This is a genomic window from Citrobacter sp. CK198 (assembly GCF_030333295.1).
In the GTDB taxonomy this organism is placed as follows: Bacteria; Pseudomonadota; Gammaproteobacteria; order Enterobacterales; family Enterobacteriaceae; genus Citrobacter_B; species Citrobacter_B koseri.
Map to the genome: position 1 here is coordinate 21,497 of NZ_JAOWGE010000037.1, position 57,671 is coordinate 79,167.

Sequence of the window (57,671 nt, forward strand, 5' to 3'; positions counted from 1 at the left end):
GCCGGATGGCGGCGCTCGCGCCTTATCCGGCCTACGTTGCCTGATAAACGAAGTGACTCCTCACCGCCATATTCAGAAAAGAGCTCGTACGAAAGTACGGGCTTTTTTTTCACCTGTTGCACATCGCCGGATAGCGGCGCACACGCCTTATCCGGCCTACGAGTGGAGCTCTGTAGGCCTGATAAGCGAAGCGCCATCAGGCTTCTCAGAACCAGGGAATAGTCGCCGTAGAACTTAATCCATAGCTTGTGAATGTCCCGCTAACAGGTTCAGAACGCAGTTCGCCGTGACGAATAAACACCCGAAATTGTTGCTGATTCGACAAGCTCTTAACGTTCAGGTAAGGCAAATCGCTATGCTGTTCGGTTGACTCCACCAGGCGCTGCTGCGCCTGCTCTTCCGTTAACCATCCCTTCCTGACGGAACGCCGCAATAACCGTTGCGGACTGCTTTTCACCTGCACCCGACTCACCGTGCGCCAGCCTTTTACAGCCGGAACAGGCGTTATCGCCATACACTGGCAATAATCATTCAGCCCCTTACGCCATGAACCGGCCTCAAGTTCCTGTAACGCCAATAACGAACCATGAAGACGCAAGCACGATCCTGGCGTCACGCCAAACTGAGGGAAGCTAACGCCAATATCCCCCTTTCCCCTTGCGCCTAACGCACGATGCAGTTTGGCAAATAACGCCGCCATCAGCATTTCAGTATTAAATTCGGGGTCTGGCAGGACACGGAGATCAAGATAGTGATCCATCATCGCTCCTTATTCGCTTTTCTCACCAAATACGCCGCCGCGAACCAGTACCGCCATCACATAATGCTGCTGAGCGGCATCCGGTTTCATACCCTTAGTGACCCAGTTATCCAGTAAGGTATAAAAATCCATTTTATCCTTCGGCTGGCGACACGCTACGCCACGACTGGTTACTGAGCCATAGGGTTCTACCGCAATCGCGCCCAATTCTTCTACTTTTGGGTGCCACGTATCGACGGTACGCAAAGCGTTGCCGATTTTCTGCGAGTGAATGCCCGCAACACCACTGACCTGGTATAACACCCTGCTTTTACTGCTGTTACTGTCCAGCACCAGTTCCTGCGAAGGAAAAACCTCCTGCCCGGCGCCCAGACGCACCTGCGCTTCGACAGTCAGCATGACCCATTCCTGACCGCTTAATCCTTTTTCGATTATCGCCGCCAGTTGGCTCAGCAAAGCATCTTCCTGCTTAAACTCACGCAGGGAATAGTTGTGACTGTTAAAAATCCATTCCTGCCCACTGGCCGCGACATTCACCTGGATCTGCTCAGCGCCAATGCGGTTGCGCCACAGGAAACGTCCGTTTGCCAGATTCGTGGCGTACCTGCGCGCCAGTTCACCAAATCCATACTCATTGATATAGCCATCAATAACCTGCTGAAGCGCATCCTGGTATGCCATATCATTACATACCGATGGCGTAGATAAATTACCCAACACGCGCAGCGTAAACACCACTTTCAAGGTGTCGGCATCTGCCGGTAAGGCCGCAATATCCACACGTTGCAGGTTTGCTTTTTGAATTTCCGCATCCAGCTTCGCCGGATCGCTGGAAATCGCATTTTTCAGCCGATTGGAAATCGTTCCTCGAACCGCCTTTTCCTGAATTTCAATCGGTTGCCAATGATCGCTTTGCCAGTTACCCGCATACATCATCGCATCGGACGTAGCGAGTTTGCGCTCAAATGCCAGTACAGAAGCGGTTTTTACAGATACAGGAGCCTTTGCCATAGTCATGTCCTTATTCTAAATCGTCGTCTTCGTTAAACGTAAAGTCGTCTGCGACAGGCATTGCAGAGCAATAGTAGCCCGTGTCGGTTGTGCGGTAGCGCCAGAGAAGCGGCTGAATATCCGTAACACGATGCAACCCACGCCATTCTCCTACGCCATACACCGCCTCGGTAAACGCAAACGGCGTCGAATTATCGCGCGCACTGGCAACCTCTCCGGGGGAATAAAGCGGAGAAATACGCTGATAGCCGCACATCAGCGGCACCAGATAACCAGGCATCGGCTTAGGCTGATATTCCCATTGAGCGTTGTCCCCCTCTTCCGGTGGTATAGCGCGGTACTGGATTGCGGCAAAATCTAACCAGGTATCCAGTAATGTGCTTTCCGGCTGTTGTTGTCGACGCTGGTGATAATGCGTTGTCAGCCATTCGCTGCGGTCGCAAAGAGCAAAACCCGGCATCAGCCGCCAGAGGATCTGACGGAGCTGTTTTTCATCATCCGGCGCAGGAAATACCTGCGGATCGCGCAGACTGACAATACTTCCGCCCGCCAGCTTTTGGCTCTGACACAGCATTTTCAACTGCGAACAAAACGCCTCTTTACCGTATTCGCCATTCACGATTTCACCCTGGCACTCAATCACCAGGGAGACGGTAAGGTGCATTCTCCCTTCTTCATTGAACGAGGCCGTTTTCCCTTCTTTAGTCAAAGGGTTACGCGTAAGCGCAAACTGATAGTCACGCCCTGAGGAATATGCCTGAACATGAGAATGATGGCTGATCACCGCGCAGCCATCAAAATGCACGCCATGCGTGGCGCGCACTTTACGGGAAAGCGCATGCACGTACCCCAGGAAATGGCTTATCGCGGGAAAACCCCAGGTTAACCCGGCAACGGCATTCGCATTCTCAATACGGATATGGGGCAATAAAATCAGATAACGCATTTCAGCGCCTCCCGCAAAATCGCTTCCATTTCCCGCATCCGCTGGCGAAACAGCGATTGCGTCCGCCATTCCCGGCGCTCAATAAGCCCCACATCCAGACGCGCCTTATTCAGCCGATAGTTCAGCCAGCGTGCGAAATCATCCGCAACGCTTATTTGCCAGTCGTCTTTGTCACGTTCAAGACGGAAAGTCTCATCCGTCTGGCCGCGCCAGGGATCGAGCCAAAGCTGCTGATGGAGGGGGAGATCGGTATTATTTCGCGTCCAGCCTTGCCAGGACGCCTGCTGGAAATTGGCGGCATGCATGAAAAGAAGGTCGATAAGCTCATCAACATACGCTGCTCGCGCATTGCGAATAGCGTGATTATTCTTCTCAGTATTTTCTTTCAGCAGAAACACCATACGGGAAACAATACCTGACGCGGCCCGATTAAACGCGCCGCGCAACGCAAAGAGATTGAGCATATTTTGCGGCGCTTTATCCAGATTCAGCCATTGAGGCGGCTGCGACGACAGCAGCCAGATACGCCCACCGCGCGCGCTGTTCAACGCAGAAATATTCTGTGGCTTGGTACCGCCAAAATGCATTTCAGCCATGTCTGGATAACGAACATCGGGCTGCGGATGCCATTTACCCGCTTTGCGCGCATCGCGTACCGCTTTCGCCTCTTCTCCAAAGCGAGATGCGACGAGTTTTTCATGCAACACCTGCGCCAGCGAGGTAGCAAACAACGGACACAACAGATGGTAATCATTGACTACGGGGAAATAGACCTGTTTAGCGAGTTTATGCGATGTCGGCTGAGTGGGCGTTAACGCACGATTAAACCCTTCCACCCACTGCGTCAGTTGAGCGTCATTCTCAGCAAAGGCGTGAAGCGGTTGATGTTCACCCCGTTTCAGACAAGCCAGCAGCGAGTCACCCTCGACGTCGGTTTGCAACAATTTCGCGACGTCAAGCGCGGCGGCGTTTCCAACGGCATCCGTCGGGAGGCTCTTAAGCGACGCAGTGCTTAAATACCCCTCTTCACCCACGGTATCGCGATATATGCTGCTGCTTTTTGAATCCCCGTGGGTAAATTTAGCCGCATGCGTCACCAGGCTAATTTGCCCTGCTCGCCTTGCCGCATCCGTCAACCAATTTTGCGGTTGATAGCGTGCCTCAAGCGCCTGACGTTCCAGGGCGATGGTACTGGCATCTTCTCCCTGCGCCAGTCGCTTTGCAGCCTCTTTTTCAAAGGCTTCCAGCTTTGGCTGCCTTCGCGAGGCAATGTAATCGGTAATAAAATGGGTCAGTGCCGTTCTATCCATCTCGGCTCCTTATTTTGTTATTTGACTGATAGTGCAAAGTTCGCTGTAACTTGTGAATGCGTATGAACAAATACTTCAGCTAAAAATGGTTTCAACACGACAATGCAAATCGTGAAAATCATTATACCGTTGCTAAACTTATCAAACATAATGCCACCTAGAGACTTCTAAGGTTTTAATTGGAAACTTATAGATATCGTAATGGCATTATAACAATACGTTAATATTGAAAGCTAATGCATTGTGACCTAAGCTCCTCGCAACTGCCGAAGGCAGCTTAGAAATAGAGACTTCTTTGGTCGTAATTTCATTATCACTGCTGTACAAGCAGCTCGCGCCCTCGTCAGAGGGCGCGAAATACACCCAACCACGGGTGGTAACGCCAGTCGCTCGTCACATCCTCTTCATTTACAGGTACGCTGATCTCACCGAAAATTTCACCTACGCGGTTAATCTCAGTCTGTTGGGCATCGGCCAACGCCAGCAACACCTGGCGGTAGTCCGTACATCCCCAACGGTCTGTTCCCTCTGCATACTCAACGTCCTGCAGAACAAATTTATCGGAAGCCTTGATGTTGCCGTTTTCAGTATGAAATGCGAAATAAGGCTCGCTCTCTTCCTCTTCCATATGCAGAAAAAATCTGGCTTCCGGCTGCGACTGACGAAACGGTGTCTTACGCTGTAGCCAGGCATTCCAGGTGAGCGGTTTACGCCACCAGTTTGCGGCAATAATCTGCCGGCTCTTACTGCTGAGTAATTCTTCCCTGAGCCGCATGTGCTCCAGTTCCGCCAGTTTATTTTCACCATTTGCAGGCAAAATACGTGGCAATGCAGTGATCGTCTGATAATCCTGCGGTGGTAATAGTTCACGCAGATCGTGACTGGCTAATGGATGATCCTTATTTTCAAATCCCGGCTTACAAAACGCGGGAGAGCGCTTTCTCAGCGCTTTAATATTACTGCTGAGAATCACCAGGTTTTCGTTCTCTGGAACGACGCGTCGATGGCGCTGTATACGTCCGGCGAACTGAATAATGGCTCGCATAGAGCTGGGTTCGATGATGCCCCAACTGCTGTCCCAGTCCCTGCCAACCTCCATGACGGAAGTCCCTAACACGACAAAAAGGTGATGCTTCTCCGGGCGGAGATTGAGAGCTTTTGCAATATCGGGATGTTGCCAGAGCGTATCGGGGTGATGGCGAGTAAATGCGCTATCCAGACATTTTTCGATGGCTGAACGCACCGCCAGCGGGTGCCGGGCATGGTAGACACAATAATGGATACAGACATCCTGCGGCGAAGGGATCGCCATTAACGCTTTTGCGACAGCGACCAGCGGATCGATATTCGCGAACCTGACTAAACCCAATGACACGGTCTTACCACCGGGATGCGTCTCTTTATGCGCGTGATGTAAAACCTGCATTTCCGTATGCACGGCGCGGGCCACGCAGGTAATGACATCGCTCACCTCTGGCGACGCCGGAGATACGGGCGAAATACGCCCAAAGTGCAGACGAGGTTTTGCCGCCAGCATTGCCGCCCGCTGCTCAACAAATGTTTTATGCGCAATGCTAAAGCTGCGTCCATCCGCGATGTGCTCCACCTTCGCGCCTTTTTCATCGAACCATGCGCAGCAAATATTCATCGGTTTCTCTGACGCGCCGCAGGACGCCTGCCATATTTTGCGCCCGGCAAACCAGGCGGCAAACATGGCCTGGATAAGATCCGGCGGCAGCGTTGCCGACGAGAGCAGCACGCGGGTTCCCAGCATCCCGGCCCAGTTCATCAGGCGGCAAACGGCATGCAGATCGGCAATATCAAAATCATCAGGTTCATCCAGCACCAGATCGCTGGTCAGCAAGCGCAACATCGCCGGTAGCTGCTTCCCGCCACGCACGCCTTCCGTCGCCGAAATCAAATGATCGAGGGTTGTCACTAAAACAGGCGCACTGACTAACGCCGACAATTTCCTGTCGCCGCTCAACCATTTTTCCAGCGCCCCCGTTTGCACACTGCCTTCATAATGAACATATTGCTGTTCTTCAGACAATGCCTTCGCCGAGGCGCTATCCCTGTCTGGTTCCGGTTCTTTTTCCTTCTGCCACAACTGCTTCACCGCACCCGAGCCAATCAGTACCGCCAGGTCGTCGTCGTCCAGCTTCAGTCGATTACGCAACGCATCGCCGGTTTGCAGCGTCAGCGTGCGTAACCCCATTGCCACGGTGAAGCGACAGCCTTCCTGCTCATCTGCCAGCGCATACATTATTCGTGCATTGGCAAACGTCTTCCCGCAGCCCGTCGAAGCCATATTGACGCCGAAAAACCCCTCTTCCCGACTCCTCTCACGCAGCGCGGCAGCTACATCCCAGGCTTTATTTTGCCAGTGATAAAGCGGATTACCCGAACGCTCACGAAAACCTTTATGCCTTGCAATCGCCGGAAGCGACGAACGCACACGCGCCAGTTGTCTCCCCAGAAGCAATGCGTGATGCGCGACACCGGTCAGATGCTCATCAACCCGTTGTTTTAGCGTGCCATTTTTCCGATCGCTGTTTGCCCATACACAATAATCAGAATCTTGCCACGTTGGGTGAGGATGGCTGGAAGAGTAGAAGTGATCGGCCAGCATCAGACAAAAACGCGCCATATGCAGCGTGAACAGTTGATCCATCTGTCCCCACTGTTTTAATGCCGCGGCATTCTTAGCGCGCCGGGAGATCTGACGTGCTTTCTCCCGCCAGACGCGACTTTGTACAGGCGTACCTGATGGAAAAACCCAGACATTACGAAAATCGACGTCTCGCCACCCTTCTTTTATATGATTCACGGCGTTCCAGTCTGCATTAAGCTGATTTTCAAGCCAGCTCTGACATCCCTCCAGAACGTTGTCGCCACGCAGGTTTTCAGGAAGACGGTGATGAGACAAAATCAGCCAGGCGACGACGCTGGCGAGCGGTGGAAGCGTACGAAAAGGGCTGTCAGAATAGCAGGGGTTATCCTTGCGCAATCGAGCCAGAAGTTCAGCGTCGTCATCCGCAGACAACTCACCGAGTTTTGCCAGCCACTGTTCATCATGTTGCTCACCGATAAACGCCTGAAACAGGCGTACCGAAACCCATTCATGGCGATAAGGTTGATAACTTTTAGCTGTTTTTTTCGTCAGGCTTTCCTGAAAACAGAACCCTGCCTTACTAAAATCATGAAACAAGCCCGCAATCGCTGCTAACAGCGCAATGCTTTCCGCACATCGCCACCGATGTTCATCGGTGTTCGTGATAAGCGTTTGTGTGGTTCGGTTGGTAGGAACACGCCCTTGCGCATTAAAACGACGTATATTGCCGACAATCCATAGCAATTCCATTTGCCCGTTTTTCTTCAACCAGTGGCAGGCAACCGCAGTATTACGCCTTGCGGTTTTCCGTAATAAACGGCGCAGCGTGTTAACGCCTTCTAAGGTGATGATGGTTTGCCAGGCCGCGTCTCCCGTTCGCTCAGCAAACTGATCGAGTATACGGCAACTCTCCTCGCGAGCGCGTTTGGTGCAGCGAGAGATAATCAGCACATTCATTCGCTATCCTCAGCCAGCTGTCGCGCCGTGTCCTGAAGCGTGGTGATCATTAAATCTAAAGCATCAGATTGCTGAAATCTATTAATACAGCGCTGGCGGAACGCCTGTGCATCCTCCCCCTCCATTGCCGCGATAAACGCTTGCGGCATGACAAGCGCGTCTTTGATAAGATCGGCCAAATCAAAGACCAGGCCGCCGCGACGCGTTTTACCGTGCATAACCGCCAGGCCGTGTGGGAGCCCTGTAACCCATGCCGCAACAGCCGCTAATCCGTATGCCAGATAATTACCCTGATCCAGAAACCGATTCGCCATATCCAGACCACCGCCCCGTTTTGCTCGGGTAAAATCACCATATCCAACGGTCTGGCTCACCAGTTTATACAGCGATTTTGTTAATTGCGCCTCTTTGAGCATTAAATGAGTATGATCCTCTGCTTGCGCCATAGACGCATCCGCGCGCGTGATAATATCATTTAATCGTTCCCAGTCTGGCTGAAATATTTTCTGTGATGATGGAGCTAACCAATATTTTTCTATTTGCTGCAATCTTATTTGCTGAAACATCTTTGCCGCGATCAATCTTTTTTCTTCTTTAAACCAGAAAGAGACCCAATGCTGTAAATATTCAGTCGGCCGATATTCACTTTGCGGTGACAGCCATGACACATCAATATCAACTTCATTTGCGGAATAAAGCGGCGTACCATCAGTGCCACAGAAGCCAACCATCACGCCAGCCCTTGCGAACTCCCGCATTGCCGCCTGTGACACTGACGTGCCCATACCCAGCATCACCGCCGTAGTATTCGCGACAGGAATATTCCAGTAATATGATTCATTACCTGCACTCGTAATGTATTCAACTCGCCCACCATTTACCTGCACACGGCATTTTTCAAGATAATATATATTGGCGCGTTTAGAGTGCAGAATGGTTTTTAAATCCGAAGGCATAATTGAATTTGCAGACATATCTATTTAAACCCCGTCATTTTATGTGTTATCGATAGTACTGATGAGGGTCTGGCAGATGAAATGATAAAAATCAACAAAAGAGCTTTCAAAATAAATAATTACATTTGTGGTGTGGTAGCTGCCTGTACGGCAGTGAACGGACTGATTTTCATGACTCAGTGCCTCTTTGCTTTCTAAGCTGCCTGTACGGCAGTGAACACAGATTCAGCCGTAAACACTGCGGCGGTTGTATTTCTAATACTGCCTGTACGGCAGTGAACCACAGCAGGCCGAGAAACAGCAGGTTCACCTCTTTCTAAGCTGCCTGTACGGCAGTGAACCGTAAGCGCATCCACCGTCTGGCGGGCGATATTTTCTAAGCTGCCTGTACGGCAGTGAACGAGTCCAGTAGCCGTATTGGTCGCGTTCTACTTTTCTAAGCTGCCTGTACGGCAGTGAACTGCTTTGCTCAAGATTTCACGAATGCGGTGCATTTCTAAGCTGCCTGTACGGCAGTGAACGCTATATGCGCAGTATCGCGCCGCCTTTACGCTTTTCTAAGCTGCCTGTACGGCAGTGAACTTTGACAGGCTTTGTTGTTACTGTGATGTTCTTTTCTAAGCTGCCTGTACGGCAGTGAACCCGACCAGCACCACCATTGCAGGCCTTGCACTTTTCTAAGCTGCCTGTACGGCAGTGAACGGCGATATTTCGGCGCGCCGCGTGATGTGGGATTTCTAAGCTGCCTGTACGGCAGTGAACATAAAAAAGCCAGCGATAAGCTGGCAATGTGATTTCTAAGCTGCCTGTACGGCAGTGAACCATCTCACCACGGATGAACTCTCGGGCCTGCTTTTCTAAGCTGCCTGTACGGCAGTGAACGTCAAAGTTGGAAGCCAGCCAGGGGACAGACATTTCTAAGCTGCCTGTACGGCAGTGAACAGCAATTCGTGTCGCTGCCACGGGAAGGGCAATTTCTAAGCTGCCTGTACGGCAGTGAACCGTCTGCTGACTGATAATCTCCAGGGTTTGTCTTTCTAAGCTGCCTGTACGGCAGTGAACAAAGATCCCCCTAAATCCCCCAAGGGGGAATGTTTTCTAAGCTGCCTGTACGGCAGTGAACGCAAAGCCGTTTTACTTCGGTGAAAACGATACATTTCTAAGCTGCCTGTACGGCAGTGAACTCGCGCCGGATAGACTGGCTGTTCACCTTCGTTTTCTAAGCTGCCTGTACGGCAGTGAACAAGATTGACGACTATTACGCGACCATTCTCTTTTTCTAAGCTGCCTGTACGGCAGTGAACATCGGTACCCCCATGTGCCTTAGCTTTGATATTTTCTAAGCTGCCTGTACGGCAGTGAACTGAAGCTGTTCGTCGCTATCATGGTGTTAATAAAGAAAAATATCAACGAAATGATTAAATACCCTTTTATCGCCACCTAATATAAACACATAAAAATCATAGCGTTAAAAAAACACTCAAAAAAAAGGTTTTCAGGTATCCGGGGTATGGCGGCAAAAAAAATCCGTAACCTCAAAAGAGATTACGGATTTTAGCGAGTTTATCTGAACGCGACTGGCGTTCAGATTTTACCGGTTACGAGATTAATGCGCGGCTTCCGGTTTGTGCTTTTGCGCACTCTGGAAGCCATACGTCAGCTCATTTTTCTCTTTATCCAGAGCAACGGTCACCTGGCCGCCGCCAACCAGCGAACCGAACAGCAGCTCGTTTGCCAACGGTTTTTTCAGGTTGTCCTGGACGACGCGCGTCATTGGACGTGCGCCCATCGCGCGGTCATAGCCTTTCTCAGCCAGCCAGTCACGCGCTTCCTGACTCACTTCCAGGGAAACGCCTTTCTGATCCAGTTGAACCTGCAACTCGACAATAAACTTATCGACAACCTGATGGATCACTTCAGTAGACAGGTGATCGAACCAGATAATGTTGTCGAGACGGTTACGGAACTCCGGCGTAAACACTTTCTTGATTTCACCCATCGCGTCCGTACTGTTGTCCTGATGGATGAGGCCAATCGATTTACGCTCAGTTTCACGCACACCGGCGTTGGTGGTCATCACCAGCACCACGTTGCGGAAATCCGCTTTACGCCCGTTGTTGTCCGTCAGCGTGCCGTTGTCCATCACCTGCAACAGCAGGTTAAAGACATCTGGATGCGCCTTCTCAATTTCATCCAGCAGCAGAACTGCATGCGGATGTTTGATAACCGCATCGGTCAGCAGACCGCCCTGGTCGAAACCGACATATCCCGGAGGCGCGCCGATCAGGCGGCTTACGGTGTGGCGTTCCATATACTCGGACATATCAAACCGCAGCAGCTCAATACCCAGTGCTTTGGAGAGCTGTACCGTTACCTCGGTTTTCCCTACCCCGGTAGGCCCCGCGAACAGGAACGAACCGACAGGTTTATGTTCATGACCGAGACCCGCACGGCTCATTTTGATCGCTTCGGTCAGCGCTTCAATTGCCTTATCCTGCCCGAAGACCAGCATTTTCAGGCGGTCGCCGAGGTTTTTCAGCGTATCGCGATCGCTCTGCGAGACGCTTTTCTCAGGAATACGCGCGATACGCGCCACGACGGACTCAATATCCGCCACGTTGACAGTTTTCTTGCGCTTGCTGACCGGCATCAGACGAGCACGCGCACCGGCTTCATCGATGACGTCAATCGCCTTATCCGGCAGATGACGGTCGTTGATGTATTTCACCGCCAGCTCTACCGCCGCACGCACCGCTTTCGCCGTGTAGCGAACATCGTGGTGCGCTTCGTACTTCGGTTTCAGGCCGTTGATGATCTGCACAGTCTCATCCACGGACGGCTCAGTGATATCAATTTTCTGGAAGCGACGCGCTAACGCGCGGTCTTTCTCGAAAATGTTGCTGAATTCCTGATACGTCGTGGAACCAATCACGCGGATCTTACCGCTGGAGAGCAGCGGTTTAATCAGGTTTGCGGCATCCACCTGGCCGCCCGACGCAGCACCCGCACCGATAATGGTGTGGATCTCATCAATAAACAGGATGCTGTTGGTGTCCTGTTCCAGCTGTTTGAGCAGCGCTTTAAAACGTTTTTCGAAATCGCCGCGATACTTGGTGCCCGCCAGCAGCGAGCCGATATCCAGCGAGTAGAGGGTGCAATCCGCCATCACTTCCGGCACATCGCCCTGGACAATACGCCAGGCCAGACCTTCGGCAATCGCCGTCTTACCGACGCCGGACTCACCCACCAGCAGCGGGTTATTTTTCCGGCGGCGACACAGCACCTGAATGGCACGCTCCAGCTCTTTTTCACGACCAATCAGCGGATCGATTCCGCCCACGCGAGCAAGCTGGTTAAGGTTAGTCGTGAAGTTCTCCATACGTTCCTCCCCGCCAACTTGTTCTTCGCTATTTGGCTGATTGCCGGGGTCAGAAGACTGACTCGGCTCGTCCTTTCGCGTCCCATGAGAAATAAAGTTCACCACGTCGAGGCGGCTGACTTCATGCTTACGCAGCAGATAAGCCGCCTGGGATTCCTGTTCGCTGAAGATAGCCACCAGCACATTCGCGCCAGTTACCTCACTGCGCCCGGAGGACTGAACGTGAAAGACCGCACGTTGCAGCACGCGCTGAAAACTCAACGTCGGCTGTGTGTCGCGCTCTTCTTCGCTGGCAGGCAGTACGGGTGTGGTTTGTTCAATGAAGGCTTCAAGTTCCTGACGGAGCGCCACCAAATCCACGGAGCACGCTTCCAGCGCTTCGCGGGCCGATGGGTTACTGAGCAACGCCAGTAACAAGTGCTCGACGGTCATAAACTCATGTCGGTGCTCGCGCGCTCTGGCGAAAGCCATGTTTAAACTGAGTTCCAGTTCTTGATTGAGCATAGGCACCTCCCCCAATTTTTACGCCTGCATTCAGGCTTTTTCCAGCGTACACAGCAACGGATGCTCGTTCTCCCTCGCATACTTGTTCACCATCGCCACTTTGGTCTCCGCAACCTCGGCGGTAAATACGCCGCAGATAGCTTTACCTTGATAGTGAACCGCAAGCATCAGTTGCGTTGCACGTTCTACATCATAAGAAAAGAATTTTTGTAACACGTCAATAACAAACTCCATTGGAGTGTAATCATCATTGACTAATATCACTTTATACATAGATGGCGGTTTTAGCGCGTCGCGCACCTTATCTTCCGCCAGCTGGTCAAAATCCAGCCAATCGTTCGTCTTACCCATTGTCAGTCGTCATCTTCGGTTACGGTTACCGGCAGAACGTACTGCCGCTGACAAGAGCCTATGCACACAATCAATCTACCCCAATTAATAGATAACTATCATCTATCTCTGTCATCCGCGACATCTGTCACATTACCGGCAATAGCGTTAACTGCTTCAAATTTTTGATTCATTTTTACCCCATCCACCCCGCCTGGCGCTTGACGCCCCGCCTGATTTCTCTAAATTGTAGTTTCGAGAGTTGGCGAGGTTTTGAACAGCCCCCACTCCGCCACCGGTTCATTCCATCTTACTTATATAAGATTTACGAAGGATGTCGAAGCATGGAAACGGGTACTGTAAAGTGGTTCAACAATGCCAAAGGGTTTGGTTTCATCTGCCCTGAAGGCGGCGGCGAAGATATTTTCGCCCATTACTCCACCATTCAAATGGATGGTTACAGAACGCTTAAAGCCGGGCAGTCTGTCCGGTTTGATGTCCACCAGGGGCCAAAAGGCAATCATGCCAGTGTCATCGTGCCCATCGAAGCAGAAGCCGTTGCATAGCTCTTCTGTCTCATTGTGTACATCCCGCAGTCAAAATGCCAGTCCGATCGGCTGGCATTTTTATTTCTGCGCCATTGCTTTTTGCCGGATGGCGACGCTGACGCGCCTTACCCGGCGGACAAACATCCGGCAAGATTCACTCCCGCGCCAGCGCATCTACCGGATCGAGTCGTGCCGCATTACGTGCGGGCAACCAGCCAAACAGTATCCCGGTAAACGTCGAGCACAAGAACGCCGTCAGGAGCGCGACGGGCGAAAAGCCGATTTCCCAGCCGGGTAAAAACATCTGTAGCGTAAAGGCGATCAGCATCGACAGCCCGATCCCCAACGCGCCGCCGACCAGACACACCAGCACCGCTTCAATTAAGAACTGTTGCAGCACATCGCTGGCGCGCGCGCCTACCGCCATACGGATGCCAATCTCCCGGGTTCGTTCAGTGACGGAAACCAGCATAATGTTCATTACGCCGATCCCCCCAACCACCAGTGAGATCACCGCAACCAGCGTCAGGAACAGTTGAAGAGTACGTGTGGTCTTTTCGGCGGTTTTCAAGACGCCGTCCATATTCCAGGTAAAGAAATCCTTCTTCCCGTGGCGCAGCGTCAGCAGGCGGGTAAGCTGCTGCTCAGCCTGCGCGCTGTCAAATCCCTCTTTCACCCGGACGGTGATGGAGTTCAGCCATGACTGCCCCATCACCCGCCCGGACATCGTGCTGTACGGCAGCCAGACGCGGAGGATCTTACTGCTGCCGAACATAGACTGTTTCTCTTCAGCCACGCCGATCACCGTTGCAGGCATATTGCCGACCAGGATCACTTCGCCCACCACTTTCGCTTTATTGGGGAAAAGTTGACGCCGCGTGTTGCTGTCGAGCACCACTACCTGTGCCCGGCCATTCAACTGCTCTCTGTTGAACGTGTTCCCCTCGCTAAAGGTCATGCCGTAGACGTTAAAATAGTCGCCGCTGACGCCATTGGCGCTGGCGGCCACGTCGATGTTGCCATAGCGAAGCCGCAGATTTTGCGATACGGCAGGCGTCGCGGACGTTACCCACGGCTGCTTCTGAATCGCGTTCAAATCGTCATATTTCAGCGCCTGCTGATATTGCGGATCGTCGTCGCCGAAGTCTTTACCGGGATAAATATCGATAGTATTGGTGCCAATAGCGCGAATATCCGCCAGCACCATCTGTTTTGCCGCATCGCCGACCACCACGATCGACACCACCGACGCAATCCCGATAATAATCCCCAGCATGGTGAGCAAGGTGCGCATTTTATTGGCGGCCATCGCCAGCCACGCCATCGTGAGCGCCTCACGAAATCCGCTGACAAACTGGCTCCAGCCGGAGGCCGTTTTGACGACAGGCTCCGCAATGCCTTGCCCCGCTTGCGTTTTCTGCGACGGCGGATTACGCACGATCTCGCCATCGTGGATTTCAATCACCCGTTCGGCCTGAGCGGCAACCTGCGGGTCGTGGGTCACGATAATGACCGTATGCCCCCGATCGCGCAGTTGATGCAGAATCGCCATCACTTCATCGCCGGAATGGCTGTCGAGCGCCCCGGTCGGCTCATCGGCGAGGATCACCTGCCCGCCGTTCATCAGCGCGCGCGCAATACTCACCCGCTGCTGTTGCCCGCCGGAGAGCTGCGAAGGCTGATAATCCACCCGATCGCCCAGCCCCAGCCGTTGCAGCAACTCTTCGGCCCGCTCCAGCCGTCGTTTGCGCTCCGTACCGGCATAAACGGCGGGCACCTCAACGTTTTGCGCCGCCGTCAGATGTGAGAGCAAATGATAACGCTGGAAGATAAAACCAAAATGTTCGCGGCGGAGTTGCGCCAGCGCGTCGCTGTCGAGCGTGGAGACATCCCGCCCCGCAATCCGATAGGTGCCGCTGGTAGGTTTATCCAGACAGCCGAGGATATTCATCAGGGTCGATTTACCGGAGCCGGACGCGCCGACAATCGCCACCATCTCTCCGGCATGAATTTGCAGGGAGATGCCCTTCAGCACCTCAACCTGTTCTTCACCTGACGGATAACTACGACGAATATTGCTCAGTTCAAGCAATGCCGTCATTGCGCGGCTCCAGTTTTGCTCTCGCTGATCACCACCTCATCGCCCTCTTCCAGTCCCTTGACGATCTCCACGTCGGTATCGTTACGCGCGCCAATCGACACCTCGCGTTCACGGGTTTCGCCGTTACGCAACAGCGTGACTTTGTAGCGGTTGTTGCCGACCGGGTCGCCAAGCGCCGCCAGCGGAATCGTCAGCACGTTTTTAATGTCCGTGAGCTGAATATGCACCTGTGCGGTCATGTCCAGGCGCAAAATCCCTTTCGGGTTAGGAACTTCAAAACGCGCGTAATAGAAAATAGCGTCGTTCACTTTTTCAGGCGTGGGCAGGACATCTTTCAGCGCGCCTTCATAGCGGGTCTGAGGGTCGCCCAGCACGGTAAACCAGGCTTTTTGTCCGGGACGCAGGTGAATAACGTCCGCTTCGGAAACCTGCGCCTTCACCAGCATGGTGCTCATATCCGCCAGCGTCAGGATATTTGGCGCCTGTTGAGCGGCAATCACCGTCTGTCCCTGCAAGGTGGTGATTTGCGTCACCTCGCCTGCCATCGGGGCGACAATGCGGGTGTAATCCAGGTTGGTTTTTGCCGTATCAAGAGAAGCCTGATTACGTTTAATCTGCGCGTCAATCGTGCCGATCTGCGCCTGTTTGACGGCCATTTCCGTCGCGGCCGTATCCAGTTCCTGTCGCGAAATCGCCTGGGTTTTCGCCAGCTGTTGCTGGCGTGACAGGGTGACGCGCGCCAGTTTCCACTCGGCTTCAGCCTGTCGGCGCTGAGCGCGTAATTCCATCAGCGTGGCTTCCACCTCTTTGATCTGGTTTTCCGCCTGTTCAGGATCGATAACGCCAAGCAGCTGATCTTTTTTCACCTTGTCGCCAATTGCGACCGACAGCGTTTTAAGCTGGCCGCTAACCTGCGCCCCGACATCCACTTTGCGCAGCGCATCCAGTTTCCCCGTCGCCAGCACGCTCTGCTGGAGGTCGCCCGGACGGACAATCAGCGTTTGATAGTGGGGTAACGGCGCATTTAACGTTCGCCAGAGCGTAAACATCGCCACGATGATAATGAGGGCGATGAGAAGATAGCGCTTTTTCATTTTTCCCTTGAGCTTCATAACGATCCAACATTCCCCGAGATATCCACCAGAGTGGGAAGATAAACCTTAACGGTAAATAAACAAACACTGAAAAACGCGCCGAATATCGCCGTCGCTATCCATTGCTGGACTGCATTCCGCCACAGATGTCGCGGTTGTTTCGCCGTTAATCCGCTCTCCCGCGCGCCAGCCAGAGTACGCGGGAGAACATTTTTTTGAACAGCGTCGGCACCGCGTCAACGCCGCGTCGCCCTGCCTCCATCGCCACTTCAATGGCTAAATCAGGCTTTGACGAGCGGTGGATCGCCTTCGAGATAATTTTCCGCATATTCATCGGGACGTTTTCCGGTATTTGCGCCACCCGATGAAAGACATCAGCAAATCCTGACCGATACATAAAATGTTCCATATCCAGAGCAGGCAATGCCGTCAGGTGCTCACGCTCTTCTTCCCGGTCGTTATTCAGCAAACCGCGCACCGTTGCGGCATATTTTTTCCCGGCTTCGTCACCATCCACCAGCACATGCCACTCAATCCCCATCCGGCGGGCGAATTTTACCAGCGGTCTCAGGCCAGACTGGGCGAATTCGATCACTTTAATCCCTTCGGCATCGAAGTGGTGCCCACACTGGCGCGCCAGTTCGTTAATAACCCAGGTTTCCGTTTCGCCTTCCACCAGCAGCCAGCAGCGGGAAAACAGCGACGAGGCCCGGTTAAAACGAATATGAAAGGCGATGCGGCGACCATCTTCCGCGCTCAGCCCGCCAGGCCCCAGTCGCCAGGCTGCGACCCGTGAAGATTCACGCACCAGACGGACAACGTGCTCCACAGGCGTCAGCGACAGCAGTTCGCCGGAATTGGTCGTTGCCACACGTTGCAGCGGTAAAAGATTCAACAACTGCCATGCCACCGACAGCATAATCGGATGCAGACGCGTTTCCGGGTCTTCAACCAATAATAATGGTCGGGCATCTTTATCCAGCCGCAGCGTCCCTTTCGCCTGTAACAGCGTGGAGAACAGCCCCAGCAGGATCACGCGATGCATGCGGCCGCCGGGTTTGTCGATCATCCGGTTAATAATGTCCAGATAGCGCCAGCTACGCTGCTCGTTGTTCGAACGGCGACGCATCAACCGATGACGGGATTGCCCCGCGCCTTGCTCGGAAAAGTAGTGCTCCAGCAGCTGTACCATTGCCGAAAGCCCCTGGCGGATCTGCCCGTCCGTTAAATTCTGCGGACGGGTCGCCAGCTCTCGCGCCAGAAAGTCCAGCTGGCAGGCGGTAACTTCAACATCGGGAACATCGGGCACCGTACCGTTACGGATGCGTCGCATAAAGCGCGCATCGCGCAGGCGCAGTACCGGCATCAAACGAATGAGATGGTGTGCCTGGCGATTAATATCATCGATCGGTAGCGGGTGGCCGTCGCCATCAAGGAAGCTGCGCAGCGTCATCACGCTGCCATCTGCCGCGCTCTCCCCCTCCAGGCGGTAGAAAATACGGTGAAAACCATCCTGACAGGGAGACCAGCATGCCTCCAGCGGGCGGTATCGACGCACCCGATGGCGGCCTGGCTGAGATTCACGGAAAGTGAGGATAATATGCAGATGATGTTCACGTCCCTGAATATCTCCGGGGGGAAACCAGAAATCCTCGCGGATGAAATGATACAGTTCCGATTCTGGCGACAGCAGCAGAGTTAAGGCATCCAGCAGGCTGGATTTCCCCCACGCGTTCTCCCCAATCAGCACGTTGTTTTGCTCCAGCATCAACGATAATCGATTGATCCCGCGAAAACCCACAATCTCAACGCGTTCGAGAATCATGTATCCTCCAGAAATGAACAACTTATCCTTTCCGCAGTATAACGACAAAATCCGTTGCATGGCGTGATAATTGCAGCATTAAGTCCGTGCACTACACTCTTATTAAGACAAATCAGAACAAGGATTCACACCACATTGCCCTAAATCAAACTAACTGAATTTTTTTAACTGGTGATTGGGTGACGTTCGTTCTTAAAATATAGTTTCCTGCATTATGTCGTCACCCTTTTATGACGATAAAAAAACAGCCGCATATTTAATGTGGTTAATTTTATTATTTGAGGTGGTTATGTTTAGAAAATTAGCAGCCGAATGTTTCGGTACATTCTGGCTCGTTTTCGGTGGCTGCGGAAGCGCCGTTCTGGCTGCGGCATTCCCTGAACTGGGAATTGGTTTTGCGGGTGTCGCGCTGGCTTTTGGTCTGACCGTACTGACAATGGCATTCGCCGTAGGTCATATTTCCGGCGGACATTTTAACCCGGCAGTGACATTAGGTTTATGGGCTGGCGGTCGTTTTCCGGCAAAAGAGGTCATTGGCTATATTATCGCTCAGGTTGTCGGCGGTATTATTGCTGCGGCGGTGCTGTATCTGATTGCCAGCGGTAAAGCAGGCTTTGATGCCGCTGCCAGCGGTTTTGCCTCTAACGGTTACGGCGAACATTCCCCTGGCGGTTATTCCATGCTTTCCGCCATCGTCATTGAAATCGTGCTGACCGCCGGTTTCCTGCTGGTCATTCATGGCGCGACGGACAAACATGCCCCGGCGGGTTTTGCCCCAATCGCCATTGGTCTGGCGTTAACCCTGATTCACCTGATCAGTATTCCGGTCACCAACACCTCTGTGAACCCGGCGCGCAGCACCGCGGTTGCGATCTTCCAGGGCGGTTGGGCATTACAACAACTGTGGCTGTTCTGGGTGATGCCGATTATCGGCGGTATTCTGGGTGGCGTGCTGTACCGCACACTGCTTGAAAAACGCGATTAATTGAGTGAAGCCCGTGGTGTTGGGTGGCGACTACGCCTTACCCGACCTGCGGTACAGTACAATAAGCAGGCCGGGTAAGCGTTAGCGCCACCCGGCTTTTTTTTGCTCCTTTACCTGACCGCCTTTATTGGGTAGTGTCATTGCGCTGTCTCGCATATAAAGGACCCGGTTGTTCATGTTTTCAGGACTTTTAATCATTTTGGTTCCACTGATTGTGGGCTACCTCATTCCACTTCAGCATCAGGCCGCATTAAAACTGATCAACCGGCTGTTAAGCTGGATTGTCTACGTCATTCTCTTTTTTATGGGGATCAGCCTGGCGTTCCTGGATAATCTCGCCAGTAATTTGCTCGCTATTTTTCATTATTCCGCTGTCAGTATTACCGTTATTTTGCTGTGCAACATCGCGGCATTATTCTGGCTGGAACGTTCGCTACCGTGGCGACACAACCACCAGCAGGAGAAATTACCTTCACGTATCGCGATGGCGCTTGAGTCACTTAAATTATGCGGCGTCGTGGTGCTGGGTTTTCTGCTTGGCCTCAGCGGGCTGGCATTTCTCAAACACGCTACGGAAGCCAGCGAATATACGCTGATCTTCTTATTATTCCTGATCGGCATCCAGTTGCGAAACAATGGCATGACCTTAAAACAGATTGTGCTGAATCGCCGGGGGATGATGGTCGCCGTGGTGGTGGTCGCCAGCTCTATGCTCGGCGGAGTCATCAATGCGCTCATTCTCGGCCTGCCGATCAAAACCGCGCTGGCAATGGCATCGGGTTTCGGCTGGTATTCCCTGTCTGGCATTTTATTGACCGAATCGTTCGGCCCGGTAATTGGCAGCGCCGCTTTCTTTAACGATCTGGCGCGCGAGCTGATAGCGATTATGCTGATCCCCGGTCTGGTTCGTCGCAGTCGCTCCACCGCGTTAGGGTTATGCGGCGCCACGTCGATGGACTTCACGTTGCCGGTGCTTCAGCGTACAGGCGGTCTGGAGATGGTGCCTGCCGCCATCGTTCACGGTTTTATCCTCAGCCTGCTGGTGCCGATCCTGATGGCCTTTTTCTCAGCCTGATACCTCCCTGGCGGTAGAACCCTGCCGCCAAAATTGCGCTAAATCAATCTCCCTGTAAATTATGTAAGAAATCACTTTTATCCCTTTGCGCGCAGGCATAACCTTAAACATGTATATTAAATATAACTTTAAAAAAGGTGTGACCATGTTTTGTGTGCAATGTGAACAAACCATCCGTACTCCGGCGGGGAACGGCTGCTCCTACGCGCAGGGTATGTGCGGTAAAACAGCGGAAACGTCCGATCTCCAGGATCTGCTGATTGCGTCCCTGCAAGGTCTGTCTGCATGGGCTGCTAAAGCCCGTGAATATGGCATCATCGATCATGACGTTGACAACTTTGCCCCGCGTGCATTTTTCTCCACTCTGACCAACGTTAACTTCGACTCTCCGCGCATCGTCGGCTATGCCCGTGAAGCGATCGCCCTGCGCGAATCGCTGAAAGCGCAGTGCCAGAACATCGATGCAAGCGCCACGGTAAACAACCCGATGGCCGACCTGCAACTGGTCAGCGACGATCTGGGCGATTTGCAACGTCAGGCCGCCGAGTTCACCCCGAACAAAGACAAAGCCGCTATTGGCGAGAACATCCTCGGCCTGCGTCTGCTTTGCCTGTATGGCCTGAAAGGTGCGGCAGCGTACATGGAGCACGCCCACGTTCTGGGTCAGTATGACAATGACATCTACGCGCAGTACCACAAAATCATGGCGTGGCTGGGCACCTGGCCTTCCGATATGAACGCTCTGCTGGAATGTTCTATGGAAATCGGCCAGATGAACTTCAAAGTGATGAGCATCCTGGATGCCGGTGAAACCACCAAATACGGCCACCCGACCCCGACTCAGGTTAACGTGAAAGCGGTTGAAGGTAAGTGCATCCTGATCTCCGGTCACGACCTGAAAGATCTGTACAACCTGCTGGAGCAGACCGAAGGGACTGGCGTGAACGTCTATACCCACGGTGAAATGCTGCCCGCGCACGGTTACCCGGAACTGCGTAAATTCAAACACCTGGTCGGTAACTACGGCAGCGGCTGGCAGAACCAGCAGGTTGAATTCGCCCGCTTCCCTGGCCCTATCGTGATGACCTCTAACTGCATCATCGACCCGACCGTTGGCGCGTATGACGACCGTATCTGGACGCGCAGCATCGTCGGTTGGCCGGGCGTAAACCACCTGGAAGGCGAAGATTTCTCTCCGGTTATCGCTCAGGCGCAGCAGATGGCAGGTTTCCCATACAGCGAAATCCCGCATCTGATCACCGTTGGTTTCGGTCGCCAGACGCTGCTGGGCGCAGCAGACAGCCTGATCGACCTGGTCAGCCGCGAAAAACTGCGTCACATCTTCCTGGTGGGCGGCTGTGACGGCGCGCGTGGCGAACGTAACTACTTCACCGATTTCGCGACCAGCGTACCGGATGACTGCCTGATTCTGACGCTGGCCTGTGGTAAATACCGCTTCAACAAACTGGAATTCGGCGACATCGAAGGTCTGCCGCGTCTGGTTGACGCCGGTCAGTGTAACGACGCTTACTCCGCCATTATTCTGGCTGTCACGCTGGCAGAAAAACTGGGCTGTGGCGTGAACGACCTGCCGCTGTCTCTGGTGCTCTCCTGGTTCGAACAGAAAGCGATCGTCATCCTGCTGACGCTGTTGTCTCTGGGCGTGAAAAACATCGTGACCGGGCCGACTGCGCCAGGTTTCTTCACCCCGGATCTGCTGGCTGTCCTCAACGAGAAATTTGGCCTGCGTCAGGTCACCACCGTTGAAGAAGATATGCAGCAACTGTTGAGCGCGTAAGGAGTTTTAGAATGACGATGCCAACCACTCAGTGTCCGTGGCGGATGCAGGTACATCACATCCATCAGGAAACCCCGGATGTGTGGACTCTCTCATTACTGTGTCACGATCACTATCCGTACCGTGCCGGTCAGTATGCACTGGTCAGCGTTCGCAACTCTGCGGATACGCTGCGGGCCTACACCATTTCGTCCACGCCGGGCGTGAGCGAGTACATTACGCTGACGATCCGTCGCATTGATGAAGGCGCAGGTTCACAGTGGTTAACCCGCGAGGTGAAACGCGGCGACTATATCTGGCTGTCCGATGCGATGGGCGACTTTATCTGTGAAGACAAAGCCGAAGACAAGTTCCTGATGCTGGCGGCCGGTTGCGGCGTCACGCCAATTATGTCGATGCGTCGCTGGCTGGCAAAATACCGCCCGCAGGCAGATGTGCAGGTGATCTTCAACGTGCGTTCGCCGCAGGATGTGATTTTCGCTGAGGAATGGCGTCAGTACCCGGTCACGCTGGTGGCGGAGAACAATGCGACCCACGGTTTCGTGGCGGGTCGCCTGACCACTGAATTACTGAAAAACGTGCCGGACCTGGCATCGCGCACCGTCATGACCTGCGGCCCGGCGCCGTATATGGACATGGTTGAGCAGGAAGTGAAAGCGCTCGGCGTAACGCGCTTCTTTAAAGAGAAGTTCTTTACACCAGTTGCCGAAGCGGCAACGGAGGGTCTGAAGTTCACCAAACTGCAACCGGCGCAGGAGTTTTACGCGCCTGTCGGCACCACGCTGCTGGACGCGCTGGAAAGCAATAAAGTTCCGGTAACCGTGGCATGTCGTGCTGGCGTGTGCGGCTGCTGCAAAACCAAAGTGGTTTCCGGTGAATATACGGTCAGCAGCACCATGACGCTGACCGATGCGGAAATCGCCGACGGTTATGTGCTGGCCTGCTCCTGCCATCCGCAGGGCGATTTAGTTCTGGCATAAGCTCTCATTGCCGGATGACGCTTCGCTTACCCGGCCTGCCATTTTTCGGCAGGCCGAGTAAGGCATTTACGCCGCCATCCGGCAATTCTTTACCGCCAGGCCGAATTCCCCGCAACAGAGAACCGCCCCGCCCCCAGAAACGCCACCGCCAGCGCGCCAATAAAGAAATAAACTAAACTTTCTATCGCCCATGCGCCGACGGCATCCAGTTGCCAGGTTTTCCCGGTGCCGACCATTAACCACGCCACCACCATCGTCAATGCCAGCACCAGCGCGGCAGGACGCGTAAGAATACCCAGTACAATCAGGCAAGGCGCAATCACCTCGCCCACCAGCACGCCATAGGCGATAAACCCAGGCAATCCTTTTGCAATCAGCATATTGCTAATGCCATCAATACCGTCGAACAGTTTATGCAGGCCGTGAAACAGCATCAGCCCCCCTACCGCGAGGCGTAACAGAAACTTGCCAAAATCTTCATGCGTCAGCATACGGTTCACTGCATTTAATAACGTTGTAACCATCTGAATTTACTCCTGGTTCCGGCTGGTTTGCCATTAAATTACGCGTTCTGTCGGTTGAAATATAGCTGCTGAAAATAAGGGGTGATGACAAAGCGTAACGATTATCTTCATCTAAACTTGTAACCGGTATCACATTACAGGAGATGGAAAACCATGAAACAAACCGTTGCCGCTTACATTGCAAAAACACTTGAACAGGCTGGCGTGAAACGTATCTGGGGCGTGACGGGCGACTCCCTGAACGGCCTGAGCGACAGCCTGAACCGGATGGGGACGATTGACTGGATGTCGACGCGCCATGAAGAGGTCGCCGCCTTTGCCGCTGGCGCGGAAGCGCAACTCACCGGTGAACTGGCAGTGTGCGCGGGTTCATGCGGGCCTGGCAACCTGCATTTGATTAACGGTCTGTTCGATTGCCACCGTAATCACGTCCCGGTTCTGGCTATCGCCGCCCACATTCCTTCTAGCGAAATCGGCAGCGGCTACTTTCAGGAGACCCACCCACAAGAGCTGTTTCGCGAATGCAGCCACTATTGCGAGCTGGTTTCCACCCCGGAGCAGATCCCGCAGGTACTGGCGATCGCCATGCGCAAAGCGGTGCTTAACCGTGGCGTCTCCGTCGTGGTGCTGCCGGGCGACGTTGCGCTGAAACCGGCGCCGGAAAGCGCCAGCACCCACTGGTATCATGCCCCGCTGCCGGTCGTGACCCCGGCCGAAGAAGAGCTGAAAAAACTGGCACAGCTATTACGTTACTCCAGCAATATCGCCCTGATGTGCGGCAGCGGCTGCGCGGGCGCGCATAAAGAGCTGGTGGAATTTGCCGCCAAAATTAAAGCGCCAATTGTTCATGCGCTGCGCGGCAAAGAGCATGTAGAGTACGACAACCCTTACGATGTGGGCATGACGGGATTGATCGGCTTCTCATCCGGTTTCCATACGATGATGAATGCTGACACCCTGATCCTGCTCGGCACCCAGTTTCCCTATCGCGCCTTTTACCCGACCGACGCCAAAATCATTCAAATCGATATCAACCCGGCAAGCATTGGCGCGCACAGTAAAGTCGATATGGCGCTGGTCGGCGATATTCGCTCCACGCTCGCAGCGTTATTGCCGATGCTGGAAGAAAAAACCGATCGTAAATTCCTTGATAAAGCGCTGGAGCACTATCGCGACGCGCGCAAAGGGCTGGATGATTTAGCCAAACCGAGCGAGAAAGCGATTCACCCGCAATATCTGGCGCAGCAGATCAGCCGTTTCGCCGCAGATGACGCCATCTTTACCTGCGACGTCGGCACGCCGACCGTATGGGCGGCGCGTTATCTGAAAATGAATGGTAAGCGCCGTCTGCTGGGATCGTTTAACCACGGTTCAATGGCCAATGCCATGCCGCAGGCGTTAGGCGCCCAGGCCACCGAACCGGGCCGTCAGGTGATCGCCATGTGCGGCGACGGGGGATTCAGTATGCTAATGGGCGATTTCCTCTCTGTCGTACAGATGAAGCTGCCGGTAAAAATTGTTGTTTTCAACAACAGCGTGCTGGGCTTTGTGGCAATGGAGATGAAAGCGGGCGGCTACCTCACCGACGGCACCGAGCTGCACGACACGAACTTCGCCCGCATTGCTGAAGCCTGCGGCATTACAGGGCTTCGCGTTGAAAAAGCCGCCGACGTCGACGAGGCGCTGCAACGCGCGCTGTCTATCGACGGTCCGGTACTGGTCGATGTGGTCGTGGCGAAAGAAGAACTGGCCATTCCGCCGCAAATCAAACTGGAGCAGGCCAAAGGGTTTAGCCTGTATATGCTACGCGCGATCATCAGCGGGCGCGGTGATGAAGTGATCGAACTGGCGAAAACCAACTGGCTAAGGTAAAACAATGCACATCGCCTTTTAAACTATAGGGATGTGCAATGATCGATTTACGTAGTGATACCGTTACCCGGCCGAGTCGTGCCATGCTCGAAGAGATGATGGCCGCCCCGGTCGGGGACGACGTGTACGGAGATGACCCAACCGTCAACGCCCTCCAGCAATACGCCGCTGAGCTTTCTGGCAAAGACGCGGCGATTTTTTTACCCACCGGCACTCAGGCTAACCTGGTCGCTCTGCTCAGCCACTGTGAACGCGGCGAAGAGTATATCGCCGGTCAGGGCGCGCATAACTATCTGTACGAGGCAGGCGGCGCGGCGGTGCTGGGCAGCATTCAACCGCAGCCCATTGATGCCGCCGCAGACGGTACGTTGCCGCTGGATAAGGTCGCCGCGAAGATCAAGGCGGATGATATCCATTTTGCCCGCACTCGCTTACTCAGTCTGGAAAACACCCACAACGGTAAAGTGCTGCCGCGCGAATATTTAAAACAGGCGTGGGAATTTACCCGCGAGCGCGGTCTGGCGTTGCACGTTGACGGCGCACGTATTTTTAACGCGGTCGTCGCCTACGGCTGCGAACTGAAAGACATTACTCAATACTGCGATTCATTCACCATTTGCCTGTCAAAAGGTCTGGGGACGCCGGTAGGCTCACTGTTAGTCGGCAACCAGGACTACATTAAGCGCGCCATCCGCTGGCGCAAAATGACCGGCGGCGGTATGCGTCAGGCGGGTATTCTGGCGGCTGCCGGGCTGTACGCGTTGAAGAATAACGTCGCACGTTTACAGGACGATCACGACAACGCGGCCTGGATGGCGGAGCAACTGCGTGAAGCCGGCGCGGATGTTATGCGTCACGACACTAATATGCTGTTTGTCCGCGTTGGTGAAGAGAACGCGGCGGCGCTGGGCGAATACATGAAGGCACATGACGTGCTGATCAACGCGTCGCCGATCGTGCGTCTGGTGACGCATCTGGACGTATCGCGTGAACAGCTTGCTGAAGTCGCCGCCCACTGGCGCGCCTTTTTAACCCGCTAAGGAGACGGACGTGCCGCAACGTATTTTGGTTCTTGGCGCCAGTGGTTACATTGGTCAACATCTGGTGCGGGCGCTCAGCGCGCAAGGGCATCAGATTCTGGCGGCGGCACGTCGCATCGAACGGCTAGAAAAACAGCAACTGGCTAACGTCAGTTGTCATAAAGTCGATCTCAACTGGCCGGATAATCTGCCCGCGCTGCTCCGCGAAGTCGACACCGTCTATTATCTGGTGCATGGCATGGGCGAAGGCGGCGATTTTATTGCCCATGAGCGCCAGGTTGCGATGAACGTGCGCGATGCGCTGCGTGAAGTACCGGTCAAACAGCTCATATTCCTCAGTTCGTTGCAGGCGCCGAAACATGAGCAGTCTGACCATTTGCGCGCCCGGCAGTTAACTGCGGAGACGCTACGCGAATCCGGCGTGCCGGTGACTGAACTGCGCGCCGGCATTATCGTCGGCGCAGGTTCAGCCGCCTTCGAAGTGATGCGCGATATGGTCTACAACCTGCCAGTGCTGACGCCGCCTCGCTGGGTGCGCTCCCGAACCACGCCCATCGCGCTGGAAAATTTGCTGCACTATCTGGTGGCGTTGCTGGATCACCCTGCCTGCAAGCACCGGGTTCTCGAAGCCGCCGGGCCGCAGGTCTTAAGCTATCAGGAGCAGTTCAAGCACTTTATGGCCGTCAGCGGCAAACATCGCCTGCTGATCCCCATCCCTTTTCCGACCCGCTGGATTTCAGTCTGGTTTTTAAATGTCATTACGTCCGTTCCGCCGACCACGGCAAAAGCGCTGATCCAGGGGCTGAAACATGACCTGCTGGCCGATGATACCGAACTGCGGACGTTGGTCCCCCAGACGCTCATCTCCTTTGACGATGCCGTGCGTCGCACGCTGAAGGAGGAAGAAAAACTGGTCAACTCCAGCGACTGGGGATACGACGCCCAGGCGTTTGCCCGCTGGCGACCAGAGTATGGCTATTTTGCCAAACAGGCCGGATTCACGGTTAAAACCTCCGCCAGCCGGAAAGCCCTGTGGCAGGTGATCAACCGTCTCGGCGGCAAAGAAGGCTATTTCTTTGGCAATATTCTCTGGAAGACGCGTGCGGCAATGGATCTGCTGGTGGGGCATCGACTGGCAAAAGGCCGACCTGAACACGCGCTTCTTCAGACCGGCGACACGGTGGACAGCTGGAAAGTCATCATTGTCGAGCCGGAAAAGCAGCTGACCTTACTGTTTGGCATGAAAGCGCCGGGCCTTGGCCGTCTGAGCTTTACCCTTGAAGATAAAGGCGATCACCGGCAAATTGACGTGCGCGCCTGGTGGCACCCGCACGGGATGCCCGGCCTTTTCTACTGGCTGCTGATGATCCCGGCGCATCTCTTTATTTTCCGGGGCATGGCAAAGCGAATCGCCCGGCTTGCAGAACAAATCACAGATTAATCATAAAAACATACTGTATTCTTTCATGTTTCCCATTGCATACCGACGTAATTCACGGAAGAATGCGCACGAAGTTCTATTAACCACAGTGGATTGATATGAAGGTACTGGTTACCGGCGCCACCAGCGGCTTAGGTCGAAACGCGGTTGAGTTTTTGCGCAATAAAGGCATCAGCGTCAGAGCTACCGGTCGCAATGAAGCGATGGGCAAGCTGCTGCAAAAAATGGGGGCGGAATTTGTCCATGCGGATTTGACCGAGCTGGTCTCTTCGCAGGCAAAAGTGATGCTCGCAGGCATTGATACGCTGTGGCACTGCTCCAGTTTCACCTCGCCGTGGGGAACCCAGGAAGCCTTCGATCTGGCGAACGTCCGCGCCACCCGACGCCTCGGCGAATGGGCCGTCGCCTGGGGCGTACGTAACTTTATTCATATCTCCTCTCCGTCACTCTATTTTGATTATCACCACCATCGCGATATCAAAGAGGATTTTCGTCCGCACCGCTTCGCCAACGAATTTGCACGCAGCAAAGCGGCCGGTGAAGAGGTGATTAACCTGCTGGCGCAGGCCAACCCGCAGACGCGTTTTACCGTCCTGCGCCCGCAAAGTCTGTTTGGCCCACACGATAAAGTCTTTATTCCGCGTCTGGCGCATATGATGCACCACTACGGCAGCGTTCTGTTGCCGCACGGCGGCAGCGCGTTGGTGGATATGACTTATTATGAAAATGCCGTCCATGCGATGTGGCTGGCAAGCCAGGAAAGCAGTGACAAGCTGCCTTCTGGTCGGGTCTATAACATCACAAACGGTGAACACCGGACGCTGCGCAGCATTGTGCAGAAGCTGATTGATGAATTAAACATTGATTGCCGAATCCGTTCGGTTCCGTATCCGATGCTGGATATGATCGCCCGCAGCATGGAGCGTTTCGGCAATAAATCGGCGAAAGAGCCGACGCTGACGCACTACGGCGTTTCCAAGCTGAATTTCGATTTTACGCTGGACACCACGCGCGCCCAGGAAGAACTGGGCTATCAGCCCATCGTCACGCTGGATGAAGGCATTGAGCGTACCGCCGCCTGGCTGCGCGATCACGGCAAGCTACCGCGCTGACCGGCGCACAGTGAACACAAAAAACGGCAACCATCAGGTTGCCGTCAGATTGTTGTTGTACCGGATGGCACAATAGATACGACTCACCCGCCACAGGCCCGATAAGCCTTCGCCATCGGGCATTTCAGGCGTTATCGTTTTATATTGTCATTACAGCGCGCTCCACGCGTCAGACCATGCCAGACCCGCGCCGGGTTCATAATAGGCTGGCGCCGTATTACACCAGCCGCTATACGGGAATGGTTTGCACTGGAACAGCTTACCGTGGTTATTCACGATATCGCCCGCATTGTACTTACTGTTCGCGCTCCATGCCGGATACGAACCCGAAGCGCCGTCGTCCTGAGATGGCGTTGCCGCTTTCGCTTTCACGTTGAGCAGATAAGAGGTGGTGCTGCTCAATTCACCATCACTGACGGTCAGGCTCACCTCGTACTGCTGAGCGGTCGCCGCTTCCGGCGCGGCGAAGGTTACGACCGCTTTGTCTTCGCCAGACACGGTCTGACCATCCTGAGCACGCCAGGTGTAGGTCAGTTTGTTGCCGTCTTCGTCAGTCGACCCCTCCGCGCTCAAAGAGACCTGCGCCCCCGCATCTACCGCGCCAATCGGCCCTGCGATATGGGCTACCGGCGCACGGTTAACGGTGGTCGGCTCTGCTGGCGTTTCATCCGGCGCAGGTGCAGGTGCAGGCGTATCATCAGCCGGTGTTGGCGTTACGGGCTCTTCATCCGGTTTAGTCGAAGAACCGTCATCATTAATGATGTTCACATTGTAGAAATGCTGTACACATTTCGTGTAATCCCCCTCTTTAAACGCGCTGAATGGCGTCTGATAACCCACCAGTTGGCAGGCATAGGTTTTGCCGTCCGGCGTATCCGAGCTCCATCCCCAATCTTGTTCCCAGTAGATCTTCAATGCGCCCGCGCCGCCTTCATCGAACTGCTTCATGTTGGCGCAGCCCAGCACTTCATCTGCCGGAACCGGTACTTTCAGGTAGTTAGCGAACTCTTTGTAGTATTTGATACGGTTCTGCGACTGCGCGATTTCCGTCGGGCCGCCGCATTCAACGCCGCCGTTGATAATCTGGGTGGTGACGCCAAAGCCGGGCACCAGACCGTTAGCCTTATCATGCGCGTTCGGCTGCCAGGTGCCATCGATGACCTGCAACATGCTAGGTTTCGGCGGCTGCGGGTAGGCGAAGAAGAAAATAGCGCTCGCCAGGTTCAGCCAGGTATCGGCAACCAGTTCCGGTTTATCCAGCAGCGTGCGAACGTCGCCATACATCGCTTCGGAGAACGGCCCGTAGTTGTAGTTATAGGACAACTGTTTCGCACCGCGGCCAAAGTAACTCAGGAATTCACCATCTTTGTCTTTGCCGCACGGCCAGGTTTGCCCCTGCCAGACGCTCGGGTTACATTCGCCGTTATAGCCGCCTTTCTGCCCTTCGCTCCAGCCCATTTCACGCACATACACCAGCGCCTGACGCCATTCGGCCTCTGGACGCCAGCTCTCATGGCCGCCGGTTTCCTGCGCAAAGTGGGCGAACATCGTAGCCAGCTCTTTGCGGCAAATCGCATCACTGTCGCGACCATCGTTATAGGTCTTACACAGCGCCGGAAATTTGCCGACTGCTTTCAGGAAATTGCTGTAGGTATATTCTTTAGCACGCAGCGGGAAAAGATATTCCCAGTCGCTGGCTTTGATGATTCCCTCAACGCGTTTGACGTTTTCCGGGTTGGCGGCGCGACCGGGTTCAATGAGTTCTACCTGGGCATTATCCAGCGTCTGGATCGTCTCTTTCACCGAAGCCATCAACGGGAAATTTGTCAGCTCCTGCTCCTTTTTCGCCAGATCGCTGGCTTTTATGGTGTAAGGCTCACTGCTGCTGGCCTGCAATGTATTTGCTTGCGCCATAAACGGCACCGCACAGGCACCCGCAATGAGTACACTCAATAATGTCCTTTTGCTCATTTCAATTTTTCCTTTATGTACAATAGTGATTAATTCAAATTCTGCGTTGTCCATTAACAACACGAATAAACAAACGTCAGAACCTGGGGTTTTACTTTTCGAAGAACACCAGCAGGAATTCTTCAAAAAATAAAAGCGGCTGGATTTATTTATATTGCGTGGTCATTTTTATACGCTGGTATGTTTCCCAGACTTTATGCGCGTAAATCATGCGCTGCGGGTAATTCTCTTTTTTAACCCCGGCGTTATATGCGCCTACCGCCTCCCAGTTATAACCATATACTTTGATCATATCGGATAAGATCGACGCGCCGACCATAATAGATGTACAGGGTTCCAGCATCAGTCGATACTCATCAATGCCACGGCGTTTCAGCGCTGAAAAATGCGAGCTATTTATTTGCATCAACCCGACATCCTTCGTTCCGTCATGATTTCGTCCTACCGCATAGGGATTCATGCCAGACTCGACTTGCGCAATGGCAAATAATAAATACGGGTCAACATGATAATAATTTGCGGCTCTGTCCCAGCAGTTGGCAAACGCGCTTTGACTTAACATCAATAACAACAAAATTAAACGTTTCATATTTTCATCCGGTTGTCGGGGTGATCTGCTCCTTGTTCGTTATGCACATTATTTTTTAGAGATGGCCGCCCCCAGACAGGGGCGGCTACCCTTCGCGAATAGATAACGTATCCGCATTATTAAGGTAAGAGGATTATTGACAGTCTGCGGCGGCGCCTTCTTTCACCCACACGTCGCTGTTGCCGGGTTTATCACCCTGCGTCCACCATTTGGCGCGGTATACAGACCCCTGATAGGTGGTAGTCTCACCGCCGTTGTAAACCACATCGGAACGCCAGTTGAATTTAACCTGACTGACAAGTTCCCACGCGTCCACGCCGAAGCCTGGCTGATTGCCCTGCGTCCAGTACTTCGCTTTCCACACCAGGTGATCGAAACTGACGGTATCGCCATTGTTGTAGATTTTGCTGGCGTCCCATGCCGCGTAGTGGCTGGCATTGGCATCAACCGGGCTGTCGCAACCGCCGGTTGCCGCGCCTTCATCAGACGGCGTCGTCCCCTCATCGGATGGCGTGGTGCCTTCATCAGACGGTGTCGTCCCTTCGTCGGACGGCACCGGCGCTGCTTTTGGCGTAACGTTAATCTGCACGTTGGACTGCACGCTGGTTTTACCATCGCTGACCACGACGCTGACGGTGTAAGTCGAGGCAGAGCTCACTTCCGGCGCGGTGATGGTCACGCTGGAGGTGTCCGTCCCCGTCGCGTTCATGTCGCCCGGCACGCTCCAGGCGTAGGTCAACGCGTCGCCATCAGGATCGGCAGCCTGCGCATTCAGCGTGTAGGTTGCGCCTGCTTCAAGCGACACCGTTTCCAGCGGATTCACAACCGGAGCCTGGTTCGCTTTTGGCGCTTTGTTCACAACCTGAACGTCAATGGCGTTACTCAGACCTTTCGCATCGGTAACGGTCAGACGGAACGCCAGATTCTGATTGCTGGAGACGGCGGCGACGTTAAAGCTCGCTTTCGCGCTGGTGCTCTTGTTCAGCGTTACGGACGGACCGGAGATCTGCGTCCACTTATAGGTGATCGCATCGCCATCCGGGTCGGTAGAGGCAGAACCGTCCAGCGTGACCGTCGCCGGGCCGGTTACGACCTGGTCAACTGCGGTCGCGACTGGCGCATGGTTGGTCACAACCGGCTCAACCGGTGTAGAACCCCCACCCAGCAAGCTTTCGTTCATCGCGTTCAGAATGTCGCCGTTATCAGAGTCGATAGACCAGGAGAACAGGCCGCCGAGGTTGTTAGCCAGAACGTATTTACCTTTCGCCGCCGCAGAACGGGCGTCTTCATAGGTAATCAGGTCGCCGGTGGATTTATTGAAAATATACGGCGCTTCCGCCGCAGCGTCGTAACGGTATTCCCAGCCTGGTTTGCCTTTGTATTCGTTAACAATCTGACGATAATCAACCACGCCCGGCTCCCAGGTGCCTTTCACCGGGCCGGTAGCCGTACCGGTAAACGGATTGTCGCCGGTATAGCCATGCACGCCAGTCCAGCCGCGGCCATACATCCCCGCGCCCACCACGATCTTGCCTGGCTGCACGCCCTGCGCCAGCAACGCATTGACGCCATTTTCCGTGGTGTATTTGGTGTCCGGTTTCCACTCTGCGCCGTGCAGCGCCGCCTGGTGCCCCAGATCGGTGTTGCTCCAGCCGCCGTAGAAGTCGTAGCTCATCAGGAAGATGTGATCCATATACTGCTGCGCCTGGGCGTAGTCCACGTCTTCAATTTTGTCCTGACCGGAACCGATAGCGGAGGTCAACTCGTAAGTCCGACCGGTTTCGGCAGACAGTTCGTTAAGCATGGTGCGCAGATCGTGCATCAGTGCCGTGTAGGTCGCTTTATCCTGCTGCGGGTTGCCCAGCGTTTCATTCTGACCGCCGCCGCCCGGGAATTCCCAGTCAATATCTACGCCGTCGAAGAATTTCCAGGTCTTCAGGAAATCCTTAATAGAAGCAACAAATCGCGCGCGAATCGCGCTGTCATGCATCTGGAAGAACGGATCGGAAAGCGTCCATCCCCCAACCGATGGCAGGATTTTCAGATCCGGGTGCGCTTTTTTCAGCGCCATCAATTGACCGAAGTTGCCTTTATACGGGTCATCCCAGTTAGAGACGCCAGCCTGCGGTTTTTGCAGCGCCGCCCACGGATCGTGGATCGCCACGGTATAGTCCTGTCGGCCATTACAGGCGCGTTTCAGCGCTTCAAAACTGTTGCCGCCTTCGATGGATTTCAGGCTGTCATTGATGCCGTCGCCGCCGCAAATGGGAATAAAACCGTACAGGATATGGTTCAGGTTAGCCGCCGGGATTTTATCTACCGGGAAATTACGGCCATACACGCCCCATTCCGGGAAGTACGCGCCCACCACTTTATCGGTATGCTGAGCAAACGTTTTATTGTTTTCCTTCATGGTGGTATTCAGCGGCAGCAGATGGCTACCGTCGGTATCCGCCACAATAATCAGCTTGCTGGCGCTTTTCGTACACCCGCTGGTATTACATAACTCAACCTGCTCCTGATAACGACCGCCTTTTTTGACTTTGAAGGTCGCAGAACCGGCAGCGCTACCTGCGCCAGACCATACGGCCTTACCATCCAACAGCACTTTCGCGGAGGTCGGCGCATCGCCGCTCCAGACGTTCCATTCCACCTTGACGTCCACGCCATCGTTATGAACTTTCACCAGGTTGTTATAATCCTGCGCAGCCTGATCCACTTCCACAATGGCGAATTTATCATTGCCGCTGGTAATAGACGGCGTACCCGGCGCAGCGGCAAAAACCGGACTTGTCGCTGCTGCCACAAAAAGTGCCAGATATTTAGGCTTCATAAATTTCATTATTAATTCCTGATAATTTTATTCGTGAATATTTAACAGCCATGCATTCCTTAGAGCATGGACGAATTGCAAACAGTAATTTATTTAAGACAACGGAAACCAACCCATTATAAAAATGAAATAATCTATTTCGCTTTACGCTCCTCCCTAAAATGGCATAAGCATTAATTCTATTAACTTATGCGACAATGATAATCTGGAAAATAAATAAGTTCCCTTTATTCCCTCGGCGAAAGAATTTAAAAAAACACTTGACCAACCGCGTCAGAATGTGAATTGCAATGTCTGGAAGATAAACATCGCCATTCCCGAAAAGGCCAGACAGGGACCAAAAGGAATTTGCCCCGATTTATTTACGCCAGAGTAAAAAAGTCCATACAGCACAATACCGCTTAATGCCGCAACCAGAATTAATAACGGTAACGCCTGCCAGCCGCACCACGCCCCCAGCGCCGCCAGTAGCTTAAAATCGCCCTGTCCAAGCCCTTCCCGCCCCGTCAGCAGGCGAAAACTCCAGTACACCAGCCACAGAATGAGATACCCCGCAACGGCGCCATATAACGCGCTCGCCAACGGCATCGTGTGGAAAACGCAATGCAGCAGCAGCCCAGCCCACAGCAGCGGCTGCGTGAGACAATCCGGCAACAGCATATATTTCGCATCAATCATCGTGAGCGGCAGCAGACCGCACCATAAAACCCACAGCGCGATCAGCGTGACAGAGGAAGGGAGCACCGCCGCCGTTGCCGCAAAAAAAAGCGCGCTGGCTGACTCTACCAACAGCAAGCGCAGGGGAATCACAGACTGGCAATGGCGGCAACGACCGCGCAGGCAGCACCAGCTCAGTAACGGAATATTTTCCCACCAGGCCAGTTGATGCCCGCAGTCCGCGCAGTGCGAGGCAGGAAAAAGTAAATTCCCCGCCCCTTCCTTTTCCATCACCATTGCGGGAACGCGCTCGCTGACTACGCCAAGAAAACTGCCGAGGATTCCGCCCAGACAGGCGCTCATTATGCAAAACCCAATCGGCCAGCTTTCCCGAAACAACATGATCGTATTCATGCGTTTTTATTCCAGCTCAGCGTAATATTGGCTTTCACGTCGCTTTGACGATCGACCGGCTGCAAATCCATTTTTTGCAACTGAACGCCGGACGTAACATTCACTTCACGTAGCCAGTTTTTCAGTTCATAAATATTGACCTGTTCAACAACAAAAGAGAGTGAGCGTTCATCCTGACGAATATCAGACAACGCGAGATGGATCTCTTTCGCGCTCTCTTCAATAACCGTTCGCGGGTTGTTCGTTTTTAAGACTTTCGCCTGTAAATGATTTTTATCGATTTCGTCCCGCATCCAGCGCAGCGTCTCTTTTTGCCGCATTAACGTGGACTGACTGTTTTGGATCATATGATCCAGCGGAATAATGCCGCCGTAATAAATTACCGCGCAGCACATCGCCGCCGCACATCGCGTAATAAGACCACGCTCGCGATCGCTGTAGTTTTGATAGCGCGCTTTTAATTGTGCAATTCGCTCTTTCATTTATATTTCCCCGTCACGATCGCCGTATAGGGTGACTGATTCGAAACCGGTTGTAACGCAAAGTCAAAATGGGGGCTGGCCTGCGTAACGAAATCCTGTAGCGCCTGCGCGTTCGGCGAGGCCGCGTTCAGCGTCAACACATTCTGCGCGTTGTCATATTCCACTTCATTTATCTCAATAGCAGGCACAGACTGTTTAACCTGTTCCAGCGCCTCCAGTTGCAGAAAAATACCTTTGCTCTGTTTTTTAATATTCTGACCAAAATGGAATTTGATATTGGTTTTCTGCCGCAGACTCGGGAAATAGTGTTGAGCGACCTGGGCAATCTCGGCCTGTACCTGATTTTCCTGCTGAACCAACATCCATGCCATTGCCACGCGCGGGCCAATCAGCAATCCCATCGACAGCAGCGCAGACACCGCCATTGCTGTCCTCAGATGTCGAAATCGCCCCACCTCTTTGCCGCAGGCGGCAAATGCGCCATGCAGCATATTGGCGCGACACGCTTTCCATTGCGGCTGAATCAATACCAGCGGATGCTGCCACGGCAGTTGTTCAGTGACATCGATACCCGCAGGCGTTTCGCCATAGCAGCGCACTTCGCCATCGCCGCCTTGCGCCAGCAACAGCGGCAGCAGCGTAGCATCCGCTTCGCAGGCGCCGAACGGCGGAAAGCGCAGCCACCAGCTTTCGTCACAGGAAACCAGTGTACTGCCGCCTTCGTTTACCGGCAGCAGAATGGCGTCCGGCAATACCTGAATCACCTTCAGTCCAGCCTCTTCGCACAGCGCAAGCCAGCGCTCAAGGCAGGTGGCGTCAATAGCTACGGCATCCACTTCCCGCCCTTTTTTCCGCAATACCGTCCAGTGCAGCGAGTCCACATCGCCGATCAGCGTCTCTTCCGCCAGCCATGAAAACGGTGTGGAGGCCGTTGATAACCCTTTTTTGGGCAGGGTAAAATGACGGAACACCATCTCACTGGCGGGCAACAGCAAACAAACGCGTGTCGCCAGGGGATTTACGGCAAGCGTTCTCAGCGCATCCCGACTTTCCAGCGTTGCCACCTGCTGGCTACCGGAGACGCACCACTCGATTTTCCCGTCCACGTTTTCATCGGGACGAATAAAAAGTACCTGTTTCATAGACTATGACTTTTCTTATTCAATCATTCGGTAACGGCGTTGCCAGGTTCTCACCTCGCCAGAGTCACGATCGACATGAATCTGGCTGACAACGCGCAGCGTTAAATCATCAGTATTACCGGTACTCTCGACCCGGAAATAGTGACTGTTCACCGCAACAAACGCCTGCATCTGCGCGAGGATCGCTTTGCTCTGCGGATAGTTTGTTTCGAGCGTTTTACTGAACGCGTCAACCGACGCCCACCCTTCTTCCGGGCGCAAGGCAATCAGCCGTGCTGCGTCATCCTCACTTAACGTCCCCGCAGACAGCGCAGACAACAGCGGCGCCTGCCCGGGCTTCAGGGTATTCACATCCACTTTGCTCTCCGTATCAGGCAGCGCGCACAGCACCCTGCTGGCGCGGGGATATGCCGCCACCGGAAAACCCGGCAACCGTTTTATCTCGCTGATGGTGCGCATCATCTGATTCGCAGGAAGGCGCTGCGGCGTCACACCCGCCCAGGCATCGCTTTCCAGAGCCTCTTTTGCGGTTGTGCTGTCAGCGTCCAGATAATCCACCAGTTGTTGATAAACCTCTTCCGCCGCTGCCGTACTGATGCCGCTGTCGATCAGCAACTGTTCAACGATCTGCTCTTTCACCGGCTTTGTCGGCTGCGCGGCGGCGCTATCCGCAGGAGGCGCAGGGTCAATGGCCAGCAGACTGTTCACGTTAAAGCAGGTCTGGGCGTCCTCAATCTGGCTCACGACGGTATAGTTCTCACCCTGAGTTTCCAGCGGTTCGTGCCACGCGCCTTCTGGCGATAATCCATTGCTCTCACCGCTGGCGTCGGTTTGCAGACGATCTTTTATCGCCGCAGCCTGGCCTTGCATCGCCCAGCGCAGCTGCTGCTGACTGACCTGATAGCGGGTTTTCTGCAAATTTCGGCAAAACTGCTGACCGATCTTTGCCGCCAGCGCTGACATCATCACCAGCAAAATCAACACCACCAGCAGCGCGACGCCGCGCTGTTTTTGCGCCGATTGCGTGTTCATTGCTGTTCTCCACCGCGTGCTGGCGGAACCGATGCCGTAACGTCAGCAGGCGTGGGTTGTGCAGCCTCAGCGCTTTCGTCTTTCTTTGCTCCCTGGATTTCCGGCATGTCTCCCGGCGTCATAAACACCCAGCGCCAGGTATCCCCGTTTTCCATCGTCAGCGTCAGTTCGGCGCCTTCCGGCTGATGGGCGGTTTCAACCCATGTCGTCTGCCAGCCCTGTCGCCAGAATCGCCACTTCATCGCTTTAACGTTGCTTAAAATCGGTACTTCTTCTGGACTCACGTCAGCCGGACTATCAATGTCAGGCCAGACATCACGCCACAGGCGATGCGCCTCCAGCCGCCAGCGCACGCGTTCCAGCTGAATTTGCCCACTGACGCCGCTTACCGTCGTCAGCTCAACGGCATGTTGATCCAGACGGAACACATCCGTTTCATTGCGCGGCGCGCGCGGCTGGAGCTGAGAGAAATCGCGCTCCAGCAGGTTACAGGCTCGCTGAAGCTGATTAAGCGTCGTCGCCGCAGTATCCGTTGCCGTGGTGGTGCGCATCGCACCGTCAAGGATTTGCCAGGCAAGGGTGCTGATCACGGCAAAAATCGTCAGCGCAATCATGATCTCCAGCAGCGTAAAACCTTGCTGGCGACGGAGTGGCGTATTCATTTGCGCTCCTTCGGCGGGACAACCCGCAGCGTGATGACCGGCTGGCTCTCTTCGCCTTCGGCATACACCTGGACTTCATCGGCAAACGCCTTGTCATCGGTTTTCACCCGCTGTTTGCGCCAGTTCCAGCTGCGTCCGCCCATCGTTTCACTGCCTTCTTCAGCGACATCGGGAAAAACGCTTTTTGCAAGCTGCGCTTGCGCGAGCTGGTTTTCCGCAATCCAACTGGCCTGTAGCGTATCGGCAAGACCGTGCGTAAAACGCACATTCAGCGAGACGGAATTCATCAACGCCAGCGCTGCGGTAGAAAAGATCACCAGCGCCACCATGACTTCCAACAGCGTCATGCCCTGTTCTTTCGCTTCCGGTTTAGTCATTGTTCTCTACCAAAACGGGTGAAGCGCCCTGCGACACCACGCGGAAATGGTGCTGTTTGTCATAGCTCTGCAACGTCAGCGTGAATCGGCTAATTTCCCCATCCGGTAAAAAGAGCACCTGCGGGTCGGCATCAGGCGTGGCCGCCAGACGCTGGGGAGCGAGCGAAACATGCATCTCTTCAGGAAACTGTCCGTGGGTGAAAATACGCCCGGCTGTCAGCGGCGCCCAATGACGCCCGCCGTTTTCCCCGGCCCACTTCACCAGCTGATATTCCGTTGGCGTCATCACCAGCCCGACTATATTTCCGTCCATCACTGCCCGATCAGAACCATATTCAACGAGGGATTGTAATTGCTGGCCTAATATATCTGCGCCGCTGCGTGAGGGTATTGTCGAAACCACCATCATGGCGCAGCTGGCAAAAATAACCAGCGCCAGAATAATTTCCAGCAATGTAAATCCACGTTGCTTATTCATTACTTATCTTTTTTATCTAAAGACCAGTTCGTTATATCATCGGCGGTATTCGCTTCACCATCCGGGCCGGAGGAGAAAACATCTACCGCGCCATGTTCGCCAGGGCTAACCAGAATGTAATCATTTCCCCACGGGTCCTGCGGCAGACGGCGAATATAACCGTCAGCACGATAGCCGTTGGGAATCGGCGCGATCTCCGGCTTCGTCACCAACGCCTGCAACCCCTGTTCGGTGGTTGGATAGCGATGGTTATCGAGCTTATACATATCCAGCGAGCCTTCCAGGGCGACAATATCGCTGGTCGCTTTTTGCGCGTCCGCTTTCTCTTTATTCCCCATCAGATTCGGCACCACCATGCTGGCCAGAACGCCAAGAATAACGATGACCACCATTAATTCGAGCAAAGTAAACCCGGCCTGACCTTTCAGGCTATTTTTTTTCACAGACATAATTAACCCACCATATTATTGAGCTGAAGAAGCGGTTGTAATATTGACAGTACGATAAATAAAACCACCGTCGCCATCGTCACCACCAGCGCCGGTTCAAATACCGACAGCGTTAATGTAATGCGATGTTGTAATGCCGACTCCTGGTTTTCGGCGGCGCGATCCATTAATGAACCGAGTTCGCCACTCTCTTCGCCAGAAGCAATCATATAAAGCATGGTTGGCGGAAATAATCTGGCCTGCTCCAGTGCGTTATATAATGACGCGCCCTGACGCACGGTATCCGCCGCCTGTTCCAGCACCTGACGCGCATACAGATTCTCAATACCGTCCATCGCGATATACATACCTTCCAGCAACGGCACGCTACTGGCCTGTAAAATGCTCAGGGTGCGGATGTAACGGGCGCTGTTTATTGCACAGACCAGTTTTTTCAGCGGCGAACGGTTCACCAGCCAGCGGTGATATGCAAAACGATGACGCTCTTTTTTAAGCCAGGCGTTGAAAGCGATAAACGATCCGACAAGGCCGCCGCCGATAACCATTCCATAAGCCTGCAAAAAATCGCTGACCGCAATCAGGGTACGGGTGGTGACGGGCAACTGCTGCTTCATATGCACAAACTGTTCGATGACCTGCGGCACCACCGCCACCAGCAGAATGGAGATAACCGCAATCGCCACCACCGTCAGGGTGATGGGATAGACCATCGCCTGCGACAGCTTGCTTTTCATTTTCTGTCGCTGTTCGTTGTATTCAGCCAGCTTTTCCAGCACGCCGCCGAGATGCCCGGTCTTTTCCCCTGCCATCACCAGCGTGCAATAGAGCTTGTCGAAAGTACGCGGAAACTGGCTGAAAGCGTCGAAAAGCGTGTGCCCTTCCACCACTTTATCGCGGATCTCACCGACCATCACCGCCAGCTTTTTGTCTTCCGTCTGCTTAGAAATCGCCTTCAGCGCACTCTCCAGCGGCAGTGCGGCATTAACCAACGTCGACAGCTGGCGGGTAAACATTGAGAGCACCGGTGTCGAAAGTTTTGCGCCTTTCTGAGCCCCCTTTCCGGCGGCGCGCTCGCGGGTGAGCGTAATGCTGATCGGTATCAGCTTCTGTTCGCGCAGCGTCTGGCGCACCTGCTTTGGGCCTTCAGCCTGCAAGGCGCCGCGCCGGGTTTTCCCGGCGGCATCCGTAGCCGTCCATGCGAACCAGGCCATTATTCGTCACCTCCGCGCTCGGCGGTAACACGCATCACTTCCTCCAGCGAAGTGACGCCGGAGATCACCTTCAACAAACCATTTTCCCGCAGGCTGTAGGCCTGCTTAAACAACTGAGTTTCAATCGACATTTCGTCTTTATCTTCATGAATAGCGCGGCGCATCGCGCTGTCCACCAGCAGAAACTCATGAATACCGGCGCGTCCCTGGTAACCGCTCTGGCGGCACTGTTCACACCCCACGGCGCGATAAATCACGTCGGGGGGGCTCTCCATAAAGCTGAACAGCGGTTTTTCATTATCATCCAGCGGACTGACGGCGCGGCAGTGAGGACACAGCCGACGAACCAGACGCTGGGCAATGACGCCAAGCAGCGATGAACCAATTAAAAACGACTCCAGCCCCATATCGCGCAACCGGGTAATCGCTCCCGCCGCGCTGTTGGTATGCAGCGTAGACATGACCAGATGGCCGGTAAGCGACGCCTGAACCGCAATCTGCGCGGTTTCGCCGTCACGAATTTCACCGATCATCACCACATCCGGGTCCTGACGGAGGATCGCGCGCAGGCCTCGGGCGAACGTCATATCCACTCGCGGGTTAACCTGCGTCTGCCCCACGCCTTCCAGTTCATATTCGATCGGATCTTCAACGGTAAGAATATTGCGTTCATGGCCGTTTAGCGCCGAGAGGATGGCGTAAAGCGTCGTGCTCTTACCGGACCCGGTCGGCCCGGTCACCAGGATAATCCCGTGCGGACGGCCAATCAGTCCTTTGAGCTGTTCCAGTTCTTCGTCGATCAGCCCCAGTTTATTGATATCCGGCTTCAGGTTGCTTTTATCCAGCAGACGCATGACCACCCGCTCGCCATACTGCGACGGAATGGTTGAGACACGCACATCCACCGCTTTACGCCCAATGCGCAGGGAGATACGACCGTCCTGCGGCAGGCGTTTTTCGGCGATATCCAGTTTAGACATCACCTTAATCCTCGATACCAGCAGCGGCGCCAGCTTACGCGCGGGCTGCAATACAGGACGCAGCACACCGTCAACGCGAAAACGGATACTCAGCGTGCGCTCAAAGGTTTCGATATGGATATCCGACGCGCCATCCTTCACCGCCTCGCCAAGAATGGCGTTAATCAGACGGATAACCGGCGAGTTTTCATCGTTATCCAGCAAATCCTCGTTATCGGGGATCTCCTCGGTTAACGCCATCAGATCGATATTGGCATCCATATCATCAACCAGCTGCTGCGAAACACCGCTATTCTGCTGCCAGATTTTAGCCAGCATCTCTTCAAACGCTTCTGGCGTTAATGTTACCGGCGTAAAGGCACGCCCCAGCACGCGACGCATCTCCAGCAGGGCAAACGCGGGCGCATCCTCACGGATATATACGTCGTTGTGATAAAGCAGCACACCGTTGTCTTTTGCGAAGCTGCTGCTGCACAAATTTTTGCTTAATTCATCCACGCGACACCCCCGGCTTACTCTTTAAACGGATTGCGCGACGCCGTGGCTGGCGCAGCAGTGCTGGTTTTTACGGGCGACGGGAACGCGGGCAGAATGGCGTTATCACCCGGCTCCAGGATGCCCATTTTTTTCTCCTCCATACGCTGCTGCTGGCGCGCGCGCACCTGGTCGTATTTCTCTTTCGACGCGGCGCTGTAGTTGTCGTCATCGCGCAGAACAGTGGTATGGATAAAGACCATCAGGTTTCGTTTGGTGGTATCCTGCGAGGTGTAGCGGAACAGTTGCCCCACCAGAGGAATATCGCCAAGCAGCGGCACTTTCGACACATTCTGTTTGGTGACATTTTCGATAAGCCCTCCCAGCACTACCGTCTGCCCGCTGTGAACCATCACTTCGTTATTGATCGTGCGGGTGTTAAAGGTGGGGCCTAAAGACGAATCCTCCGTCGAACTGGCGTCCACGCTGGAAACTTCCTGCTCGATCTTCATGTGGATCATGTCGCCATCATTAATCTGCGGCAGGATCTTCAACTTCGTCCCCACCGTCTTACGCTCAACGGTGTTAAAGACGTTGTCGCCCGTCGTCGTCTGCGAACCAGAAAGCACCGGCACATCCTGACCAACGTTAAACGATGCTTCTTTGTTATCCAGCGTCACCACGCTCGGCGTGGAGAGAATGTCGTTTTTGCCGTTGGTCGACAGCGCCGTCATCAGCGCGCCGAAATCGCCGTTAAAGAAACCTGTCGCCATACCGGTAAAATTCACGCCTTTTATCGTCCCGTTCTTAACCTGGCCGATCGGCAGACCGGTTGCGCCAAACTGTACGCCGCCGTGTTTACTCGTCCACTGCACGCCGAGATCGGTTCCGGCACCATCCTGCACTTCAGCGATAATGGCTTCCACCAGTACCTGGGGACGGCGAATGTCCAGCTTGTCGATCACCTTCTCAAGCGAGTTCATCACGTTCGGCTGCGCGGTGATCACCAGCGAGTTTGTCGACTCGTCGGCAGTAATATTCAGATCGGTCGCGGCAACCGGCGATTTACTTTTCGCCGTGCCCGGCTTGTCCTTCATCTGCTCCCCAATGCCCGTTAACACCGGCACCACTTTGACGGCATTAGCATATTTCAGGTAGAAGACGCGGGTATTCCCCTCGTTATTCTGCTCGCGATCAAGCTGCGCTATCAGCGTGCGGGTACGCGCCCGCGCTTCTTCACTGCCGCTAATGACCAGGCTATTCGTCTCCTCATCCGCCACCACTTTGGTCGCCAGTTGCGGTGCGTTCTGCCCTTTTTGTTCTTCGTTGTTGAGGTTATTCAACATATCCGAAAGTTCTTTCGCGGAGGCGTAGTGTAGCGGAACGATTTCGCGCCGCTGTACGCCGGAACGATCGACGCGCTGAACCAAATCGACCAGGCGGTTCACCACCGAGGCTTTACCGGTGAGCAGCAGGACGTTCGACGGCTCAAAGTGCACCACGTTGCCGATACCGGTCGCATCGTTCAGCTGGCGCAACAGCGGCGCCAGTTCGCGTACCGGCACATTTTCCATCCGCACGACGCGGGTAATAATTTCATCCCCTTTACCGGGATTTTTGCTGTCGGCAATCGGCGTTCCCGCGGTTCTCGCAACGGATGAACGAACCACTTTCACCATGCCGTTATCCATCGGAATCACGGAAAGTCCGTACAAATCCAGCACGCTGAGGAAAAACTGATAGTATTCATCTTCGGTCAGGACGTTATACGTCCGAACTGATACGGTTCCCTGTACCGACGGATCGACCAGAATCGTTTTATTGAGATTACGGCCAACCGTATCAATAAATTCACGAATATCAGTATTTTTAAAGCTGGCGCTAAAATTCGCCGCAAAGAGCGAACTGGAATATAACGCCAGAGTTGTCAGCGCCACGCACGCCCACGGAAATTTCTTCATGGCAATTCACTTGTTAGTTGTTTAAAACATTGACCTGAATATTTTCCAGGTGAGCGTGACGTCTTACGACTACCGCCGCTTCTTTCATTTTTGACCAGCCAGCAATGATGCTTTTCGCCTGTTCTTCTTTCGTCATATCGGTACTGTTCACCTTCACAACCACATCGCCCTTCTCCAGCCCACTGTTCTGAAAGAAAGACGAAGCATTGCGCGGGTTGATTTCGTACCCTTCCAGACGACCTTTTTCAATAAACGGTTTTAGCACCAGGACATCATTAAGATGCAGGCTCTCTGCACCGGCATCATTTGTCGGTTTTTGTAGCGGGCCGCTTTCAACACCGCCTCTGAAATAATCAGGTTTCTTTAATGCCAGTACCTGCGTAGTACCTTCATAATTAACCACCACATTGTCGTTATTGATCTCCTCAATACAGGCGTTACTCACTCCCACGAGGCTTTCGCCTTCGCGATAACTTTGCTGTCCCGCAGGCGTTTTAATAACGGCAAACGACAGCCATTTTTCATCGCTGCTGACGATGCCTTCAATCTCGGCAGAGAGCGGCGATTTAACCGCTGCTGGCGTATTTCGCTGCCAGACGGCAGGTTGAAAAAGCGCAAATGACTTTTCTTTTTCGTCATTTTTACGCACGTTAATTTTTCTGTTATTTAACTTGTTTGTAACCTTATTATAGTTTTTAAAAACGACATACCCTTGATGCCCGCTGAATATCAGTAAAACAAACATCACGCAGGGTGCAATCAATCGGGAGAAAAGCTGCATCCTCATTATTTAAATGCCTTTAATAAAGCTAAATTTCGCAGCACCGGCTGCGCCAATCGGTGCGGCAAATAGTAATGAGCGGCAAGAAAGTCGACCACTCGCTTTCCCGGCAACTTTATTGCAGAAAAACATTGACGATTTCACTTACTGGTGTTAGCGAAAATAATCAGAGTAATTTTCTCCTGTCCGGTATTTGCCCGAATAAACCCGCTCAATTATTTTTAGCGCAACGTTTCCAGAAGCCAGAAAGTACAGCGAGACACCATGTATCAGCATCATTTTAAATTTTCCGCTCAGCCGTTTGGCAAACTCACCCGGCGAACGGGGGAGTTTTTCGTTCATTATCATCAGGACATCTTTTCCCTGTTGCAGGAAAAAACCAACGTGCCCGGCATCATCGGTCTGTTTTCTGACGAACCTGAATTAGACAATGCCTTTGTGGAAAAACTACGTAACGGCGGCACACCTGCGCTGGCCATTAACGCCTTCCCCAAACTGAGCGCCAGTACGCTGCTCTATAAACTGAACCCTGCCGCTAAAGAGGGTAAAAACAAAATTTATGCCATTGATGCCATTTTGCGCCAATGGCATGAGGAAACGCCTTCGCGTAATAAAAAAGGCAAACTGCTGATCCTCTCCACGGCACAAGCCATGAAAGATAATTGTTGGGATGTTCTGGGTATGTTGCTGACGCGGGCGCAAGAGCTGAACTTCCCGCTCACGATTCTTCTGACCGGCTCTCCCGATCAGAAGCCCCGTCTTCTGGATCATTCTGGTTTACAGCCCCGCGTTCATACCTGCCTTGCGCTACGTTCGCTGACCTGCCGTGAATATCTCGACTACGTCGGGGCACAGATGGACGAACAAAACGTCGATACCTCGCCACTGACGCCCGCGCGGGTGCGCAGAATGCATGCGCTGACCAAAGGCCACGTGACCGGACTCAATAAACTGGCGCATCTGGCGCTGCTTGCCGCATGGACCGAGCGGGCGATACAGGTTTCCCCACGCCATTTACGCCTGGCTGCCGGTGAACTCCTGCCGCCCACGCCGCGCGGTAAACGCCTGGCAACCGCAGGGCTGTTTGCCTCCGTCCTGTTCGCCTGCTGCGGCTGGTACTTTTCCGGCGCGATCGCGTCTCGCCTGCCGCAACAAGTGCCGGTTCCGGCCAGCTGGAAAAAGACGCTGCCTGAGACGACTGCGCCTGTTATGCCCACCATTGAAAATGAGGTGGTTAATCAGTCGGACGCCATGCATCAGCTCTATCTTATGTGGGGTTATGATGCTTTCGCGAACGATGCGCTATGCCAGAACGCAGCGCGAGTGAACCTGATGTGTCGTCAGGGGAATACGTCTTTACAGGCGCTGGAACAGGAAGGTTATCCGTGGGCAGGAGAGATCAAAACGGGTAATCACCTGAATTACGCCGTCGTGGCCCACGTTGATAAACAGTCGCTCGATCTTCTGATCAATAACCGAACCTGGCAGGTAAGCAGGCACTGGTTTAATCAACACGCCACCGGAAATTACACGCTTTTGCATCGTTTAACGCCGCAAGGGAAAGATGAGATTAGCGCGACCAGCGGCGATAAAGACCTGGCATGGCTGGATCAAACGCTAAGCCAGACGTTGAATGAACCGCTGACCCACTCGCGAAGCTGGACGGCTGAACTGGCAAAACGCACCCGTGAATTTCAGGGTAAGGCAGGACTGCATGTCGACGGCATCGCCGGCGAAGAGACGCTGATGCAGTTAATGCGCGCAACCAACAGCGTTCCGGGCGTACTGGCGCAAACACTAAGCCAGAAGCAGGAACATAAAACGCAAGGGAACACGAAATAATGTCCACCATTTGCCTTGCTGCACAGCGCAGTTTCACGACGGGAGAAGCGGTCTATTTTGCCTGGCGCCTTCCGGCGCCCCAAAAAGTGCTGTTCCGCGCCATGATGTGGCTGCTGACCCTCTGCACGTTTATTATTGCCGGACTGTATGCCCATATTTACTGGAACTGTCAGCATCCGACGCCTGAGCCGAAACAGACAAAAGTGGAAAACCCGGATACCCGGCTTTCTGAGATGCACTATGTTTATATTTCGAAGCCATTCCCGCAGCCAGCCCCCAAACCGGCCCCTGCTCCCCAGGCGTTACCCCCATTGCAGGATGAAGCGCCGGTAAGTCAAGACAGCGACTGGCGGCAAGCGCCGGAAGGCGATCTCTCGGATCGGGCATTGCCCGGCGCGGAAGAACAGACGCCATCGTTGAAAGCGCGTTTCCTGCAAGCGTTACAGGAGCAAAAAGAGGACTATCAGCAGGGAAAAATACCGGAACCGCCCGATGACTGATGACGCAAGAAAACATCATTACGCCTTAATGCGCTCCCCAAAGGCCTCCGCTTCATTAGCTGAAGAGGAGACAATGGGAAATGTGATTAATATTTTTCTGGCAAGGTCGTCATCGACATTAATCGGCTTTTCTCAATGACGATATAGTTTCCTTTTTTAAGGTCAGAGAGAATTTTGATGATCGTACTGCGGGCAAAATTCGTATATTCCTGAATATAGTCGTATACATTGATGTCACGGTTATGATGAATAATCAGCTCATTAATTTCGATTAAAAATTCACGAATAACAGAGTAAGCGCTACGGGCAACCAAAACATCATCACGTTTGCTAAGCAGACAAATATACCATGACAGCACCCTGGTGAGATCTGGCCATAAACTGTGTTCAGTCAACAGGCGCATAAACTCATCTTTTTTGATTGAGCGCACGACGGTATTGGTACGAGCAAGCCCATACATATGCAGAGAACCATAAAATATGGCAGACAGCCCAAAGATACACTGCCCTTGCAGGGTAAACATACATAACTCATCGGAGGTACGGCGAAATTCAACGTCTCCGCTCACGATAATATGAATATATTCCGAGTCACTGGTGGTGATTTTCTGCCATTTTTTTAAGGTTTTTTCTTTATAACCTGACGTTAAAGAAATAATACGTTCCATTTCATGATGCGGACGAATTTTCTTACCGTAAATGCTTAACATATTATGCCTTTCAAAGAATATTGATTTAAATTTAATGACAAGCGACGAGCGATAACCTCAGCTTAATGTCACTCACTGATTCAACCTGGTTAAAAATAAAATTAAGCAAAAAAAAGATTGTGCGCGCTAAGTTTCACGACTTTTAGCGTATAAGAAATATCTTCCTGATAAAATCAATCATAGATGAGGGGAATTTAAAGTCAATTAACCATAGATTAATTTGATTTTTATCCAAAATGAATTTCGATGAAAATAAACAAGTTAACTGACTTTTATCACGACGTCAGCGCCATTAATTCTGGCCATATTTTTCCAGTAACGCATTAGCAATCGCTTGCGTTTGCGCATCCGCCACTCCGTTCCATAACGCCGGGCGGAAATGCATCTGGAACGCCATGATCACCCGCTGCTGTTCACGCGCGGTCATCTCCGGTTTAACCTCGTAACCATAACGCGAAAGCAAGTCGAGCAATGATGCGGGATCGACTGGCGTATTGGGCGCGCGTCCCGCCAGATAAAACGCCACGCGCTGTTCATCAGGCCAGGCGCCAATGCCCTGCGCCGCCAGATCGCGCCAGGGGAACAGAGGGCCAGGATCGTCTTTACGCTGCGGGGCAATATCCGCATGCGCCACCACGTTTTGCGGCTTAATGTCGTAGCGGGCAATGATCTCTTTCGCCAGTGGGATCAGGGCCTGAATTTGCGCAGGTTCAAACGGGGCGAAGTATTTCATTCCCGCTGACTTTTGCCAGCCGCGATTTTCCAGTTCGATACCAACAGACGTGTCGTTGATGCGCGTTGCGCCGCGCCAGAAGCTGATGCCCGCGTGCCACGCCAGATCGTGCTCTGGCACCAGTTGCCAGATACGCGGCTTGCCACGGTGAAGCGGCGGTACAGCAGGAATTAAATAGTGCGAGCTGACGTTTTTATCCGTTAACGTCGCCAGAGAGGTATCAAAGTCATCCGCCGTGTAGTGGATGACCAGGATTTTGATGCGCGGGTACGCCGCCTGTGCCTGATGACGGGTATCCAGCTGATACCCGTCTTTATCAATAATCCCTTTCTCGCCCGCGCACCCGGTTAACAGAAGCGCGAACGCGACCAGCCAGAGCAGGCGTCTCATCGGCGCGTTTTTACCGCCGTCCCGCTGACGCTCACCATCAGCATACTGCTGTCTTTGCCTACGGTCTCATAGTCAATATCGATGCCCACAACCGCATCCGCACCCAGCGCTTTCGCCTGTTCGCCCAATTCCTGAAAAGCGATTTCACGCGCTTTACGCAACTCTTTTTCATAGGAACCCGAACGTCCGCCGACGATATCGCGAATACCCGCGAAGAAGTCACGGAAAATATTGGCGCCCAAAATGGCTTCACCCGTTACCACACCGCAATATTCCACGATGTTCTGCCCTTCCAGCGTCGGGGTTGTCGAAAACTGCATAGCCGATCTCCTTGTTTACCTAAGCACTCGATCTCAAACGCATTATCAGACCGATACGCTATCATTGAAAAGATATAATTGATTATCGTAGATCGCTTTTTGGCAGATCGCTTATAAGGAAATCACTATGCGCTACAGCAAACTCTCTCTGCTCGTCCCTTGCGCACTGCTGCTCAGTGCCTGCACAACCGTCACTCCTGCTTATAAAGACAATGGCCCGCGCAGCGGGTCGTGCATAGAAGGCGGGCCGGACAGCGTGGCTCAACAATTTTATGACTACCGCATTCAAAACCGTACTAACGACATTACCGCCCTTCGCCCTTACTTAAGCGACAACCTGGCAAAACTGCTCTCTGACGCCAGCCGTGACAGCGAACACCGCCAGTTGGTGAGCAGCGACCCGTTCTCCAGCCGCACCACCTTCCCGGATAGCGCCAGCGTAGCCAGCGCGTCCACCATTCCTAATCGCGACGCCCGCAACATCCCACTGCGCGTGGAGCTGAAGCAAGGCGACCAGACCTGGCGCGACGAAGTGCTGATGATTCATGAGGGTCAGTGCTGGGTTATTGATGATGTACGTTATCTTGGCGGCAGCGTCCACGCGCCAGCCGGTACGCTGCGCCAGTCCGTCGAAAACCGCTGATCACCCGACAAAACGTCGATAAATCATAAGCCCCACAAATTGTCTGGCATTCTGCATAGAATGCCGACAATTATTCTTGCCGCCTACCGCCCCCGCTATTTTGTGCTATGTTTAGTGAAGAATGCGGTTTGCATTTAACTTTTAACGCATAAATATTGCATAACTATTCTGTCAAAGGTACTATCTGCGGCCTCAACATACACAAAATCATTCATGATGCGTCGAGGCGGCAAGTGACTGGAGTGACAAATCTGTCAGGAACAGATTTGAACGTCGCGAGCAACGGTCCGTAAGGGCGAGTCTCAGGGTGAGACGAGTCACTCAGCAGCCAACAAAGAGGCAGCATGAAGGATGACGTGTACAGTTATCAGACTGCCAGCATACGAGAATCAATGAGTATTCAATTAAACGGCATTAATTGCTTCTACGGCGCGCATCAGGCGCTGTTCGATATCACGCTGGATTGCCCTCAGGGCGAAACGCTGGTGTTACTTGGCCCAAGCGGAGCGGGTAAAAGCTCGCTGCTGCGTGTACTCAATCTGCTTGAGATGCCGCGCTCCGGCACGCTCACTATCGCAGGAAATCATTTCGACTTCACGAAAACGCCTTCCGACAAGGCGATTCGTGAATTGCGCCAGAACGTAGGCATGGTTTTTCAGCAATACAATCTCTGGCCACATCTCACGGTACAACAAAACCTGATTGAAGCGCCCTGCCGCGTGCTGGGTCTGTCAAAAGACCAGGCGCTGGCGCGTGCCGAGAAGCTGCTGGAACGTCTGCGTCTGAAACCTTACAGCGATCGCTATCCTCTGCATCTTTCCGGCGGTCAGCAACAGCGTGTGGCTATCGCTCGTGCGTTAATGATGGAGCCGCAGGTGCTGCTGTTTGACGAGCCAACCGCCGCGCTGGACCCGGAAATCACCGCGCAAATCGTCAGTATTATTCGTGAACTGGCGGAAACCAAAATTACCCAGGTGATCGTCACTCACGAAGTAGAAGTGGCGCGTAAAACCGCCAGCCGGGTGATCTATATGGAAAACGGTCACATCGTCGAGCAAGGGGATGCGAGCTGCTTTGCGAACCCGCAGACCGATGCATTTAAAAACTATTTATCTCACTAAGATTCGGGACAATGACAATGAAAAAAGTTCTGATTGCCGCGCTAATTGCAGGCTTTAGCCTTTCCGCTACAGCAGCTCAAACCATCCGTTTCGCCACGGAAGCATCCTACCCTCCGTTCGAATCTATGGATGCCAGTAACAAAATCGTCGGCTTTGACGTCGATCTGGCCAATGCGCTGTGTAAAGAGATTGACGCGACCTGTACCTTTACCAACCAGGCGTTTGACAGCCTGATCCCAAGCCTGAAGTTCCGTCGTTTCGACGCGGTGATGGCCGGTATGGACATCACGCCTGAGCGTGAAAAGCAGGTTCTGTTCACCACGCCTTACTATGACAACTCCGCGCTGTTCATCGGTCAGCAGGGTAAATACACCAGCATCGACCAGCTGAAAGGCAAAAAAGTGGGCGTACAGAATGGCACTACCCACCAGAAGTTCATCATGGATAAGCACCCGGAAATCACCACCGTGCCTTATGACAGCTACCAGAACGCGAAGCTGGATCTGCAAAATGGTCGTATTGACGGCGTGTTCGGCGATACCGCCGTGGTCACTGAATGGCTGAAAGATAATCCGAAGCTGGCGCCGGTTGGCGATAAAGTGACCGACAAAGATTACTTCGGCACCGGCCTCGGCATCGCGGTACGCCAGGGCAACACGGAACTACAGCAGAAATTCAACACTGCGCTGGAAAAAGTGAAGCAAGATGGCACGTACGAAACCATCTACAACAAATGGTTCCAGAAGTAAGACTTGATGAACGAATTTTTTCCTTTAGCAAGCGCCGCCGGGATGACCGTCGGCCTTGCCGTTTGTGCGCTGATCATCGGCCTCGTCCTCGCTATGATTTTTGCCGTCTGGGAGTCCGTAAAATGGCGCCCGATAGCCTGGACAGGTTCCGCAGTGGTCACGATTCTGCGCGGCCTGCCGGAAATTCTGGTGGTGCTGTTTATCTATTTCGGTTCCTCTCAGCTTCTGCTGATGCTGTCTGATGGCTTCACCATCAACCTGGGGTTTGTGCAAATCCCGTTGCAGATGCAGATTGAAGACTTCGACGTCAGTCCGTTCCTGTGCGGTGTCATCGCGCTGTCGCTGCTGTATGCGGCATACGCGTCGCAAACGCTGCGCGGCGCGCTGAAAGCGGTTCCGTCTGGACAGTGGGAATCCGGTCAGGCGTTGGGCTTATCGAAAACCGCGATTTTCTTCCGCCTGGTGATGCCGCAAATGTGGCGTCATGCGCTGCCAGGGCTGGGCAACCAGTGGCTGGTATTGCTGAAAGATACCGCGCTGGTCAGCCTTATCAGCGTGAACGATCTGATGCTGCAAACAAAAAGCATCGCCACGCGCACTCAGGAGCCGTTCACCTGGTACATTGTGGCTGCGGCTATCTATCTGGTGATTACGCTGGTGAGTCAGTACATTCTCAAACGCATTGACCTGCGCGCGACACGTTTTGAGCGGAGACCAGGCTGATGTTTGAGTATTTACCTGAACTGATGAAAGGGCTGCACACCAGCCTGACGCTGACGGTTGCGTCTATCATCGTCGCGCTGATCCTGGCGCTGATTTTCACCATCATTCTGACGCTAAAAACGCCGGTGCTGGTATGGCTGGTTCGCGGCTACATTACGCTGTTTACCGGTACGCCGCTGCTGGTGCAAATCTTCCTGATCTACTACGGCCCGGGGCAATTCCCGTCGTTACAGGATTACCCGGTACTCTGGCATCTGCTGTCCGAGCCGTGGCTATGCGCCTTACTTGCCCTGTCGCTCAACAGCGCGGCCTATACCACGCAGTTGTTCTATGGCGCGATTCGTGCGATCCCGGAAGGCCAGTGGCAGTCCTGCGGCGCGCTGGGGATGAGCAAAAAAGATACCCTGGCGATCCTGCTGCCGTACGCGTTTAAACGCGCCCTCTCCTCTTACTCCAATGAGGTGGTGCTGGTCTTCAAGAGTACGTCTCTGGCGTACACCATTACGCTGATGGAAGTGATGGGCCACGGCCAGCTGTTGTACGGTCGTACCTACGATGTGATGGTGTTTGGCGCGGCTGGCGTGATTTATCTGATCGTCAACGGTTTGTTAACCTTGCTGATGCGCCTCATCGAGCGTAAAGCGCTGGCGTTTGAGCGCAGGAATTAAGAACATCATATGTAGGCCTGATAAGATGCGTCAGCGTCGCCATCAGGCAATGGCGCAAGCGCCTTATCCAGCCTACAAAATTATCGACATAAATGCATAAAACGAAATCATAAAGGCGGACAAGCCACTAAGCTGTCCGTCTTTTTTTATAATAACAAAAATACTTAATCATTTTTATTGCATATAAATTCATTAAATGGCATTGTAAACCCATGCCGCAGACACGGTGAATAATCATAAGATTGACAGACGGGAGTTCCACCATGAAAAAGTTAGTTCTGGCCGCATTACTCGCTACTTTCGCCGCTGGCGCCTCAGCTGCCGATAAAATCAATTTCGGCGTTTCCGCTACTTACCCGCCGTTCGAATCACTGGATGCGAGCAATAAAATCGTCGGTTTCGATATCGATCTGGCGACTGCGTTATGCAAACAAATGCAGGCCGACTGTACTTTTACCAACCACGCGTTTGACAGCCTGATCCCGGCGCTGAAATTCAAAAAATATGACGCGGTTATCTCTGGTATGGATATTACCCCTGAGCGTAGCAAACAGGTGACGTTCACCAGCCCTTACTATGCCAACTCTGCGCTGGTGATTGCGAAAAAAGACAGCTATAAAACCTTTGCCGACCTGAAAGGGAAACGTATCGGCATGGAAAACGGCACCACGCACCAGAAATACCTGCAGGATAAGCATCCTGAAGTGAAAACCGTGGCTTATGACAGCTACCAGAATGCGATTATCGACCTGAAAAATGGCCGTATTGATGGCGTATTCGGCGATACCGCCGTGGTGAATGAGTGGCTGAAAACCAATCCGCAACTGGGCGCGGCAACAGAAAAAGTGACCGATCCGCAATACTTCGGCACCGGCCTTGGCATCGCTGTGCGCCCGGATAATAAAGCGCTACTGGAAAAACTGAACACCGCGCTGGCGGCAATCAAAGCTGATGGCACTTATCAGAAAATCAGCGATCAGTGGTTCCCGCAGTAATCTTCCTTGCCGGATGGCGCAGCGCCATCCGGCAATTCTATAAGGGCACAAAGAACCTAAACCGCGCGCCACTCACTGAATCCATCAGCCTGATCCCACCGCCGTGCAGTTCCAGCATCCGTCTTACAATCAGCAGCCCTAACCCTCCGCGATCTTCCCGCGACGCCTGATGCCCCAGCACCGATGGTCGCTGGAACAGTTGTTCACGCAACGCTTCGTCGATACCTGGCCCGCTGTCGCTGACCTCTACCTGTAGCTGCGCCTCCTCCTGCCATACCTTCAGCCGGATAGTGCTCCCCTGCGGCGAATGGCGCACGGCGTTATCCAGCAGATTCGTCACTACCCGCTCTATCATTGAGACGTCAGCATTGATAAGCGGCAGGGAATGCGGCATATCGACCTGCAAATGCAACTGCCGGGTCTCTATTGTCAGATCGAATTTTTGCGCCACATCCTGAATCAGCTCACCAATAGCAAAGCGCTCCAGTTGCGGTTTAATGCTGCCATGCTCAAGCCGCGCCAGCTCGAAAAGCTGCTGCGACAGGTGCCGCACCTTGTGCCCCTGACGCAGCGCAGTGGCGAGATATTGCTGCGTTTCCTGCGGCGTCAGCGTAGCGGATTTAAGCGATAACGTTTCCAGGTAGCCCAGCAATGACGTCAGCGGCGTGCGTAAGTCATGCGAGATATTGGCGATAAACTCCCGGCGCTGCCGGTCGCTGTCGGCCAGTTGATCCCACTGACCGGCGATTTTGCGCGCCAGCTCGATAAAAGTATTGCGCAGCACCGCAACTTCATCATTCACCGTGGTTTCCGGCTGCTGTGCCGCCAGCTGTTTGATGGCGGTAATGCTGTCCTGCTCCAGCCCGGCAACGTCCATCGTCAGGCGTTTTACCGGGCGCGTCACCCAGTACCAGATCAGTAACCCCGCCAGCAGGCCGAACAGCGCCACCCATAGCAGGGACCACAACACCGTACTCCAGAGTGCTTTATGCCAGGCCATTTCTGCCAGCGCATTTGACTCTTCACCTTGCAGGATGATGTACAAATAGCCTTTAAGCTCACCATCCTGACGTAAAGGGGTAACGCTGAAAACCTTCTGACTCTGACTACGCGGATCGTCGCCATAGACGGGCATCGCTGCGCCGCTGAGAAACGTTTGCAATGGACTAATATCGATCTTTTGCCGCTGGATATGGCCCGGCGGCGCGGCATCGGCCAGCAGTTCGCCATCAGAGGAGACGACATACAGCTCAACGCTCGGGTTAAAGGTCATCAGGCGGTCAAACAGCGGCTTCAGCACGCTGCGGTCAACCCTGCCCTGCGCATCCAGAATGGGTTCACGCTGCACAATCTGTTGCGCCAGCCCGCCGGACAGCCGCTGCACCATCGCGTTGCCGTACTGCATGCTGCTGTAGAGTTGCACCGCGCAGGCAACGGTAGCGCAGAGCATCAGCAGCAGAATGAACAGCAGCGTCAGCCGCTGGCTCAGGCTAAAGCGCCGCATCATGGTTCAGCTCCGCAAATTTGTAACCTTTGCCCCAGACGGTACGAATAATCTCCGGTTCAGCGGCATCTTTTTCAATCTTGATACGCAGGCGATTAATGTGGGTGTTGACGGTGTGCTCATACCCTTCGTGCTGATAGCCCCAGACCTGTTCCAGCAGCGCCAGACGCGAAAAGACTTCTCCAGGATGACGGGCAAAGAAGTACAGCAGCTCAAATTCACGCGGCGTGAGGTCCACGTCCTGACCGTGCAGGCGCACCGTACGCGCCAGCGGATCAAGCGTCAGGCCATGAGCCTGAATATGCCCGGCAGTCTGTGCCTGCCCCATAGCCTGCTGACGGCGAAACAGCGCTTTGATGCGCGCGATCAGCTCCTGCACCGAGAAGGGTTTTGCCAGGTAATCATCTGCCCCGGTTTCCAGCCCGGTAATGCGGTCCGTTTCGCTGCTGCGGGCGCTGATAATAATCACCGGCAGGTAGCGGGTCATCTGACGGATGCGACGACAAATCTCCAGACCGTCAACGTTGGGGAGCATCAGGTCGAGGATCACGGCATCCCAGGGTTGGGTTTCAAGGCACTGTAACGCCTTACCCCCATCCGGTTGGTGAGTAATGGCGTAGCCTTCGTCTTCTAGATTGAGGCGCAGGAGCGCCGCGATGTCGTGGTCATCTTCCACCAGCAGGATCTGCTTCATGGGTAAGCCTTCATTCTCTCAATGCCAATGACTTAAGCTTACCCGATTTCACAGGGGGGAAGAGTTCACATTTTGTTGAACTTTGTGCGGACGTTGCGCCAGGCGGCGGCTTCGCTTTACCCGGCCTACCGGTCAGCGTGCTTTGGTCAACAGCGTTAACACTTCATAATGCGCGGTATGCGGGAACATATCGAAAAGCTGAACACGCTCAATACGGTAGCCCGGCAAGTTGGCAATGTCCTTTGCCATCGTCTGCGCGTTGCAGCTGGAGTAGATGATGTATTCCGGCGCCATCTGGCTAAGATAGTCGCACAGGGCTTTTCCAATGCCGCGACGCGGCGGGTTCACCAGCACCAGTTCCGGCACCTCTCCTTGCGCGGTGGCGAATCGGGTGGAGTCCAGCGCCTGAAAATGAAGATTCGTC

51 protein-coding genes and 1 CRISPR repeat array (1 of these 52 cut by a window edge) are annotated in these 57,671 nt (G+C 53.7%); of the genes, 17 read left to right on the top strand and 34 right to left on the bottom strand.

Annotation, left to right across the window (positions count from 1 at the left end; genetic code table 11):
• Positions 1-205: 205 nt before the first annotated feature.
• The 9 genes from cas6f to OGY62_RS22900 form a co-directional block, all read right to left on the bottom strand.
• The gene (gene cas6f, locus OGY62_RS22860) at positions 206-760 is read right to left on the bottom strand and encodes a type I-F CRISPR-associated endoribonuclease Cas6/Csy4 (protein ID WP_199971421.1); all 555 of its coding nucleotides are present in this window, start codon (positions 758-760) and stop codon (positions 206-208) included.
• Positions 761-769: 9 nt separating this feature from the next.
• Positions 770-1,771 carry a type I-F CRISPR-associated protein Csy3 gene (gene csy3, locus OGY62_RS22865; protein ID WP_275155974.1) on the bottom strand — a complete coding sequence of 334 codons (1,002 nt, stop codon included), beginning with the start codon at positions 1,769-1,771 and terminating at the stop codon, positions 770-772.
• Between the two features lie 10 nt (positions 1,772-1,781).
• Positions 1,782-2,717 carry a type I-F CRISPR-associated protein Csy2 gene (gene csy2 / locus OGY62_RS22870; RefSeq protein ID WP_286460623.1) on the bottom strand — a complete coding sequence of 312 codons (936 nt, stop codon included), beginning with the start codon at positions 2,715-2,717 and terminating at the stop codon, positions 1,782-1,784.
• The gene (csy1, locus tag OGY62_RS22875; RefSeq protein WP_286460627.1) at positions 2,705-4,027 is read right to left on the bottom strand and encodes a type I-F CRISPR-associated protein Csy1; all 1,323 of its coding nucleotides are present in this window, start codon (positions 4,025-4,027) and stop codon (positions 2,705-2,707) included. Before csy1 ends, csy2 begins: the two co-directional genes overlap by 13 nt.
• A gap of 343 nt (positions 4,028-4,370) precedes the next feature.
• Positions 4,371-7,598 (bottom strand): type I-F CRISPR-associated helicase Cas3f, encoded by a 3,228-nt coding sequence (cas3f, locus tag OGY62_RS22880; RefSeq protein WP_286460630.1) that lies wholly within the window; start codon positions 7,596-7,598, stop codon positions 4,371-4,373.
• On the bottom strand, positions 7,595-8,572 hold the full coding sequence (gene cas1f / locus OGY62_RS22885) for a type I-F CRISPR-associated endonuclease Cas1f (RefSeq protein WP_286460632.1): 978 nt from the start codon (positions 8,570-8,572) through the stop codon (positions 7,595-7,597). The genes cas3f and cas1f overlap by 4 nt, the downstream gene beginning before the upstream one ends.
• A gap of 113 nt (positions 8,573-8,685) precedes the next feature.
• A CRISPR array of direct repeats spans positions 8,686-9,918; the repeat unit is 28 nt; unit sequence TTTCTAAGCTGCCTGTACGGCAGTGAAC.
• Between the two features lie 242 nt (positions 9,919-10,160).
• Positions 10,161-12,437, bottom strand: a complete 2,277-nt coding sequence (gene clpA, locus OGY62_RS22890) for an ATP-dependent Clp protease ATP-binding subunit ClpA (RefSeq protein WP_012133049.1) — start codon at positions 12,435-12,437, stop codon at positions 10,161-10,163.
• A gap of 30 nt (positions 12,438-12,467) precedes the next feature.
• On the bottom strand, positions 12,468-12,788 hold the full coding sequence (gene clpS / locus OGY62_RS22895; protein WP_012133050.1) for an ATP-dependent Clp protease adapter ClpS: 321 nt from the start codon (positions 12,786-12,788) through the stop codon (positions 12,468-12,470).
• A gap of 98 nt (positions 12,789-12,886) precedes the next feature.
• The gene (locus OGY62_RS22900; RefSeq protein ID WP_213164981.1) at positions 12,887-12,961 is read right to left on the bottom strand and encodes a hypothetical protein; all 75 of its coding nucleotides are present in this window, start codon (positions 12,959-12,961) and stop codon (positions 12,887-12,889) included.
• Between the two features lie 150 nt (positions 12,962-13,111).
• Between OGY62_RS22900 and cspD the strand changes: the two genes are divergently transcribed.
• Positions 13,112-13,333, top strand: a complete 222-nt coding sequence (gene cspD, locus OGY62_RS22905; RefSeq protein ID WP_000447499.1) for a cold shock-like protein CspD — start codon at positions 13,112-13,114, stop codon at positions 13,331-13,333.
• 136 nt (positions 13,334-13,469) lie between these two features.
• Here cspD and macB read toward each other — a convergent pair whose 3' ends face one another.
• The 3 genes from macB to OGY62_RS22920 form a co-directional block, all read right to left on the bottom strand.
• Entirely contained in the window at positions 13,470-15,416 is a 1,947-nt protein-coding gene (gene macB / locus OGY62_RS22910) for a macrolide ABC transporter ATP-binding protein/permease MacB (RefSeq protein WP_047457825.1), read from the bottom strand.
• Positions 15,413-16,510: a macrolide transporter subunit MacA gene (macA, locus tag OGY62_RS22915; RefSeq protein WP_502873559.1), complete on the bottom strand. Its 1,098-nt coding sequence runs from the start codon at positions 16,508-16,510 to the stop codon at positions 15,413-15,415. Before macA ends, macB begins: the two co-directional genes overlap by 4 nt.
• Positions 16,511-16,676: 166 nt before the next feature.
• Positions 16,677-18,335, bottom strand: a complete 1,659-nt coding sequence (locus tag OGY62_RS22920; RefSeq protein WP_286460639.1) for an ATP-dependent endonuclease — start codon at positions 18,333-18,335, stop codon at positions 16,677-16,679.
• A 289-nt stretch (positions 18,336-18,624) separates the two neighbouring features.
• Between OGY62_RS22920 and aqpZ the strand changes: the two genes are divergently transcribed.
• The 4 genes from aqpZ (at position 18,625) to hcr (ending at position 23,173) form a co-directional block, all read left to right on the top strand.
• Complete coding sequence (aqpZ, locus tag OGY62_RS22925; protein ID WP_024130486.1) at positions 18,625-19,320, top strand: aquaporin Z; 696 nt, start codon at positions 18,625-18,627, stop codon at positions 19,318-19,320.
• 175 nt (positions 19,321-19,495) lie between these two features.
• A complete protein-coding gene (locus tag OGY62_RS22930; protein ID WP_130028214.1) occupies positions 19,496-20,395 on the top strand; it encodes a LysO family transporter in 900 nt (299 codons plus the stop codon).
• Positions 20,396-20,540: 145 nt separating this feature from the next.
• Complete coding sequence (gene hcp / locus OGY62_RS22935) at positions 20,541-22,193, top strand: hydroxylamine reductase (protein ID WP_024130487.1); 1,653 nt, start codon at positions 20,541-20,543, stop codon at positions 22,191-22,193.
• Between the two features lie 11 nt (positions 22,194-22,204).
• On the top strand, positions 22,205-23,173 hold the full coding sequence (gene hcr, locus OGY62_RS22940) for an NADH oxidoreductase (RefSeq protein WP_024130488.1): 969 nt from the start codon (positions 22,205-22,207) through the stop codon (positions 23,171-23,173).
• An 89-nt stretch (positions 23,174-23,262) separates the two neighbouring features.
• Here the strand turns inward: hcr and OGY62_RS22945 are convergent, their stop codons facing one another.
• Entirely contained in the window at positions 23,263-23,697 is a 435-nt protein-coding gene (locus OGY62_RS22945) for a DoxX family protein (protein WP_024130489.1), read from the bottom strand.
• Between the two features lie 153 nt (positions 23,698-23,850).
• On the opposite strand from OGY62_RS22945, the gene poxB reads away from it, so the two are divergent.
• The 4 genes from poxB (at position 23,851) to OGY62_RS22965 (ending at position 29,162) form a co-directional block, all read left to right on the top strand.
• On the top strand, positions 23,851-25,569 hold the full coding sequence (gene poxB, locus OGY62_RS22950) for a ubiquinone-dependent pyruvate dehydrogenase (RefSeq protein ID WP_047457834.1): 1,719 nt from the start codon (positions 23,851-23,853) through the stop codon (positions 25,567-25,569).
• 38 nt (positions 25,570-25,607) lie between these two features.
• Positions 25,608-26,609 (top strand): low-specificity L-threonine aldolase, encoded by a 1,002-nt coding sequence (gene ltaE, locus OGY62_RS22955; protein ID WP_024130490.1) that lies wholly within the window; start codon positions 25,608-25,610, stop codon positions 26,607-26,609.
• Positions 26,610-26,619: 10 nt separating this feature from the next.
• Positions 26,620-28,050, top strand: coding sequence for an SDR family oxidoreductase (locus tag OGY62_RS22960; RefSeq protein WP_198448308.1), 1,431 nt, complete (start codon positions 26,620-26,622; stop codon positions 28,048-28,050).
• Between the two features lie 98 nt (positions 28,051-28,148).
• Positions 28,149-29,162, top strand: coding sequence for a 3-beta-hydroxysteroid dehydrogenase (locus OGY62_RS22965; RefSeq protein WP_012133064.1), 1,014 nt, complete (start codon positions 28,149-28,151; stop codon positions 29,160-29,162).
• Between the two features lie 150 nt (positions 29,163-29,312).
• Here the strand turns inward: OGY62_RS22965 and OGY62_RS22970 are convergent, their stop codons facing one another.
• From OGY62_RS22970 to gspC, 15 genes are all read right to left on the bottom strand, one after another.
• A complete protein-coding gene (locus tag OGY62_RS22970; protein WP_198448309.1) occupies positions 29,313-31,133 on the bottom strand; it encodes a glycoside hydrolase family 19 protein in 1,821 nt (606 codons plus the stop codon).
• Between the two features lie 145 nt (positions 31,134-31,278).
• The gene (gene iagB / locus OGY62_RS22975) at positions 31,279-31,722 is read right to left on the bottom strand and encodes a type III secretion system invasion protein IagB (RefSeq protein WP_198448310.1); all 444 of its coding nucleotides are present in this window, start codon (positions 31,720-31,722) and stop codon (positions 31,279-31,281) included.
• A gap of 133 nt (positions 31,723-31,855) precedes the next feature.
• Positions 31,856-34,564 (bottom strand): glycosyl hydrolase family 18 protein, encoded by a 2,709-nt coding sequence (locus OGY62_RS22980; protein ID WP_286460661.1) that lies wholly within the window; start codon positions 34,562-34,564, stop codon positions 31,856-31,858.
• 264 nt (positions 34,565-34,828) lie between these two features.
• Entirely contained in the window at positions 34,829-35,626 is a 798-nt protein-coding gene (locus OGY62_RS22985) for a prepilin peptidase (RefSeq protein WP_286460662.1), read from the bottom strand.
• Positions 35,623-36,108 carry a type II secretion system protein M gene (locus OGY62_RS22990; protein WP_112002318.1) on the bottom strand — a complete coding sequence of 162 codons (486 nt, stop codon included), beginning with the start codon at positions 36,106-36,108 and terminating at the stop codon, positions 35,623-35,625. Before OGY62_RS22990 ends, OGY62_RS22985 begins: the two co-directional genes overlap by 4 nt.
• Positions 36,105-37,250 (bottom strand): type II secretion system protein GspL, encoded by a 1,146-nt coding sequence (gene gspL / locus OGY62_RS22995; protein WP_286460665.1) that lies wholly within the window; start codon positions 37,248-37,250, stop codon positions 36,105-36,107. The genes OGY62_RS22990 and gspL overlap by 4 nt, the downstream gene beginning before the upstream one ends.
• Positions 37,251-37,265: 15 nt before the next feature.
• Complete coding sequence (gene gspK, locus OGY62_RS23000) at positions 37,266-38,282, bottom strand: type II secretion system minor pseudopilin GspK (protein WP_286460669.1); 1,017 nt, start codon at positions 38,280-38,282, stop codon at positions 37,266-37,268.
• The gene (gspJ, locus tag OGY62_RS23005) at positions 38,279-38,944 is read right to left on the bottom strand and encodes a type II secretion system minor pseudopilin GspJ (RefSeq protein WP_286460673.1); all 666 of its coding nucleotides are present in this window, start codon (positions 38,942-38,944) and stop codon (positions 38,279-38,281) included. Before gspJ ends, gspK begins: the two co-directional genes overlap by 4 nt.
• A complete protein-coding gene (gene gspI, locus OGY62_RS23010) occupies positions 38,941-39,321 on the bottom strand; it encodes a type II secretion system minor pseudopilin GspI (protein ID WP_115614910.1) in 381 nt (126 codons plus the stop codon). Before gspI ends, gspJ begins: the two co-directional genes overlap by 4 nt.
• The gene (gene gspH / locus OGY62_RS23015) at positions 39,314-39,799 is read right to left on the bottom strand and encodes a type II secretion system minor pseudopilin GspH (protein WP_012133074.1); all 486 of its coding nucleotides are present in this window, start codon (positions 39,797-39,799) and stop codon (positions 39,314-39,316) included. Before gspH ends, gspI begins: the two co-directional genes overlap by 8 nt.
• Positions 39,799-40,248, bottom strand: a complete 450-nt coding sequence (gene gspG / locus OGY62_RS23020) for a type II secretion system major pseudopilin GspG (protein ID WP_012133075.1) — start codon at positions 40,246-40,248, stop codon at positions 39,799-39,801. Before gspG ends, gspH begins: the two co-directional genes overlap by 1 nt.
• Before the next feature lie 2 nt (positions 40,249-40,250).
• The gene (gene gspF, locus OGY62_RS23025) at positions 40,251-41,459 is read right to left on the bottom strand and encodes a type II secretion system inner membrane protein GspF (protein ID WP_153258337.1); all 1,209 of its coding nucleotides are present in this window, start codon (positions 41,457-41,459) and stop codon (positions 40,251-40,253) included.
• The gene (gene gspE, locus OGY62_RS23030) at positions 41,459-42,937 is read right to left on the bottom strand and encodes a type II secretion system ATPase GspE (RefSeq protein WP_012133077.1); all 1,479 of its coding nucleotides are present in this window, start codon (positions 42,935-42,937) and stop codon (positions 41,459-41,461) included. The genes gspF and gspE overlap by 1 nt, the downstream gene beginning before the upstream one ends.
• Positions 42,938-42,951: 14 nt before the next feature.
• A complete protein-coding gene (gspD, locus tag OGY62_RS23035) occupies positions 42,952-44,874 on the bottom strand; it encodes a type II secretion system secretin GspD (RefSeq protein WP_286460679.1) in 1,923 nt (640 codons plus the stop codon).
• Positions 44,875-44,887: 13 nt separating this feature from the next.
• Positions 44,888-45,619, bottom strand: a complete 732-nt coding sequence (gspC, locus tag OGY62_RS23040; RefSeq protein WP_047463719.1) for a type II secretion system protein GspC — start codon at positions 45,617-45,619, stop codon at positions 44,888-44,890.
• Between the two features lie 300 nt (positions 45,620-45,919).
• Between gspC and OGY62_RS23045 the strand changes: the two genes are divergently transcribed.
• Both OGY62_RS23045 and OGY62_RS23050 read left to right on the top strand, forming a co-directional pair.
• On the top strand, positions 45,920-47,497 hold the full coding sequence (locus tag OGY62_RS23045) for an ExeA family protein (protein ID WP_286460682.1): 1,578 nt from the start codon (positions 45,920-45,922) through the stop codon (positions 47,495-47,497).
• Positions 47,497-47,997 carry a type II secretion system protein GspB, cryptic system variant gene (locus tag OGY62_RS23050; RefSeq protein ID WP_112002326.1) on the top strand — a complete coding sequence of 167 codons (501 nt, stop codon included), beginning with the start codon at positions 47,497-47,499 and terminating at the stop codon, positions 47,995-47,997. The genes OGY62_RS23045 and OGY62_RS23050 overlap by 1 nt, the downstream gene beginning before the upstream one ends.
• 86 nt (positions 47,998-48,083) lie before the next feature.
• On the opposite strand, the gene OGY62_RS23055 is transcribed toward OGY62_RS23050, so the two are convergent.
• From OGY62_RS23055 to OGY62_RS23065, 3 genes are all read right to left on the bottom strand, one after another.
• Positions 48,084-48,707, bottom strand: coding sequence for a helix-turn-helix domain-containing protein (locus tag OGY62_RS23055; protein ID WP_012133085.1), 624 nt, complete (start codon positions 48,705-48,707; stop codon positions 48,084-48,086).
• A 292-nt stretch (positions 48,708-48,999) separates the two neighbouring features.
• On the bottom strand, positions 49,000-49,830 hold the full coding sequence (locus tag OGY62_RS23060) for an N-acetylmuramoyl-L-alanine amidase (protein ID WP_047457875.1): 831 nt from the start codon (positions 49,828-49,830) through the stop codon (positions 49,000-49,002).
• On the bottom strand, positions 49,827-50,150 hold the full coding sequence (locus tag OGY62_RS23065) for a heavy metal-binding domain-containing protein (RefSeq protein ID WP_012133087.1): 324 nt from the start codon (positions 50,148-50,150) through the stop codon (positions 49,827-49,829). The genes OGY62_RS23060 and OGY62_RS23065 overlap by 4 nt, the downstream gene beginning before the upstream one ends.
• 127 nt (positions 50,151-50,277) lie before the next feature.
• Between OGY62_RS23065 and OGY62_RS23070 the strand changes: the two genes are divergently transcribed.
• From OGY62_RS23070 to artJ, 6 genes are all read left to right on the top strand, one after another.
• Entirely contained in the window at positions 50,278-50,793 is a 516-nt protein-coding gene (locus OGY62_RS23070) for a lipoprotein (protein WP_200023958.1), read from the top strand.
• Positions 50,794-51,185: 392 nt separating this feature from the next.
• A complete protein-coding gene (gene artP / locus OGY62_RS23075; RefSeq protein ID WP_024130493.1) occupies positions 51,186-51,914 on the top strand; it encodes an arginine ABC transporter ATP-binding protein ArtP in 729 nt (242 codons plus the stop codon).
• 17 nt (positions 51,915-51,931) lie between these two features.
• Positions 51,932-52,663, top strand: a complete 732-nt coding sequence (gene artI, locus OGY62_RS23080) for an arginine ABC transporter substrate-binding protein ArtI (RefSeq protein ID WP_024130494.1) — start codon at positions 51,932-51,934, stop codon at positions 52,661-52,663.
• Positions 52,664-52,669: 6 nt separating this feature from the next.
• A complete protein-coding gene (gene artQ, locus OGY62_RS23085) occupies positions 52,670-53,386 on the top strand; it encodes an arginine ABC transporter permease ArtQ (RefSeq protein ID WP_012133091.1) in 717 nt (238 codons plus the stop codon).
• Complete coding sequence (gene artM, locus OGY62_RS23090) at positions 53,386-54,054, top strand: arginine ABC transporter permease ArtM (RefSeq protein ID WP_012133092.1); 669 nt, start codon at positions 53,386-53,388, stop codon at positions 54,052-54,054. The genes artQ and artM overlap by 1 nt, the downstream gene beginning before the upstream one ends.
• A 263-nt stretch (positions 54,055-54,317) precedes the next feature.
• Positions 54,318-55,049: an arginine ABC transporter substrate-binding protein ArtJ gene (artJ, locus tag OGY62_RS23095; RefSeq protein ID WP_012133094.1), complete on the top strand. Its 732-nt coding sequence runs from the start codon at positions 54,318-54,320 to the stop codon at positions 55,047-55,049.
• A 37-nt stretch (positions 55,050-55,086) separates the two neighbouring features.
• Here the strand turns inward: artJ and OGY62_RS23100 are convergent, their stop codons facing one another.
• The 3 genes from OGY62_RS23100 to rlmC form a co-directional block, all read right to left on the bottom strand.
• The gene (locus OGY62_RS23100) at positions 55,087-56,556 is read right to left on the bottom strand and encodes a sensor histidine kinase (protein WP_049009774.1); all 1,470 of its coding nucleotides are present in this window, start codon (positions 56,554-56,556) and stop codon (positions 55,087-55,089) included.
• Entirely contained in the window at positions 56,540-57,247 is a 708-nt protein-coding gene (locus OGY62_RS23105) for a response regulator transcription factor (RefSeq protein ID WP_047457883.1), read from the bottom strand. The genes OGY62_RS23100 and OGY62_RS23105 overlap by 17 nt, the downstream gene beginning before the upstream one ends.
• A 132-nt stretch (positions 57,248-57,379) precedes the next feature.
• A protein-coding gene (gene rlmC / locus OGY62_RS23110; RefSeq protein WP_112002222.1) for a 23S rRNA (uracil(747)-C(5))-methyltransferase RlmC crosses the window boundary here: on the bottom strand, positions 57,380-57,671 show its 3' portion. The gene runs 839 nt beyond the window's last position; 292 of the gene's 1,131 nt are visible here — the last part of the coding sequence; its start codon lies beyond the right edge, outside the window; it ends in the stop codon at positions 57,380-57,382.

Bases quoted from the DNA above. Each gene is read 5' to 3' on its own strand.
- cas6f (WP_199971421.1), bottom strand. From the start codon at position 760: ATGGATCACTATCTTGATCTCCGTGTCCTGCCAGACCCCGAATTTAAT.
- csy3 (WP_275155974.1), bottom strand. From the start codon at position 1,771: ATGGCAAAGGCTCCTGTATCTGTAAAAACCGCTTCTGTACTGGCATTT.
- csy2 (WP_286460623.1), bottom strand. From the start codon at position 2,717: ATGCGTTATCTGATTTTATTGCCCCATATCCGTATTGAGAATGCGAAT.
- csy1 (WP_286460627.1), bottom strand. From the start codon at position 4,027: ATGGATAGAACGGCACTGACCCATTTTATTACCGATTACATTGCCTCG.
- cas3f (WP_286460630.1), bottom strand. From the start codon at position 7,598: ATGAATGTGCTGATTATCTCTCGCTGCACCAAACGCGCTCGCGAGGAG.
- cas1f (WP_286460632.1), bottom strand. From the start codon at position 8,572: ATGTCTGCAAATTCAATTATGCCTTCGGATTTAAAAACCATTCTGCAC.
- clpA (WP_012133049.1), bottom strand. From the start codon at position 12,437: ATGCTCAATCAAGAACTGGAACTCAGTTTAAACATGGCTTTCGCCAGA.
- clpS (WP_012133050.1), bottom strand. From the start codon at position 12,788: ATGGGTAAGACGAACGATTGGCTGGATTTTGACCAGCTGGCGGAAGAT.
- cspD (WP_000447499.1), top strand. From the start codon at position 13,112: ATGGAAACGGGTACTGTAAAGTGGTTCAACAATGCCAAAGGGTTTGGT.
- macB (WP_047457825.1), bottom strand. From the start codon at position 15,416: ATGACGGCATTGCTTGAACTGAGCAATATTCGTCGTAGTTATCCGTCA.
- macA (WP_502873559.1), bottom strand. From the start codon at position 16,510: ATGAAAAAGCGCTATCTTCTCATCGCCCTCATTATCATCGTGGCGATG.
- OGY62_RS22920 (WP_286460639.1), bottom strand. From the start codon at position 18,335: ATGATTCTCGAACGCGTTGAGATTGTGGGTTTTCGCGGGATCAATCGA.
- aqpZ (WP_024130486.1), top strand. From the start codon at position 18,625: ATGTTTAGAAAATTAGCAGCCGAATGTTTCGGTACATTCTGGCTCGTT.
- OGY62_RS22930 (WP_130028214.1), top strand. From the start codon at position 19,496: ATGTTTTCAGGACTTTTAATCATTTTGGTTCCACTGATTGTGGGCTAC.
- hcp (WP_024130487.1), top strand. From the start codon at position 20,541: ATGTTTTGTGTGCAATGTGAACAAACCATCCGTACTCCGGCGGGGAAC.
- hcr (WP_024130488.1), top strand. From the start codon at position 22,205: ATGACGATGCCAACCACTCAGTGTCCGTGGCGGATGCAGGTACATCAC.
- OGY62_RS22945 (WP_024130489.1), bottom strand. From the start codon at position 23,697: ATGGTTACAACGTTATTAAATGCAGTGAACCGTATGCTGACGCATGAA.
- poxB (WP_047457834.1), top strand. From the start codon at position 23,851: ATGAAACAAACCGTTGCCGCTTACATTGCAAAAACACTTGAACAGGCT.
- ltaE (WP_024130490.1), top strand. From the start codon at position 25,608: ATGATCGATTTACGTAGTGATACCGTTACCCGGCCGAGTCGTGCCATG.
- OGY62_RS22965 (WP_012133064.1), top strand. From the start codon at position 28,149: ATGAAGGTACTGGTTACCGGCGCCACCAGCGGCTTAGGTCGAAACGCG.
- OGY62_RS22970 (WP_198448309.1), bottom strand. From the start codon at position 31,133: ATGAGCAAAAGGACATTATTGAGTGTACTCATTGCGGGTGCCTGTGCG.
- iagB (WP_198448310.1), bottom strand. From the start codon at position 31,722: ATGAAACGTTTAATTTTGTTGTTATTGATGTTAAGTCAAAGCGCGTTT.
- OGY62_RS22980 (WP_286460661.1), bottom strand. From the start codon at position 34,564: ATGAAATTTATGAAGCCTAAATATCTGGCACTTTTTGTGGCAGCAGCG.
- OGY62_RS22985 (WP_286460662.1), bottom strand. From the start codon at position 35,626: ATGAATACGATCATGTTGTTTCGGGAAAGCTGGCCGATTGGGTTTTGC.
- OGY62_RS22990 (WP_112002318.1), bottom strand. From the start codon at position 36,108: ATGAAAGAGCGAATTGCACAATTAAAAGCGCGCTATCAAAACTACAGC.
- gspL (WP_286460665.1), bottom strand. From the start codon at position 37,250: ATGAAACAGGTACTTTTTATTCGTCCCGATGAAAACGTGGACGGGAAA.
- gspK (WP_286460669.1), bottom strand. From the start codon at position 38,282: ATGAACACGCAATCGGCGCAAAAACAGCGCGGCGTCGCGCTGCTGGTG.
- gspJ (WP_286460673.1), bottom strand. From the start codon at position 38,944: ATGAATACGCCACTCCGTCGCCAGCAAGGTTTTACGCTGCTGGAGATC.
- gspI (WP_115614910.1), bottom strand. From the start codon at position 39,321: ATGACTAAACCGGAAGCGAAAGAACAGGGCATGACGCTGTTGGAAGTC.
- gspH (WP_012133074.1), bottom strand. From the start codon at position 39,799: ATGAATAAGCAACGTGGATTTACATTGCTGGAAATTATTCTGGCGCTG.
- gspG (WP_012133075.1), bottom strand. From the start codon at position 40,248: ATGTCTGTGAAAAAAAATAGCCTGAAAGGTCAGGCCGGGTTTACTTTG.
- gspF (WP_153258337.1), bottom strand. From the start codon at position 41,459: ATGGCCTGGTTCGCATGGACGGCTACGGATGCCGCCGGGAAAACCCGG.
- gspD (WP_286460679.1), bottom strand. From the start codon at position 44,874: ATGAAGAAATTTCCGTGGGCGTGCGTGGCGCTGACAACTCTGGCGTTA.
- gspC (WP_047463719.1), bottom strand. From the start codon at position 45,619: ATGTTTGTTTTACTGATATTCAGCGGGCATCAAGGGTATGTCGTTTTT.
- OGY62_RS23045 (WP_286460682.1), top strand. From the start codon at position 45,920: ATGTATCAGCATCATTTTAAATTTTCCGCTCAGCCGTTTGGCAAACTC.
- OGY62_RS23050 (WP_112002326.1), top strand. From the start codon at position 47,497: ATGTCCACCATTTGCCTTGCTGCACAGCGCAGTTTCACGACGGGAGAA.
- OGY62_RS23055 (WP_012133085.1), bottom strand. From the start codon at position 48,707: ATGTTAAGCATTTACGGTAAGAAAATTCGTCCGCATCATGAAATGGAA.
- OGY62_RS23060 (WP_047457875.1), bottom strand. From the start codon at position 49,830: ATGAGACGCCTGCTCTGGCTGGTCGCGTTCGCGCTTCTGTTAACCGGG.
- OGY62_RS23065 (WP_012133087.1), bottom strand. From the start codon at position 50,150: ATGCAGTTTTCGACAACCCCGACGCTGGAAGGGCAGAACATCGTGGAA.
- OGY62_RS23070 (WP_200023958.1), top strand. From the start codon at position 50,278: ATGCGCTACAGCAAACTCTCTCTGCTCGTCCCTTGCGCACTGCTGCTC.
- artP (WP_024130493.1), top strand. From the start codon at position 51,186: ATGAGTATTCAATTAAACGGCATTAATTGCTTCTACGGCGCGCATCAG.
- artI (WP_024130494.1), top strand. From the start codon at position 51,932: ATGAAAAAAGTTCTGATTGCCGCGCTAATTGCAGGCTTTAGCCTTTCC.
- artQ (WP_012133091.1), top strand. From the start codon at position 52,670: ATGAACGAATTTTTTCCTTTAGCAAGCGCCGCCGGGATGACCGTCGGC.
- artM (WP_012133092.1), top strand. From the start codon at position 53,386: ATGTTTGAGTATTTACCTGAACTGATGAAAGGGCTGCACACCAGCCTG.
- artJ (WP_012133094.1), top strand. From the start codon at position 54,318: ATGAAAAAGTTAGTTCTGGCCGCATTACTCGCTACTTTCGCCGCTGGC.
- OGY62_RS23100 (WP_049009774.1), bottom strand. From the start codon at position 56,556: ATGATGCGGCGCTTTAGCCTGAGCCAGCGGCTGACGCTGCTGTTCATT.
- OGY62_RS23105 (WP_047457883.1), bottom strand. From the start codon at position 57,247: ATGAAGCAGATCCTGCTGGTGGAAGATGACCACGACATCGCGGCGCTC.